At 63.2% G+C, this 54,869-nt stretch carries 56 protein-coding genes, 1 tRNA gene, 1 pseudogene and 1 riboswitch (1 of these 59 running past the window's edge); of the genes and pseudogenes, 28 read left to right on the top strand and 30 right to left on the bottom strand.

What is annotated here, in order from left to right; all coding sequences use genetic code 11:
- Window positions 1-90 precede the first annotated feature (90 nt).
- Together NKK50_RS05250 and NKK50_RS05255 are read right to left on the bottom strand one after the other, a co-directional pair.
- Window positions 91-167 (bottom strand) — tRNA-Arg (locus NKK50_RS05250).
- Between the two features lie 106 nt (window positions 168-273).
- Window positions 274-1,437 carry a M20 aminoacylase family protein gene (locus NKK50_RS05255; protein WP_023699100.1) on the bottom strand — a complete coding sequence of 388 codons (1,164 nt, stop codon included), beginning with the start codon at window positions 1,435-1,437 and terminating at the stop codon, window positions 274-276.
- 233 nt (window positions 1,438-1,670) lie between these two features.
- On the opposite strand from NKK50_RS05255, the gene NKK50_RS05260 reads away from it, so the two are divergent.
- Entirely contained in the window at window positions 1,671-2,849 is a 1,179-nt protein-coding gene (locus tag NKK50_RS05260) for a D-alanyl-D-alanine carboxypeptidase family protein (protein WP_023699101.1), read from the top strand.
- Window positions 2,850-2,852: 3 nt separating this feature from the next.
- Window positions 2,853-3,947, top strand: a complete 1,095-nt coding sequence (locus NKK50_RS05265) for a CobW family GTP-binding protein (RefSeq protein WP_023699102.1) — start codon at window positions 2,853-2,855, stop codon at window positions 3,945-3,947.
- Between the two features lie 3 nt (window positions 3,948-3,950).
- Here the strand turns inward: NKK50_RS05265 and NKK50_RS05270 are convergent, their stop codons facing one another.
- From NKK50_RS05270 to NKK50_RS05290, 5 genes are all read right to left on the bottom strand, one after another.
- The gene (locus tag NKK50_RS05270) at window positions 3,951-4,208 is read right to left on the bottom strand and encodes a sulfurtransferase TusA family protein (RefSeq protein WP_031355792.1); all 258 of its coding nucleotides are present in this window, start codon (window positions 4,206-4,208) and stop codon (window positions 3,951-3,953) included.
- A 60-nt stretch (window positions 4,209-4,268) separates the two neighbouring features.
- Window positions 4,269-5,564, bottom strand: a complete 1,296-nt coding sequence (locus tag NKK50_RS05275; protein WP_023699104.1) for a L,D-transpeptidase family protein — start codon at window positions 5,562-5,564, stop codon at window positions 4,269-4,271.
- A gap of 234 nt (window positions 5,565-5,798) precedes the next feature.
- Window positions 5,799-6,749, bottom strand: a complete 951-nt coding sequence (locus NKK50_RS05280) for an acetyl-CoA carboxylase carboxyltransferase subunit alpha (protein ID WP_023685389.1) — start codon at window positions 6,747-6,749, stop codon at window positions 5,799-5,801.
- Between the two features lie 88 nt (window positions 6,750-6,837).
- Complete coding sequence (locus tag NKK50_RS05285; protein ID WP_027050748.1) at window positions 6,838-7,749, bottom strand: site-specific tyrosine recombinase XerD; 912 nt, start codon at window positions 7,747-7,749, stop codon at window positions 6,838-6,840.
- A gap of 21 nt (window positions 7,750-7,770) precedes the next feature.
- Entirely contained in the window at window positions 7,771-7,923 is a 153-nt protein-coding gene (locus tag NKK50_RS05290; protein ID WP_023670666.1) for a hypothetical protein, read from the bottom strand.
- A gap of 172 nt (window positions 7,924-8,095) precedes the next feature.
- Here NKK50_RS05290 and NKK50_RS05295 point away from each other — a divergent pair, with 172 nt between their 5' ends.
- The 3 genes from NKK50_RS05295 to NKK50_RS05305 are packed head-to-tail and all read left to right on the top strand — an operon-like array spanning window position 8,096 to window position 10,730.
- Window positions 8,096-8,707: a shikimate kinase gene (locus NKK50_RS05295; RefSeq protein WP_023670667.1), complete on the top strand. Its 612-nt coding sequence runs from the start codon at window positions 8,096-8,098 to the stop codon at window positions 8,705-8,707.
- On the top strand, window positions 8,704-9,837 hold the full coding sequence (gene aroB / locus NKK50_RS05300; RefSeq protein WP_352543159.1) for a 3-dehydroquinate synthase: 1,134 nt from the start codon (window positions 8,704-8,706) through the stop codon (window positions 9,835-9,837). Before NKK50_RS05295 ends, aroB begins: the two co-directional genes overlap by 4 nt.
- Window positions 9,834-10,730 carry an HlyC/CorC family transporter gene (locus tag NKK50_RS05305; protein WP_023670669.1) on the top strand — a complete coding sequence of 299 codons (897 nt, stop codon included), beginning with the start codon at window positions 9,834-9,836 and terminating at the stop codon, window positions 10,728-10,730. Before aroB ends, NKK50_RS05305 begins: the two co-directional genes overlap by 4 nt.
- Window positions 10,731-10,771: 41 nt before the next feature.
- On the opposite strand, the gene NKK50_RS05310 is transcribed toward NKK50_RS05305, so the two are convergent.
- The 3 genes from NKK50_RS05310 to NKK50_RS05320 are packed head-to-tail and all read right to left on the bottom strand — an operon-like array spanning window position 10,772 to window position 15,608.
- The gene (locus tag NKK50_RS05310; protein ID WP_352543160.1) at window positions 10,772-12,322 is read right to left on the bottom strand and encodes a SpoVR family protein; all 1,551 of its coding nucleotides are present in this window, start codon (window positions 12,320-12,322) and stop codon (window positions 10,772-10,774) included.
- Between the two features lie 11 nt (window positions 12,323-12,333).
- On the bottom strand, window positions 12,334-13,641 hold the full coding sequence (locus NKK50_RS05315) for a YeaH/YhbH family protein (protein ID WP_023686733.1): 1,308 nt from the start codon (window positions 13,639-13,641) through the stop codon (window positions 12,334-12,336).
- A gap of 17 nt (window positions 13,642-13,658) precedes the next feature.
- Window positions 13,659-15,608, bottom strand: coding sequence for a PrkA family serine protein kinase (locus NKK50_RS05320; protein WP_023714986.1), 1,950 nt, complete (start codon window positions 15,606-15,608; stop codon window positions 13,659-13,661).
- Window positions 15,609-15,791: 183 nt separating this feature from the next.
- On the opposite strand from NKK50_RS05320, the gene NKK50_RS05325 reads away from it, so the two are divergent.
- Complete coding sequence (locus NKK50_RS05325; RefSeq protein WP_023670673.1) at window positions 15,792-15,920, top strand: hypothetical protein; 129 nt, start codon at window positions 15,792-15,794, stop codon at window positions 15,918-15,920.
- Window positions 15,921-16,144: 224 nt separating this feature from the next.
- Entirely contained in the window at window positions 16,145-17,698 is a 1,554-nt protein-coding gene (locus NKK50_RS05330; RefSeq protein WP_023701378.1) for an acetolactate synthase large subunit, read from the top strand.
- Between the two features lie 11 nt (window positions 17,699-17,709).
- Here NKK50_RS05330 and NKK50_RS05335 read toward each other — a convergent pair whose 3' ends face one another.
- Window positions 17,710-18,012 carry a BolA family protein gene (locus tag NKK50_RS05335; RefSeq protein ID WP_023670675.1) on the bottom strand — a complete coding sequence of 101 codons (303 nt, stop codon included), beginning with the start codon at window positions 18,010-18,012 and terminating at the stop codon, window positions 17,710-17,712.
- A 168-nt stretch (window positions 18,013-18,180) separates the two neighbouring features.
- Between NKK50_RS05335 and NKK50_RS05340 the strand changes: the two genes are divergently transcribed.
- From NKK50_RS05340 to NKK50_RS05355, 4 genes are all read left to right on the top strand, one after another.
- Complete coding sequence (locus NKK50_RS05340) at window positions 18,181-18,810, top strand: J domain-containing protein (RefSeq protein ID WP_032887126.1); 630 nt, start codon at window positions 18,181-18,183, stop codon at window positions 18,808-18,810.
- Window positions 18,811-18,933: 123 nt separating this feature from the next.
- Entirely contained in the window at window positions 18,934-19,920 is a 987-nt protein-coding gene (gene cobS / locus NKK50_RS05345) for a cobaltochelatase subunit CobS (protein WP_023670677.1), read from the top strand.
- Between the two features lie 11 nt (window positions 19,921-19,931).
- The gene (gene cobT, locus NKK50_RS05350; protein ID WP_023685363.1) at window positions 19,932-21,830 is read left to right on the top strand and encodes a cobaltochelatase subunit CobT; all 1,899 of its coding nucleotides are present in this window, start codon (window positions 19,932-19,934) and stop codon (window positions 21,828-21,830) included.
- Window positions 21,827-22,852, top strand: a complete 1,026-nt coding sequence (locus NKK50_RS05355; RefSeq protein WP_023685362.1) for an esterase-like activity of phytase family protein — start codon at window positions 21,827-21,829, stop codon at window positions 22,850-22,852. The genes cobT and NKK50_RS05355 overlap by 4 nt, the downstream gene beginning before the upstream one ends.
- A 5-nt stretch (window positions 22,853-22,857) precedes the next feature.
- Here the strand turns inward: NKK50_RS05355 and NKK50_RS05360 are convergent, their stop codons facing one another.
- From NKK50_RS05360 to rpmB, 3 genes are all read right to left on the bottom strand, one after another.
- Window positions 22,858-23,529, bottom strand: coding sequence for a polyamine aminopropyltransferase (locus NKK50_RS05360; protein WP_023694049.1), 672 nt, complete (start codon window positions 23,527-23,529; stop codon window positions 22,858-22,860).
- Window positions 23,530-23,532: 3 nt separating this feature from the next.
- Window positions 23,533-24,213 (bottom strand): queuosine precursor transporter, encoded by a 681-nt coding sequence (locus NKK50_RS05365; RefSeq protein ID WP_023745804.1) that lies wholly within the window; start codon window positions 24,211-24,213, stop codon window positions 23,533-23,535.
- A 162-nt stretch (window positions 24,214-24,375) separates the two neighbouring features.
- Entirely contained in the window at window positions 24,376-24,672 is a 297-nt protein-coding gene (gene rpmB, locus NKK50_RS05370; RefSeq protein ID WP_023670682.1) for a 50S ribosomal protein L28, read from the bottom strand.
- Window positions 24,673-24,932: 260 nt separating this feature from the next.
- Here rpmB and NKK50_RS05375 point away from each other — a divergent pair, with 260 nt between their 5' ends.
- Genes NKK50_RS05375 through NKK50_RS05385 form a run of 3 tightly spaced genes read left to right on the top strand, consistent with a single transcriptional unit; the run spans window position 24,933 to window position 27,337 of the window.
- A complete protein-coding gene (locus NKK50_RS05375; protein ID WP_023745805.1) occupies window positions 24,933-25,733 on the top strand; it encodes a DUF3108 domain-containing protein in 801 nt (266 codons plus the stop codon).
- 45 nt (window positions 25,734-25,778) lie between these two features.
- Window positions 25,779-26,666, top strand: coding sequence for an aromatic amino acid exporter YddG (gene yddG / locus NKK50_RS05380; RefSeq protein ID WP_023745806.1), 888 nt, complete (start codon window positions 25,779-25,781; stop codon window positions 26,664-26,666).
- Window positions 26,663-27,337, top strand: a complete 675-nt coding sequence (locus NKK50_RS05385) for a lysoplasmalogenase family protein (protein ID WP_352500403.1) — start codon at window positions 26,663-26,665, stop codon at window positions 27,335-27,337. The genes yddG and NKK50_RS05385 overlap by 4 nt, the downstream gene beginning before the upstream one ends.
- Here the strand turns inward: NKK50_RS05385 and NKK50_RS05390 are convergent.
- Window positions 27,334-27,765, bottom strand: a complete 432-nt coding sequence (locus tag NKK50_RS05390; protein WP_023699114.1) for a cupin domain-containing protein — start codon at window positions 27,763-27,765, stop codon at window positions 27,334-27,336. The two genes, NKK50_RS05385 and NKK50_RS05390, sit on opposite strands and share 4 nt — an antisense overlap.
- A 20-nt stretch (window positions 27,766-27,785) precedes the next feature.
- Window positions 27,786-28,553 carry a hydroxyacylglutathione hydrolase gene (gene gloB, locus NKK50_RS05395; RefSeq protein WP_023745809.1) on the bottom strand — a complete coding sequence of 256 codons (768 nt, stop codon included), beginning with the start codon at window positions 28,551-28,553 and terminating at the stop codon, window positions 27,786-27,788.
- 118 nt (window positions 28,554-28,671) lie between these two features.
- Here gloB and NKK50_RS05400 point away from each other — a divergent pair, with 118 nt between their 5' ends.
- From NKK50_RS05400 to NKK50_RS05410, 3 genes are all read left to right on the top strand, one after another.
- Entirely contained in the window at window positions 28,672-29,454 is a 783-nt protein-coding gene (locus NKK50_RS05400; protein ID WP_023670688.1) for a class I SAM-dependent methyltransferase, read from the top strand.
- A 137-nt stretch (window positions 29,455-29,591) separates the two neighbouring features.
- Window positions 29,592-31,412, top strand: coding sequence for an ABC transporter ATP-binding protein/permease (locus NKK50_RS05405; RefSeq protein ID WP_352543161.1), 1,821 nt, complete (start codon window positions 29,592-29,594; stop codon window positions 31,410-31,412).
- 63 nt (window positions 31,413-31,475) lie between these two features.
- Window positions 31,476-32,264 (top strand): DUF1194 domain-containing protein, encoded by a 789-nt coding sequence (locus NKK50_RS05410; protein WP_023833385.1) that lies wholly within the window; start codon window positions 31,476-31,478, stop codon window positions 32,262-32,264.
- 51 nt (window positions 32,265-32,315) lie between these two features.
- Here the strand turns inward: NKK50_RS05410 and NKK50_RS05415 are convergent, their stop codons facing one another.
- Complete coding sequence (locus NKK50_RS05415; RefSeq protein WP_023673297.1) at window positions 32,316-33,251, bottom strand: glycosyltransferase family 2 protein; 936 nt, start codon at window positions 33,249-33,251, stop codon at window positions 32,316-32,318.
- A 248-nt stretch (window positions 33,252-33,499) separates the two neighbouring features.
- Here NKK50_RS05415 and NKK50_RS05420 point away from each other — a divergent pair, with 248 nt between their 5' ends.
- Complete coding sequence (locus NKK50_RS05420) at window positions 33,500-33,820, top strand: DUF1330 domain-containing protein (protein ID WP_352543162.1); 321 nt, start codon at window positions 33,500-33,502, stop codon at window positions 33,818-33,820.
- A 7-nt stretch (window positions 33,821-33,827) separates the two neighbouring features.
- On the opposite strand, the gene metW is transcribed toward NKK50_RS05420, so the two are convergent.
- Window positions 33,828-34,442 carry a methionine biosynthesis protein MetW gene (gene metW, locus NKK50_RS05425; RefSeq protein WP_023685353.1) on the bottom strand — a complete coding sequence of 205 codons (615 nt, stop codon included), beginning with the start codon at window positions 34,440-34,442 and terminating at the stop codon, window positions 33,828-33,830.
- The gene (gene metX, locus NKK50_RS05430) at window positions 34,439-35,608 is read right to left on the bottom strand and encodes a homoserine O-acetyltransferase MetX (protein ID WP_023685352.1); all 1,170 of its coding nucleotides are present in this window, start codon (window positions 35,606-35,608) and stop codon (window positions 34,439-34,441) included. Before metX ends, metW begins: the two co-directional genes overlap by 4 nt.
- A gap of 60 nt (window positions 35,609-35,668) precedes the next feature.
- Window positions 35,669-35,746, bottom strand: a riboswitch (SAM riboswitch).
- 125 nt (window positions 35,747-35,871) lie between these two features.
- On the opposite strand from metX, the gene hisC reads away from it, so the two are divergent.
- Window positions 35,872-36,981 (top strand): histidinol-phosphate transaminase, encoded by a 1,110-nt coding sequence (gene hisC, locus NKK50_RS05435; RefSeq protein WP_023731077.1) that lies wholly within the window; start codon window positions 35,872-35,874, stop codon window positions 36,979-36,981.
- A gap of 4 nt (window positions 36,982-36,985) precedes the next feature.
- Window positions 36,986-37,921 (top strand): prephenate/arogenate dehydrogenase family protein, encoded by a 936-nt coding sequence (locus tag NKK50_RS05440; RefSeq protein ID WP_023731076.1) that lies wholly within the window; start codon window positions 36,986-36,988, stop codon window positions 37,919-37,921.
- A gap of 7 nt (window positions 37,922-37,928) precedes the next feature.
- On the opposite strand, the gene NKK50_RS05445 is transcribed toward NKK50_RS05440, so the two are convergent.
- Both NKK50_RS05445 and NKK50_RS05450 read right to left on the bottom strand, forming a co-directional pair.
- Window positions 37,929-38,852, bottom strand: coding sequence for a sugar kinase (locus NKK50_RS05445; protein ID WP_352543163.1), 924 nt, complete (start codon window positions 38,850-38,852; stop codon window positions 37,929-37,931).
- A 124-nt stretch (window positions 38,853-38,976) separates the two neighbouring features.
- On the bottom strand, window positions 38,977-39,975 hold the full coding sequence (locus NKK50_RS05450) for a DUF2125 domain-containing protein (RefSeq protein ID WP_352543164.1): 999 nt from the start codon (window positions 39,973-39,975) through the stop codon (window positions 38,977-38,979).
- A gap of 124 nt (window positions 39,976-40,099) precedes the next feature.
- Between NKK50_RS05450 and NKK50_RS05455 the strand changes: the two genes are divergently transcribed.
- The 3 genes and pseudogenes from NKK50_RS05455 (at window position 40,100) to NKK50_RS05465 (ending at window position 42,453) form a co-directional block, all read left to right on the top strand.
- Complete coding sequence (locus NKK50_RS05455) at window positions 40,100-40,633, top strand: gamma-glutamylcyclotransferase (protein WP_023673305.1); 534 nt, start codon at window positions 40,100-40,102, stop codon at window positions 40,631-40,633.
- Between the two features lie 164 nt (window positions 40,634-40,797).
- On the top strand, window positions 40,798-41,745 hold the full coding sequence (locus tag NKK50_RS05460; RefSeq protein ID WP_352543165.1) for an aldo/keto reductase: 948 nt from the start codon (window positions 40,798-40,800) through the stop codon (window positions 41,743-41,745).
- 83 nt (window positions 41,746-41,828) lie between these two features.
- A pseudogene (locus tag NKK50_RS05465) lies at window positions 41,829-42,453 on the top strand (LysE family translocator).
- Window positions 42,454-42,522: 69 nt separating this feature from the next.
- On the opposite strand, the gene NKK50_RS05470 reads toward NKK50_RS05465, so the two are convergent.
- Both NKK50_RS05470 and NKK50_RS05475 read right to left on the bottom strand, forming a co-directional pair.
- Complete coding sequence (locus NKK50_RS05470; protein WP_023742891.1) at window positions 42,523-43,332, bottom strand: lysophospholipid acyltransferase family protein; 810 nt, start codon at window positions 43,330-43,332, stop codon at window positions 42,523-42,525.
- 115 nt (window positions 43,333-43,447) lie between these two features.
- The gene (locus tag NKK50_RS05475) at window positions 43,448-44,353 is read right to left on the bottom strand and encodes a LysR family transcriptional regulator (RefSeq protein ID WP_023698716.1); all 906 of its coding nucleotides are present in this window, start codon (window positions 44,351-44,353) and stop codon (window positions 43,448-43,450) included.
- A gap of 114 nt (window positions 44,354-44,467) precedes the next feature.
- Between NKK50_RS05475 and NKK50_RS05480 the strand changes: the two genes are divergently transcribed.
- On the top strand, window positions 44,468-45,100 hold the full coding sequence (locus NKK50_RS05480) for a pyridoxamine 5'-phosphate oxidase family protein (RefSeq protein ID WP_023673310.1): 633 nt from the start codon (window positions 44,468-44,470) through the stop codon (window positions 45,098-45,100).
- Between the two features lie 92 nt (window positions 45,101-45,192).
- Here NKK50_RS05480 and NKK50_RS05485 read toward each other — a convergent pair whose 3' ends face one another.
- The 3 genes from NKK50_RS05485 to ftsE all read right to left on the bottom strand — a co-directional run bounded on the left by NKK50_RS05485 (window position 45,193) and on the right by ftsE (window position 47,687).
- Complete coding sequence (locus tag NKK50_RS05485) at window positions 45,193-45,912, bottom strand: YdcF family protein (RefSeq protein WP_023673311.1); 720 nt, start codon at window positions 45,910-45,912, stop codon at window positions 45,193-45,195.
- Window positions 45,913-46,045: 133 nt separating this feature from the next.
- Window positions 46,046-47,035: a cell division protein FtsX gene (locus NKK50_RS05490; RefSeq protein ID WP_023673312.1), complete on the bottom strand. Its 990-nt coding sequence runs from the start codon at window positions 47,033-47,035 to the stop codon at window positions 46,046-46,048.
- Window positions 47,028-47,687: a cell division ATP-binding protein FtsE gene (ftsE, locus tag NKK50_RS05495; RefSeq protein WP_023685344.1), complete on the bottom strand. Its 660-nt coding sequence runs from the start codon at window positions 47,685-47,687 to the stop codon at window positions 47,028-47,030. The genes NKK50_RS05490 and ftsE overlap by 8 nt, the downstream gene beginning before the upstream one ends.
- 180 nt (window positions 47,688-47,867) lie before the next feature.
- Here ftsE and NKK50_RS05500 point away from each other — a divergent pair, with 180 nt between their 5' ends.
- From NKK50_RS05500 to NKK50_RS05510, 3 genes are all read left to right on the top strand, one after another.
- Window positions 47,868-48,503: a hypothetical protein gene (locus tag NKK50_RS05500; protein WP_023685343.1), complete on the top strand. Its 636-nt coding sequence runs from the start codon at window positions 47,868-47,870 to the stop codon at window positions 48,501-48,503.
- A 23-nt stretch (window positions 48,504-48,526) separates the two neighbouring features.
- Entirely contained in the window at window positions 48,527-49,069 is a 543-nt protein-coding gene (hpt, locus tag NKK50_RS05505; protein WP_023673315.1) for a hypoxanthine phosphoribosyltransferase, read from the top strand.
- 64 nt (window positions 49,070-49,133) lie between these two features.
- Entirely contained in the window at window positions 49,134-49,505 is a 372-nt protein-coding gene (locus NKK50_RS05510) for a response regulator (protein ID WP_023698715.1), read from the top strand.
- A 6-nt stretch (window positions 49,506-49,511) separates the two neighbouring features.
- Here the strand turns inward: NKK50_RS05510 and NKK50_RS05515 are convergent, their stop codons facing one another.
- Window positions 49,512-50,462 carry a DMT family transporter gene (locus NKK50_RS05515; protein ID WP_023804532.1) on the bottom strand — a complete coding sequence of 317 codons (951 nt, stop codon included), beginning with the start codon at window positions 50,460-50,462 and terminating at the stop codon, window positions 49,512-49,514.
- A gap of 226 nt (window positions 50,463-50,688) precedes the next feature.
- Between NKK50_RS05515 and NKK50_RS05520 the strand changes: the two genes are divergently transcribed.
- Window positions 50,689-51,552 (top strand): LysR family transcriptional regulator, encoded by an 864-nt coding sequence (locus NKK50_RS05520; protein WP_023698713.1) that lies wholly within the window; start codon window positions 50,689-50,691, stop codon window positions 51,550-51,552.
- Here the strand turns inward: NKK50_RS05520 and NKK50_RS05525 are convergent.
- The 3 genes from NKK50_RS05525 to NKK50_RS05535 form a co-directional block, all read right to left on the bottom strand.
- On the bottom strand, window positions 51,549-51,920 hold the full coding sequence (locus NKK50_RS05525; RefSeq protein ID WP_352543167.1) for a glyoxalase superfamily protein: 372 nt from the start codon (window positions 51,918-51,920) through the stop codon (window positions 51,549-51,551). The two genes, NKK50_RS05520 and NKK50_RS05525, sit on opposite strands and share 4 nt — an antisense overlap.
- A 41-nt stretch (window positions 51,921-51,961) precedes the next feature.
- On the bottom strand, window positions 51,962-54,550 hold the full coding sequence (locus NKK50_RS05530) for a TIGR02302 family protein (protein ID WP_352543168.1): 2,589 nt from the start codon (window positions 54,548-54,550) through the stop codon (window positions 51,962-51,964).
- 136 nt (window positions 54,551-54,686) lie between these two features.
- Window positions 54,687-54,869: the final stretch of a threonine/serine dehydratase gene (locus NKK50_RS05535; protein ID WP_023735184.1), read on the bottom strand. Its footprint extends 759 nt past the window's final position; only the last 183 of its 942 coding nucleotides appear in the window; the start codon falls outside the window, past its right edge — the gene reads right to left on this strand; the stop codon is at window positions 54,687-54,689.

The raw sequence follows: 54,869 nt of genomic DNA on the forward strand, positions 1-54,869 counted from the left end.
TGGTCGCGTCCGTGAAAATCACCGAAAACCAGTCCATCAGTGCTGCAACATGCCGACAGGCTATCTCAGTCACCAAGCCTTTGATCTTGCTGGTGATCCCGACAGGAATCGAACCTGTGACCTACAGATTAGGAATCTGCCGCTCTATCCTACTGAGCTACGGGACCACGCGGCCCGACACATAGCCGCTTCGGATCGTTTCGCCAAGAGGCTCGCCGAAGGCAATGAAAAGGCCGGCCGAAGGCTAATCGGCCGGCCTTTCGGCGGCATATGTCAGGCTGCGAGCGCCGTTTCGGCCAGTTTCACCCAGTAGCTCATGCCGTGCGGGATGACTTCGTCGTTGAAGTCGTAGGCCGGATGGTGGAGGCCGGCGGTCTCGCCATTGCCGATGAAGATGAAGGCGCCAGGGCGGGCTTCCAGCATGTAGGAGAAGTCTTCGCCGCCCATCACCGGCTGGATGGCGCGGTGGACCTGGGTGTCGCCGGCGACATGTGCCGCGACATCGCCGGCAAAGACCGTTTCTTCCGGATGATTGAAGGTCACGGGATAGTTGGCGTCATAGTCGACAGTGATCGTCGCGCCGAAGGCGGTGGCTATTCCTTCGCAGATGGTGCGGATGCGCTCTTCCGACTTCTTGGCGATCTCTTTCTTCAGTGTGCGCACCGTGCCGGCAATCTCGGCGGTCTCGGGAATGACGTTGTAGGCGTCGCCGGCGTGGAACTTCGTCACCGAAACCACCACCGCCTCGACCGGATCGGTGCTGCGCGAAGCGACCGTCTGAAGGGCGCCGACCAACTGGCTGGTGATGACGATCGGGTCGATCGTGCCGTGCGGCATCGCCGCATGGCCGCCGCGGCCCTTCACGGTGATGGTGAACTCGGCGGTCGCCGCCATGATCGGGCCCGGCCGGATGGCGAACTGGCCCACCGGCAGGCCCGGCATGTTGTGCATGCCAAAGACTCGCGAAATATCGAAACGCTCCATCATGCCGTCCTTGACCATCTCGTTGCCGCCGCCGCCGCCCTCTTCCGCCGGCTGGAAGATAACCGCGACCGAGCCGGCGAAATTGCGCGTTTCGGTCAGATATTTGGCGGCGCCCAAAAGCATCGCCGTATGGCCGTCATGGCCGCAGGCATGCATTTTGCCGGGAATGGTCGAGGCATAGGGCTTGCCGGTGATCTCGTTGATAGGCAGCGCGTCCATGTCGGCGCGCAAGCCGATGGTCGCGCCTTGCCCCTTGCGGCCATGGATGATGCCGACCACGCCGGTCTTGCCGAGGCCCGTCACCACGTCGTCGCAGCCGAATTCCTTCAGCTTCTCGGTGACGAAGGCGGCGGTCTTGAAGACATCGAAATTCAGTTCTGGCGTCTGGTGCAGATGGCGTCGCCAGCCGGCAACTTCATCCTGCATCTCGGCGGCGCGGTTGAGAATCGGCATAATGGTTCCATCTCGCTGTTGGAGCAGACGATCTGGCCTGCTTGATTGCAATTGTGATTGCCATGCTTGTTGCCATCTTGGCACTTTGCCATCTTGGCGTCACATAGGGTAAATAGCACCCCAGACAATGTGATCCGGAAATTGAGGGCCGGATCAGGTCATGCTGGCCATCGCGTAACGAAATCTTACGGAGCCAGGGGCGACTACGGCAAGAGGCGATTTCGGATTCCATGATGCGGCACAGCCATATCCTCAAATTACTGCTAACGGGCGGCTTGGCGCTACCCATGCTGGCTGGGCCAGCTTTGGCCAATCCGGTGATCCTGTTCGACCTCAACAGCGGCAAGGTTCTGCAGCACCAGGACGCATTCAAGCGCTGGTATCCCGCTTCGCTGAGCAAGCTGATGACCGCCTATGTCACCTTCCGGGCGATTGCCGCCGGCGAGGTCCAGCTCGATTCACCGATCAAGGTGACCAAGCATTCGGCGGGCGAACCGCCGAGCAAGATGGGCTTCAAGCCGGGCTCGGTGATGCGGCTCGACAATGCGTTGAAGATGATGCTGGTCAAATCGGCCAACGATATCGCCATGGCCATCGGCGAAAACATAGGCGGCTCGCAGGCCGGATTCGCCGTTCGCATGAATGCGGAGGCGGCGCGGCTTGGCATGACCGGAACGCATTTCGTCAATCCGAACGGCCTGTTTTCGCCGGAGCAGTACACGACGGCGCGCGATCTTGCCCTGCTGGTGATGGCGATCCGCAAGGAATTCCCGCAATACGCCCCCTGGTTCTCGATCGAAGGCCTTGCCGTCGGCAAGAAGGCGATCTCCAACTACAATCTCTTGATCGGGCGCTATCCCGGCGCCGACGGCATGAAAACCGGGTTCGTCTGTCCCTCGGGCTTCAACATGATCGGCTCGGCGACACGCAATGGCCGCACGCTGGTCGCGGTCGTGCTCGGCGAAAAATCGGCGATCAGCCGTGCCGAGACCGCCGCCAGGCTGCTTGACCAGGGCTTTGCCATGCCCGACCCGAACTGGCTCACGGTCGCGGCCATGCCTTCCTATGGCGATACCATGTCACCCAACGACATGCATGATGAGATCTGCAGGAAGAAGGCGCCGCACGAGCAGTCCGAGGCGGCTCCGCCGGTGGCCGCGAAGGGCGCCGACGTGCCGAAATCGCCCTATCAGGAAAAGCTCGACCACGTGCCGACGCTGGTTGCAGTCGGCCTCGGCGGCGCCACCGGGCCGGCGCCGAAGGCGATGCTCGACCAGGGCGGCCAGGAATACGCCGATGTGCCGCTGCCGAGCTGGCGGCCAGACATTCCGGCGCCAAAGGGCGCCGAACCGGCCGTGGTGGGCCAGGCAACCGCGGTGCAGGGCGACCAGCTGGTCAAAGCCGCGAACTAGGCGATGGCTGGCTTTCCGATACCCGTCACGGTGGTCACCGGCTTCCTCGGCGCCGGCAAGACGACATTGCTCAACCGGCTGCTCAAAGATCCGGCACTGGTCGACACGGCCGTCATCATCAACGAATTCGGTGAGGTGGCGATCGACCACCTGCTGGTCGAGCAGGCCTCGGACGGCATCATCCAGTTGTCCGACGGGTGTCTATGCTGCACGGTGCGCGGCGAACTGGTCGACACGCTGGCTGACCTCGTCGACCGGCTGCAGACGGGCCGTATCGCCCGCCTTGCCCGCGTCGTCGTCGAAACCACCGGGCTCGCCGATCCGGCGCCGGTGCTGCAGTCGATCATGGCGCATCCCGCCCTTGTGCAGGCCTTCCGACTTGATGGCGTCATCACGCTGGTCGACGCGGTCAACGGCAATGCGACGCTCGACGGCCATGTCGAGGCGGTCAAGCAGGTGGCGGTCGCCGATCGCATCGTGCTGACCAAGGTCGATCTGGCCAGCGATCCCGGCGACGTCGATGCTTTGCGAACGCGACTCCATCAGCTCAATCCAGGCGCCGTGGTGCTGGACGCCGGCGACGGCCGAACCGGCGTCACGGCGCTGTTCGATTGCGGCCTCTACAATCCGGCGACCAAATCCGCCGATGTCCGGCGCTGGCTCGGCGAAGAAGCCGCCCATGAGCACCACCATCATCATCATGATCACGGCGAGCATGAGCACCACCACGATTCCCGCGTGCGCTCCTACTCGCTGGTCCATGACGGCCCGGTGCCGTTTTCGGCGATCGAGATGTTCCTCGACCTGCTGCGTTCTGCGCATGGCGACAAGCTTTTGCGGATGAAGGGCGTCATCGAGCTTGCGGAGGACCCGTCGCGGCCGCTTGTTGTCCACGGGGTACAGAAGATCCTGCATCCGCCGGCGCGGCTACTGGCCTGGTCGGACGGCCAACGCGGCACCAGGCTGGTGCTGATCACGCTCGATATGCCGGAAGATTATGTGCGCCGGCTGTTTTCCGCTTTCACCAACCGGCCGTCGATCGACACGCCGGATCGCGCGGCGCTGGAGAGCAATCCGCTGGCGATAGCCGGGGGCTGATTCTCAGGCTCGCTCTGCGCCGCGTTCGACCAGGAAGCGGTGGCCGCCGGTGACGGCTGACGTTTCAACCAGTTGGTGACCAGCGTCGGCGCAAAAGGCGGGGATGTCGATGACCGCCAGCGGGTCGGTGGTCTCCAGCCAAAGCCGGCTGCCCGGCTGCATTGCCGCCAGGCGTTTTTTCGCCTTGAGAACGGGCAGGGGGCAGTTCAGGCCCTTGAGGTCATAGATCGCGGTGTGATTTGTTTGTTTGTCTTCATGCATGTCTTTGTCCCAAAACCGCTGCGCACTTTTGGGCGACATGCATCGGCAAGGCGAAAAACCTCAGCCGCCGAACATGCCTAGCAGCTTGTTCTTGATCTTCGACATCCGGCTTTCGTCCGCCGGCGGTTCTGCAGGCGCCGCCTCGACGCTCGCAGTGGCGACCGGCTGCTGGGGGGCCTGCTTGGCTGCTTCCTTTTCGGCCAGCGCTTGGGCCTTTGGGGCTTGCTTTTCAGCCAGTGCCTGGGCCTTGGCGGCTTTCGCAGCCTCGATGGCAGCAACCCGCTGTTCCTCGGCCTTGCGCTTGGCTTCCTTCTCTGCGTCCAGCGCCGCCATCTTGCGGCCGGCGGGCGAATCGATGCGCCCCATGCGCGCCGTCTCGGTCAGCGTGCCGTCGGAATTCAGCGACGGCGGTTCGATCGGCACGCGCTCGCCCCGGGCGCGGCGCTTCGACCAGTCGGAAACGATGCTGGCTTCCTTGATGCCGGCAATGGTCGGCTTGGGCGCCGGAACACTGGCCTTGACCGCGCCGGTGAAGGCCGCGTCATAGCTGCTTTGATAGGCGTTGAGTGCGCTCTTCAGCGAATCCGGCTGCGTGGTCGCGGGGCAGGCGCCAGTCGGATCGAATGTCGTGCCCTCAGGCGCCACCTGGTTGAAGACATAGCGCTTGTCGCAGACATCGACCTTCGGCGGCACCTTGGTGATCTCGAAGTTGTCGTAACCGACCTTCAGCATCTTCCAGAACTCATAGTTCGGGTCGTTGCGGTAGCGCGCCATGTTGGCGGCGGTCATGCGGAATGGGAAGGCCTGGATCTGGAACTCGGTCTGGCCGCCCTGGAAGGCATCGCGACCAAAAGCGTAGATCTGCTCGATCTGCGGGTCGGTCATCGAATAACAGCCCGACGACGAGCAGGCGCCATGCACCATCAGATTGGCGCCGGTGCGGCCATTGGCACGGTCATAGGCGTTGGGATAGCCGATGTTGAAGGACAGATGATAGTTCGAGCGCGGATTCATCTGCGACGGGCGGACCGTATAGAAACCTTCCGGCGCCTGGCGGTCGCCCTCGGTGTATTTTGGGCCGAGCTTGCCCGACCATTTGCAGATGTCGTAGCTGGCGACCATCTCGTAGCGGCCGGTGGTCTTGGCCTTCCAGATTTCGAGCTTGCCTTCTTCCTTGAAGATGCGAGCCATCACCGACGAGGTGCGGATCATGCCCTTGGCCTTCATGTCGGCCAGGATCTTGTCCGGCAGCGGCTTGCTGGCTTCCGGCGCAAAATTCTTCATCGAGGAATCGTTGCAGCCGGCAACGCCAAGCGCGGCGATCAGAAGTCCAGTGCGGGCAAGCTTGGTAAACATGGATACGGCTATGTCTTTTTCTCGCGTCACGGCCGGATAGCGCCCGGGCCTGCATGCTGAACACTGACGGACCCTAAGCCCGTTAACCTTGAAAATTCCTTACCGCAAGCGTCGGACGGCGCCCCCCACGGCAATTCGCCCGGTGTCACGGATTTTTTATTGAGCCGAATGCGGCGGCATTTTTGTGGCGAAATTGCTCCTTGACGCCACATTGCGGTGCGCTGCCGGCCAAAATCAGAGGCTGCGGCCCATCGCCAGATATTTTTCGCGGCGCTGTTCGCGAAAATCGGTGTTGGCGCCGGCAAAATCCTTCATCGTCTTGGCGATGAGGTCGCCGGTGGCGGCGATCACCGTTTCGGGCGCGCGCTGGGCGCCGCCGAGCGGCTCGGCAATGATGGCGTCGATGATCTTCATTTCTAGAAGGTCCTGGGCGGTGATCTTCATGTTGGTCGCCGCATCTTTCGAGCGCGTGGTGTCGCGCCACAGGATCGAGGCAGCGCCTTCCGGCGAGATCACCGAATAGATGGCGTGTTCCAGCATGTAGACGCGGTTGGCGGTGGCGATCGCAATGGCGCCGCCCGAACCGCCTTCGCCGATTACAACCGAAATCGATGGCACTTTGAGGCCGAGGCAGGCCGAGGTTGAGCGGGCGATGGCTTCAGCCTGGCCGCGTTCCTCGGCGCCAACGCCGGGGTAGGCGCCGGCGGTGTCGACCAGCGTCAGAAGTGGGATCTGGAAACGGTCGGCAAGTTCCATCAGCCGCACGGCCTTGCGGTAGCCTTCAGGGCGCACCGAGCCGAAATTGTGCTTGAGCCGGCTCGCCGTGTCGGAGCCCTTTTCCTGGCCGATGACGGCCACCGGTTCGCCGCGGAAGCGGGCGAAGCCGCCGATGATCGCCTGGTCCTCGCCGAAATTGCGGTCGCCGGCGAGCGGCGTGAAATCGCTGAACAGACCCTTGATGTAGTCGAGGCAATGCGGCCTGTCGGTGTGGCGCGCGACCTGCACCTTCTGCCACGGCGTCAGCGCCTTGTAGATGTCGCGCAGCGCGTCGCGCACGCGCTTCTCGAGCCGGCTGATTTCGTCGCCGACGTCGACCGCCTCGCCATTCTCGGCAAGCTTCTTCAGCTCGAGGATCTTGAGTTCAAGGTCCTGCACCGGCTTTTCGAAATCGAGGTAATTGTACATTCTTGAGCGGACCGATGCGTCGGAAGGCAAACATCGCGCAGATGTAGGCTCCGCGCGGGCACGTTGCCCTCACATAGCGATATGAGGCCTAGTCGGCAAGCGGATGATGATCGTTGACCAGCCGCACCAACCGCTCTTCCAGCACATGCGTGTAAATCTGCGTGGTCGAGATATCGGCGTGGCCGAGCAGCTGCTGCACCGCCCTGAGATCGGCGCCGTTCTGCAGGAGATGGCTGGCGAAAGCATGGCGCAGCACATGCGGCGAAATTTTCGCCGCCGATATGCCGGCCCGCGCGGCAAGGCCTTTGAGATCGCGGGCAAAGACCTGCCGGGAGAGAAAGCCGCTGTCGCCGGCGGCCGGGAACAGAAACGGGCTGTCGGCGAAAGCCGGCACCGTGGCCCGGGCTGTGAGCCAAGCCCGCATCGCCGTGCGGGCCTTGGCCGACAGCGGCACCATGCGCTCCTTGTCGCCCTTGCCGCGCACCATGAAGAAGCGGTCGTCGCGCTGGGCGACGGTCACCGGCAGGCCGACTAGTTCGGAGACGCGCAAGCCGGTGGCATAGAGCACCTCCACCAAAGCGTGCAGGCGCAGTGCAGCCACCCGGTCACCATTGACGGCATCGCCTGTCTCAAGCGCGGCGCGGTCGAGCAGCCGACCGGTATCGGCCTCGCTCATCGTCTTGGGCAGCGGCCGGCCCTTTTTCGGACTGTCCAGCGTGCCGGTCGGGTCGTCGCCGCGCAAGCCCTCGGCGTAGAGAAACTTGAAGAACTGGCGGATCGCCGACAGTTTGCGCGCCTGCGACGTCGACGCAAAGCCGCGCGCCGCGATATCGTCGAGATAGGCGCGGATGTCGGCTGCGGCGGCAGCGGCAAGCCCGCCGGCAATCTGCTGCGAAGCGTCTTCGAGATCACGGCGGTAGGAAGACAGCGTGTTTGCAGCGGCACCGCGTTCGGCGCTCATCATCTCGAGAAAGGCTTCGATGCGAGCCGCGCTGTTCATGTTCCAGGGGTCAGTTTTGGGTCAGTTTTTCTTGGGGTTCAGCTTTTCCGGTGGAATGCGCACGGTGATTTCGGCTTTTTTCGGCTCGACGAACATCGCCAACGCCACCATCGTACCATAGGCAATGCCGGCAAGAATCATCATCGTCACGACAAAGCGGAACAGTGTCGGCATCAATCTTCGCCCGTCTTCTTGCTCTGCGATTCCAAGCCCTGTGTCCTTATGGGACGCTAATTCCGTCAATTCAAGGACGAAGGGCTCTGCGTGCGAAAGGCGCTGTGCTTGACGCAAACGGGCTTTTGATGTCGATACGCCGGCAAAGACGGCTTAGAAACAGCATGGTCTCATGAACGCGTTACCAGCAAATCCTCCCGGCGATAGCCATGCCGCGCTGCTCGACAGGCTGGGCAGCCGCTCGATCGTCTTTGTCGGCCTGATGGGCGCCGGAAAGACGGCGATCGGCCGCAAGGTGGCGACGATGCTGTCGCTGCCCTTCGTCGACAGCGACCAGGAGATCGAAACCGTGTCGCGCATGACGGTGCCGGAACTGTTCGAACGCTATGGCGAGACCGAATTCCGGGCATTGGAGCAGCGCGTCATCCTGCGCGTGCTGGAGAGTGGGCCGCAGGTGCTGTCGACCGGCGGCGGCGCGTTCATGAATGCGCAGACGCGGGAAGCGATCGCCGGGCATGGCGTGTCGGTGTGGCTGAAGGCCGAGATCGACCTATTGATGGAACGCGTGTCCAAGAAGCAGAACCGGCCGTTGCTCAAAAGCGCCGATCCGCGCGCCGTGCTCGAGCGACTGATGGGCGAGCGCTACCCGGTCTATGCCACGTCCAACATCACCGTGCCGACACGCGACGACCGCAAGGAGGTCATTGCGACGGAGGTTGTCGACGCGCTGTGCGGGCATTTCGGCATTCCGGCTCCGACTGCGCCAGGCGAGGTGCGGCTGTGAGCGAACCGGTCACTGTCGAGGTCGGCCTTGGCGAGCGTGCCTATGACATCCTGATCGGCCCTGGCCTTTTGGCGCGCGCCGGCGCCGAGATTTCGCGCCGCCTGCCCGGCACGAGGGCGGCGGTGGTCACCGACGACAATGTCGCGGCGGCACATCTCGACGCGCTGAAGGCCGGTCTGGAAACAGGCGGCATCCAGCCTGCCGTCATCACTTTGCCGGCCGGCGAAAAGACCAAGAGCTTTGCCCATCTCGAAGAGGTGGTCGACGGCGTGCTCGCCGCCAAGCTGGAGCGCGGCGATGTCGTCATTGCGCTCGGCGGTGGCGTCATCGGCGACCTGACCGGCTTTGCCGCCGGCATCGTGCGCCGCGGCATGAATTTCGTCCAGATTCCAACCTCGCTGCTGGCGCAGGTCGATTCCTCGGTCGGTGGGAAGACCGGCATCAACAGCCCGCGCGGCAAGAATCTGGTCGGCGTCTTCCATCAGCCGAAGCTGGTGCTGGCCGACACCGAAGTGCTCGACACGCTGCCGATCCGCGAATTTCGCGCCGGCTATGCCGAGCTTGCCAAATACGGATTGATCGACCGACCGGCGTTTTTCGCCTGGCTGGAAGCGAACTGGGAAAAGGTGTTCGCCGGTGGTGCGGAACGGGCGGAGGCGATCGCCGGGGCCTGCCGCGCCAAAGCCGATGTCGTCGCCCGCGACGAGTTCGAAACCGGCGACCGCGCACTGCTCAATCTTGGCCACACGTTCGGCCATGCGCTGGAAGGCGCCACACAGTATGATGGCGCCCGCCTCGTCCATGGCGAAGGCGTCGCCATCGGCATGGCGCTGGCGCACCGCTTTTCCGCAAGGCTCAATCTGGCCAGCCCGGAGGACGCGGCGCGGGTCGAGGCGCATCTTCGCGCCGTCGGTCTACCCTGGCGGATGGCCGACATCCCTGGTGAGTTGCCCGATGCCGAGGCGCTGCTTGGCTTCATCACCCAGGACAAGAAAGTGTCGCGCGGCGCGCTGACATTCATCCTGACGCGCGGCGTTGGCCAGGCTTTTATTGCCAAGGATGTACCGGCGTCGGAAGTGCTTTCGTTCCTCAGGGAGAACCACCCGGGCCAGGAAAGCCGGCAGCGATGATCAACGAGCCCGGCTGGACCGTCGTCGCCGTCCTTGCCATCCTCATCCTGCTGGTCCTGGCCGTGCGCACGCGCCTGCTTGCCATGTTCGGCTATGAGCTGTCGCGCATCGAGCCGCAGCGCTCGACACAGGACGAGTTGCGCGGCGCGGTCGACGATTTCCGCCGCGACGGCCAGATGGTGCGTGAGGACCGCGACCGCGTCGGCGGGCTGTTCGATCTCGCCGAGCTCGAAGTCTCCGACATCATGGTCCACCGCACCAATATGCGCTCGGTCAATGCCGACAATGGGCCGGAAGCGGTGGTGCGCGAGATCCTGCAAAGCCCGCACACCCGCATGCCGTTGTGGAAAGGCTCTCTCGACAACATTGTCGGCGTGCTGCACGCCAAGGACCTGCTGCGAGCGCTGAACGAGGTCGGCAACGACTTTTCCCGGATCGACGTGATGAAGATCGCTTCGAAGCCTTGGTTCGTGCCCGACACCACGACGCTGCAGGAACAGCTCAACGCCTTCCTGCGCGCCAAGGCGCATTTCGCTATCGTCGTCGACGAATATGGCGAGGTCGAAGGGCTGGTGACGCTGGAGGACATTATCGAGGAGATCGTTGGCGAGATCGCCGACGAGCACGATGTAGACATTCAGGGCGTGAAGCAGGAGGCGGACGGTTCCGTGGTCGTCGACGGCACCGTGCCGATCCGCGATCTCAACCGGGCGCTCGACTGGAACCTGCCTGACGAGGAAGCGACCACCATTGCCGGCCTGGTCATCCACGAGACGCAGTCGATCCCCGAGGAAAAGCAGGCTTTCACCTTCCACGGCAAGCGCTTCGTGGTGATGAAGCGCGACAAGAACCGGATCGCCAGAATCAGGATCAGGCCGGCGGGCGAATCTTAAAGGTACCGAGCAGGCCCGCCACATGACGCTCTTTGCCGAGCTTATGCCGCGATCTGGCTCGTAGACCGTTCGTGGATGGTCGCACCGGTTTGAGCGTCAACTGCGACCAGGCTGACCTCGTAGCCCCAGAGGCTGCGGACATGGCGGAGCGTCGCGTCACGGCTGGCCCCTTCGAGCACAACACCATCCTTTACCCTGTGTTGCAGCCGCAACTGCCGGTCGCCGAGCAGGTCGACATCAATCACCTGGATGTCCGGCCGATTCGCTCCAAGGTCGTAACTGTGGGCAAGCTGGGCGCGTATCTTGTGATAGCCACGTTCGTTGTGGATCGACGCGACTTCGAAATGCGGTTTGTCGGCTCCATCGCCAAGCACGAAGAACCGCCATTTTCGGATCAAGCTCGGGCTGAGGTACTGGCGGATAAAGGATTCGTCGCGGTGGTTGGCCCAGGCCTCAAGCAGGACCTCGCGCCAGTTGCCATGTCCTGCAATGTCCGGGAACCAGTCGCGGTCCTCCGCCGTCGGCTCGGTCGAAATGCGCTGTATGTCCTGCATCATGTCGAGGCCGAGGGCATAGGGATTGATGCCTGAAAACCGGGGATCGTCAAAGGCCGGCTGGAAGATCACGTTCGAATGGTTGCGCAGGATTTCGAGCATGGCACCTTCGCCGATCCGGCCACGATCGAATAGCATGTTCATGAGCGTATAATGCACGAAGGTGGCGCAGCCTTCATTCATCACTTGAGTCTGTCGCTGCGGGTAGAAATATTGCGCGATGACGCGGACGATCCTGATGATCTCGCGCTGCCAGGGTTCCAGGGTCAGGCTGTTCTTCTCGAGGAAATACAGGAGGTTTTCCTCGGGCAGGTTGAGCGATCTCTTGCGCTCCGCCATCCCTTGATCCTCATTGCCGGACTTGTTTTTGTTCTGCGACGGCGGCAGCGTGCGCCACAGATCGTTGTAGGAGCGCTCTTCGTATTCGAGGCGCTCGCGAAGCCCTTCGCGCTGTCGCTCCGACGAGAGCTTTGGCGGTCGGTGGTAGCGGAACACCCCTTGTTCCATCAGCGCATGGGCGGAATCGAGAATGGCCTCCACTGCTGCAAGGCCGTGCCGCTCCTCGCACCGGGCGATGTAGCCCTTGGCGAAGTCCAGATAACCCAGGATTGCCCCGGCGTCGGTCCATTGCTGAAACAGATGATTGTTCTTGAAGAAATGATTGTGGCCAAGCGCCGCGTGGGCCGTCACAAGGGCCTGCAACGCCATGGTGTTTTCCTCCATGAGGTAGACGATGCAGGGATTGGAGTTGATGACCAGTTCATAGGCCAGCCCCCGACCACCCTTACGGTAAAGAAGCTCCTGGTGAAGGAAATGTTTGCCGAACGACCAATGCCGATACATCAGTGGCATGCCGATAGATGAGTAGGCGTCGAGCATCTGCTGGGAGGAGATTATCTCCATCTGGACCGGGTAAGTATCGAGATGCAACTCGTCGACCGCGATCGCCTCGATCTCTTCAAAAGCCCGCGATAATTTCTCGAAATTCCAGTCAGAACCGGAAAACAACAAATTCGTTTCGTTGGCTCGCCTGACCATCTCTCTCTCTCTCAAGCGCTCTTGATGGCCGCCGGCTGCCTGGCGAAGAGCCGGTGGAAGACCGGGTAAATATCCGCGGGAGCAGCGATGCGGCTCATCTGGAAGTTGGGCCATTTCAGCTCGATCGTACTGTAGGCGCGCCAAAGCGACGTCCCGTTTTCGGTAGCACCGAATATGTGGCTCTCGCGTTCGTCGATGATCTCGACATAGGCGAAATACTGGCACAGGCGCATGAGCTTGCCGTTCATGAGCTCTATGCATCGCTCGGAATCGGTGGTGAAATTGTCCCCGTCAGAGGCCTGCGCGGCGTAAATGTTCCACTCGCTGGCAGGATAGCGCTGGCCGATAATGCGGTGCATTTCGTCGAGCGCGGTGGAGACGATCGTACCGCCGCTCTGCGTGTTGTAGAAGAACGTGTCCTCATCCACTTCGTGCGCCTCATGGGTATGGCGGATGAAGACGATCTCCGTGCGTTCGTAGCGCCGTTTCAAGAACAGGTGCAGCAGCACGAAGAAGCGTTTGGCCAAGTCCTTTTCGCGTTGGCCCATCGATCCGGACACGTCCATAAGGCAGAACATGACGGCATTGGCATTCGGCACCGGCCGGGCGTCGAAGCGGTTGAATCGGATATCGACCGGATCGACAAAGGCAATTCGCCTGCGCCGTCGCTCCAGCCGGTCAAGCTCGTCGCGTAATTCCGCGATGCGCTGGCGCACCGCCGCGCCGGCCGGGGCCGACTCAAGCGTGACGATTTCCCGGAGGATCGCCTCCAGTTCCTGCTGCGTGGGGCGCCTCAGCGCAATGCGCCGGCCTAGGCTGTTGCGCATGGTGCGGCCGGCATTGATGTTGGTCGGGGAACCGGTTGCCGCGAAGCCGGCCCGGCGCGGCTTGAAGGCAAGGATTTCCTTGAGATTGAGCTTAACCAGGTCGGGCAGTTCGAGATCCTCAAAAAAGAGTTCGAGCACCTCCTCGCGTGACAGCACGAAACGAAAATCGTCTTCCGACGCCGTGTTTCCTGGCGACGACGCCGCGCCGCCCCCATGCGGCTTCGGGAGCAGGTCTCCAGGGGAAAAATGCCTGTTGCCCGGAAGGATGTGTCGGCGCCGTCCGCTGGCCCTGTCATCGTTGAAGCTCGGCTCGGCCGTTTTCCTTTCAGGCATGGGCACGGCGTGCTCGGTATCCACGTCGGCGATCCTGCCAGTGCGGATTTGATCGCGAATGCTCCGCTTCAACTCCTCGCGAGCACGCCTGAGGAAGCGTTGTCGATTGCCAAGGCTCTTGTCCTTGGGGTTCAGGCGACGGTCGATGAAGATCGGCATGGAACCATCCGGCTCTGTCAACCCGCCTTGTTCACCCGCATGTACCAGTCCACCAGCCGGCGTACCTGCCGTTCTGTGTAGCCACGCTCGATCATGCGCTGCACGAATTCGTTGTGGCGCTTTTCCGTAACGCTGTCTTGCTTGGAGCCGAAGCTGATCACCGGCAAGAGGTCCTCGACCTGTCCGAACATCCGCTTCTCGATGACCTCGCGCAATTTTTCATAGCTGGTCCATGACGGGTTGCGGCCGTGGTTTCTTGCGCGAGCGCGCAGAGTGAACTTCACCACCTCGTTACGGAAGTCCTTGGGATTGGCGATGCCTGCCGGTTTCTCGACCTGCGAAAGTTCGTTGTCCAGGATCTCCCGGTTGAGGATCTGGCCGGTGTCGGGGTCCTTGTAGTCCTGGTCCTCAATCCAGGCATCCGCATAGGCGATGTAGCGGTCGAAGAGGTTCTGGCCGTATTCGCTATAGGACTCCAGATAGGCCTTCTGGATTTCGTGGCCGATAAACTCGGCGTAGCGCGCTGCAAGCTCCGACTTGATGAATTCAAGATATGCCGCTTCCGTTTCCTTCGGGAACTGCTCCCGCTTGATCGCCTCCTCCAGAATGTACATCAGATGCACAGGATCGGCGGCGACCTCCTCATTGTCGAAGTTGAATGTCTGCGAAAGGATCTTAAAGGCAAAGCGCGTGCTGACGCCCGTCATGCCTTCATCGACGCCGGCGGCGTCGCGATATTCTTGGACCGACTTTGCCCTGGGATCGACTTCCTTCAGATTTTCGCCGTCATAGGCGCGCATCTTGGTGTAGAGCGGCGAGTTGTCGTGCTCGGCCAAGCGCGTCGAAACTGCAAAGCGGCTGAGGATGTCCAAAACTTCAGGGGCACAGGGGCTGGCGGCCAACTCGCTCTCACGCAACAATTTCTCATAGATCTGCCTCTCTTCGGTGATCCGCAGGCAATAGGGTACCTTGACCACCAGGATGCGATCGAGAAACGCCTCGTTGTTCTTGTTGCTCTTGAACTGTTGCCATTCCGACTCGTTGGAATGGGCGACGATGATCCCCTGGTAGGGAAAGGCGCCGAAATTTTCAGTGCCGTTGTAGCTGCCTTCCTGTGTCGCGGTCAGCAGCGGATGCAGAACCTTGATGGGTGCCTTGAACATCTCGACGAATTCAAGCAGACCTTGCGTGGTCCGGTTCAGGCCACCGCTATAGGAATAGGCATCGGGGTCGGACTGGCTAAAATTTTCCAATTGCCTGATGTCGACCTTGCCGACCAGGGCCGAGACATCCTGATTGTTCTCATCGCCAGGTTCGGTCTTGGCAATGCCGATCTGGCGCAGCCGCGAAGGCATCAGCTTGACGACGCTGAATTTGGAGATGTCGCCAGACAATTCGTCGAGGCGCTTGGCCGCCCATGGCGAAATCAATCCGTTCAGCCGGCGCCGGGCTATGCCGTATTTATCCTCTAGCAGATCACCCATGTGATCGGGATGGAACAGCCCAAGCGGCGACTCGAAAACCGGGCTGATCTGGTTGCCGACCTTCAGCGTGTAGATCGGGCGCTGCTCCATCAGTTTCTTCAGGCGCTCGGCCAGAGAGGATTTGCCGCCGCCGACCGGGCCGAGGAGATAGAGGATCTGCTTGCGTTCTTCGAGCCCCTGCGAGGCATAGCGGAAATACCCGGCTATGCGCTCGATCGTATCCTCCATTCCATAGAAGTCGGAAAAATGAGGGTAGACCTTGAGGGTCCGATTCGAGAAAATGCGGCCGAGCCGCTCGTCTTTGCTGGTGTCAACCAGTTTTGGTTCGCCGATTGCGTCGACCATCCTTTCGGGAGCCGAAGCGTACATCGATTTGTCTTCCCGACAGGCAAGAAGATACTGTTGGATGCTGACCTCTTCGTCCGCCGCATTGGCATAAATTTCCGAAAAAAGATCGAAGACGTCGGATTGGGTTGCACGCATGATGTTCTGCCCTCGGAGCCGATCTGGATTCCAATCGCCTCATCACCTTCAACTGTCGGAAAGCATTGTTGGTTCCCTTCACATGAAGGAGAGTGGCTGCAATCCGGGTAGAAGGCTTGGGAGGAAACATTCGGAGTGGCTGGAATGGCGGGTTGCCCGGTGCTGCGGCGCTGATGGGCGGCGTTGTCGCCGGCCAGCTATCTCGATGGACACAAGCATCCGCCGACCTTCATCGCCTATTCGCGCGCCGAAGGCCGCGACGACCAATCGAAGGCTTTGCCAAACGCCTGCGCGCCATCGGCACTGAAGTGACGCTGTTCGACGGCAACGCCTACACGCATATGTCGATCAATCACGACTTCGGCGAGGACGGCGACGCGTTGACCGCCGCGATGCTGGCCTTCCTGAATGGACCGTCGGTTGATCCCCGATCCCCGCGAGGCGTCCTGGATCAGACCAAAAGCCCCGGCGGGACATTGCCGACCCGGCGGCTACAGGTGCAATTGTTCCTGAGTTGTCGATTGGGAAAGAAAATCATGAATGGCGCCGATCTGCTGTGCGACGTGCTCCTGGCCAATGACGTCACGGTCTGCTTCGCCAATCCTGGCACATCCGAAATGCATTTCGTTGCCGCACTGGACCGCAAACCTCAGATGCGCTGCGTGCTCGGCCTGTTCGAGGGCGTGGTGACCGGCGCCGCCGACGGCTATGCGCGCATGACCGACCGCCCGGCAGCAACGTTGCTGCATACCGGACCGGGTCTCGCCAACGGTTTGGCCAACATGCACAACGCAAGGCGTGCGCGCAGCCCGATGATCAACATTGTCGGCGACCATGCTTCCTACCATCTGCCGCTCGATGCCCCGCTGACCAGCGACATAGAAGGCCTGGCGTCGCCGATGTCGAACTGGGTTGGCCGCGTCAAGGGGCCGGCCGATATTGTGCCGGCCGCAGAGGCGGCTTTCCGCGCCTCACTCACGCCGCCTGGCGTCACGACCTTGATCCTGCCTGCGGATGCCGCCTGGGGCGAAGTTGCTGCGATTTCGCCTGGCAAGGTGAAGCTGGAGCCGCCGCCCGCCGTCGACATGGCTGTTGTGCGCACGATCGCCGAAGCAATCCGCGCCGCGCCGGGCCGTGTCGGCATGGTGGTGCGTGGGCAGGCGGCGCGCGCCGATGGACTTGAAATCGCAGGGAGAATGTCATCGGGAAGCGATGTCAGGCTGTTCAGTGAGGTTCTGATCGCCCGCATGCAGCGCGGCCGCGGGCGGTTCGCCCCGACCCGCATTCCCTATCCGGTCGATGCGGCGACGGCCATGCTCCGGGATATCGACTTGCTGGTGCTGGTCGGCGCCAAGGAGCCGGTTGCCTTCTTCGCCTATCCCGGCAAGCCCGGGCGGCTGGTTCGGGACGATTGCAAGGTGCTTTCGCTGGCGGCGCATGGCCAGGATCTGAAAGCGGCGCTGGAGGCGCTGGCTGCCGAGGTCGGCATCAAGCCGACGCAGCAATTCGCCGCCGCAACCGCCTTTCCAGACGAACCGACGCTGAGCGGCAGACTGACGGACGATGCCATCGCGCTGTCGGTGGCGCGCAAACTTCCGGCCAATGCCATCGTCTGCGACGAAGCGGTCACCTCGGCGAGACGGTTCTTCGCGCTATCCGCCTTTGCGGCGCCGCACGACTACATGATGGGTACGGGCGGATCGATCGGCGGCGGCATTCCGATGGCGACAGGAGCAGCGATCGCCTGCCCGGACCGCAAGGTGATCAATCTCGAGGCCGACGGCAGCGGCATGTACACGGTGCAGGGACTGTGGACCCAGGCCAGGGAAAAGCTTGACGTCGTGACCATCATCTTTTCCAACCGGACCTACGCCATCCTGCATGGCGAAATGAAGAATGTCGGGGTCAATGAGATCGGCGAGAACGCTAGGCGCATGCTCGATCTCGACCATCCGGCGCTGGACTGGGTTGCGCTGGCCAAAGGCATGGGCGTCGAGGCGGCCCGCGCCGACACGTGCGAGCGGTTCGACGCGCTGCTCGACAGTGCCCTGTCGCGTCCGGGACCGTTTCTCATCGAAGCGGTGATCTGAGGCGGAGAGACTTACCAACGGGTCTTTTCGCCGGGTGCAGCCGGTTCGATTGCCAGCGCATGGACGCCGGCTTGCAGCTCCGCTGCGAGCAATTCGTTGACGGCGCGGTGGCGGTCGATGCGGCTCATGCCGGCAAAGACGGATGAGACGATGCGGACGCGAAAATGCGTCTCGCCGGTGCCGTCATAGGCACCGTGATCGTCGGAGCCGTGGTGGTGATGACCGGCATGAAGGTGGCTTTCATTGACGATCGCCAGCCGCTCCGGCGAAAACGCCTTGTTCAGCTTGTCTTCCATCGTCGCCTGTATGGACATCGCCATCTCCCTTCACCATATCTGCAAGGCGTGATCGGGAAATCGGGATCGATCCCGCCGGGCCGCCTCAAAAATCGCCATTCGCCCTGCTTTATGCCGCGATTCAGCGGTTAGGGCGATGATCGCGAAAATGTCAATTCTTGTTTCGCACGTGCGAACAGCCCATAAATGGGTGAGATGAAACCGTACCCCAAATATTTCGAGAAAATTCGGGTCCGTCCCGACAAGGATGCGGAGCTGAAGTCGCACTCGCCGATCTGCCAGTGGGACGGCTGCAAGGAGGCCGGTACCCACCGGGCGCCGGTCGGACGCATGAAGGAAGGCGAGTATTTTCAGTTCTGCTTCGATCATGTGCGCGAATACAACAAGGGTTTCAACTACTTCTCCGGCGTGCCGGACACCGAGATAGCCCGCTTCCAGAAGGAAGCGATGACCGGCCACCGGCCGACATGGAAGATGGGCGTCGCCGGCGCCTCGACGCGCTCCTCGCCCGATTTCGCCCAGCAGCGTTCCGGTCGCGCCGGCTATTACAACCGCATGCGCGATCCCTTCGATCTGTTCAAAGGGCCGAAGGACCCGCGCGAGGCGCGCGAACGCAAGGCCAAGCCGCTTGAGGCCAAGGCGCTGGAAACGCTTGGCCTTGATACAAAGGCGACTGGCAAGGACATCAAGGCGCGCTATAAGGAACTTGTGAAGCGCCACCATCCGGATGCGAATGGCGGCGATAGAGGTTCGGAAGACCGGTTCCGCGATGTGCTGCAGGCCTATCGCGTGCTCAAGCAGGCGGGTTTGTGCTGAGCAACCTAACGGTTCGTGTCGTTTTCCAACTTTCATAAGGGTGGAAAAGGCTCTAAGACCGCCCCCGGACAAAATCGATTGCCGGCGAAATCAGGCATTTCGCCCGTGGAGACTTGGATAGAGATGAACAAGGTCGATCGCGACATCGCCAATTTGCCCGACACGACGGTGTCGGTGAAAGACAAATTCGGCTTCGAGTCCAAGATGGTGGTGCCGGCCTATTCGGTGACCTCGGAACATGTGCCGGACATCGATCCGGATTATCTGTTCGACAAGGCGACGACGCTGGCGATCCTTGCCGGCTTTGCCTACAACCGCCGCGTCATGGTGTCTGGCTATCACGGCACCGGCAAATCGACCCATATCGAACAGGTCGCCGCCCGCCTTAACTGGCCCTGCGTGCGCGTCAACCTCGACAGCCATGTCAGCCGTATCGACCTCGTCGGCAAGGACGCCATCGTCGTCAAGGATGGCCTGCAGATCACCGAATTCCGCGACGGCATCCTGCCCTGGGCCTACCAGCACAATGTCGCGCTCTGCTTCGACGAGTACGATGCAGGCCGTCCGGACGTGATGTTCGTCATCCAGCGCGTGCTGGAATCGTCGGGCCGCCTGACGCTGCTCGACCAGAGCCGGGTTATCCGCCCGCATCCGGCGTTCCGGCTGTTTTCGACCGCCAACACGGTCGGCCTCGGCGACACTACCGGCCTCTATCACGGCACGCAGCAGATCAACCAGGCGCAGATGGATCGCTGGTCGATCGTCACCACGCTGAACTACCTGCCGCACGACAATGAGGTGAACATCGTGCTGGCCAAGGCCAAGCACTATCGCGACGGCAAGGGCAAGGACATCGTCAACAAGATGGTGCGGGTCGCCGACATGACGCGCTCGGCCTTCATCAATGGCGATCTGTCGACCGTGATGAGCCCGCGTACTGTCATCACCTGGGCCGAAAATGCCGAGATCTTCGGCAATATCGGCATGGCGTTCCGGCTGACCTTCCTCAACAAGTGCGACGAGCTGGAGCGTTCGGTGGTGGCCGAGTTCTACCAGCGCGCCTTCGGCGAGGACCTGCCCGAGAGCGCCGCCAACGTGGTGCTGGGCTGAGCAGAGCCTCGATGGCGGGTCCGGGCGACAACACGCGCAACAAGTCGAAGACGGGGTCTGAAGCCGACAGCTTCAAGCGTGCCGTCACCGTCTGCATGCGCGCCATCGCCGGCGACAAGGAGCTCGAAGTCGGTTTCGCCAAGGACCGCCCGGCGCTCGCCGGCAGCCGCGCCCGTCTGCCCGAACTGCCGAAGAAAGCGTCCAAGACAGACATCGCGATTACTCGTGGCCTGGGCGATTCCATGGCGCTGAAGCGCGCCTGCCACGATCAGCGTATCCACACCAAACTGGCGCCGGAAGGCAAGCTGGCGCGCTCGATCTATGACGCCGTGGAACAGGCCCGCGTCGAGGCGATCGGCAGCCGCGCCATGCAGGGCGTCGCCGACAATATCGGCTCCATGCTGGAGGACAAATACGCCAAGGCCAACCTTGTCGACGTCAAGGACAAGGCCGACGCGCCGATCGAGGAAGCGCTGGCGCTGATGGTGCGCGAAAAGCTGACCGGGCGGCCGATCCCGAAGAGCGGCGAGCGGCTGGTCGAACTCTGGCGGCCCTGGGTCGAGGAGAAGGCCAAGGCCGATCTCGACGGACTGTCGGCCAAGCTCGGCGACCAGCAGGCCTTCGCCCGCGTCGTGCGTGAGATGCTGGCGTCCATGGAGATGGCCGAGGAACTCGGCGACGATCAGGAGACCGAAGACTCCGAGGACAATGACGAGAACCAGCCGCAAGGCGAGGAGCAGAGCGAGGAGGGCGGCGAAGAGGATTCCGGCTCCGAGCAGTCGCAATCCGAGGATGCCGAGGCCTCGGCCGACGACGAACAGTCGTCCGAGACTGAGGCCTCCGACGCCACTGCCGACGATCTTTCCGACGATGACGATGCGGACGCCGAAACGCCGGGCGAGGCGCGCCGTAACGACAACCCGTTCGCCAACCTGCCGAAAGAGATCGACTACAAGGTTTTCACCACCGCCTTCGACGAGACGGTCGGTGCGGAAGAGCTGTGCGAGGAAGAAGAACTCGACCGGCTGCGCGCCTTCCTCGACAAGCAACTGGCCAATCTCTCCGGCGTCGTCGGACGGCTCGCCAACCGGCTGCAGCGCCGCCTGATGGCGCAGCAGAACCGTTCCTGGGATTTCGACCTCGAAGAGGGTTATCTCGATCCGGCACGCCTGGTTCGTGTCGTCATCGACCCGATGCAGCCCTTGTCGTTCAAGCAGGAGCGCGACACCAAATTCCGCGACACGGTGGTGACGCTGGTGCTCGACAATTCGGGCTCGATGCGCGGTCGGCCGATCACGGTTGCCGCCACCTGTGCCGACATTCTGGCGCGCACGCTGGAGCGCTGCGGCGTCTCGGTCGAGATCCTCGGCTTCACCACGCGGGCGTGGAAGGGCGGACAGGCTCGCGAGAAGTGGCTGAAGGACGGCAAGCCGCCGAACCCCGGCCGGCTCAACGATCTGCGCCACATCATCTACAAATCCGCCGATCATCCGTGGCGTCGCGCCCGGCGCAATCTCGGCCTGATGATGCGCGAGGGCCTGCTGAAGGAAAACATCGACGGCGAGGCGTTGTTATGGGCGCACAACCGGCTGATCGCCCGGCCCGAACAGCGCAAGATCCTGATGATGATCTCGGACGGCGCGCCGGTTGACGATTCGACGCTGTCGGTCAATCCTGGCAACTATCTCGAGCGGCACCTGCGCGCCGTCATCGAGCTGATCGAGACGCGCTCGCCGGTCGAGCTTCTGGCCATCGGCATCGGCCACGACGTCACCCGCTATTACAGGCGCGCCGTCACCATCGTCGATGCCGAGGAACTGGCCGGCGCCATGACCGAGCAGCTGGCCTCGCTGTTCGCCGAGGAAAACGTGCGCGATACACGCCGCGGCGGCTACCGGCGCGCCGGATGATTTTTTTGCGCGGCGGGTTTCGGCAGATGCTCTTCGCGGTCACTGCCTTGTCCGGCATGGCGTTTGCGCCGGCCATCGCCGCCGGCCCAAGCGCGGTCGAGCCGGTCGAAGTCTCGGCGCGGCCGATCACCACCTTCCATATCGGCAGCGCCGACAAGCAGTTTGGGCCGCTGGAATTCGTCGGCGGTCTTGAGATGAACTCGACGACGCGCGATTTCGGCGCGCTGTCGGCATTTCGGTTCGTCAAACCCGGCAGCGATTTCATCGGCGTCGCCGATACGGGCTTCTGGTTCTTCGGCTCTATCACCCATGATGCCGACAAGCGGCCGTCCGGCATCCAGAATTTCCGCATGCAGCAGATGGTCGATGAGAAGGGCCGGCCGATCGACAGGAAATGGGAAGTCGATGCCGAGGGCCTTGCAGTCAAGGACGGCATCGCCACCGTCGGCTTCGAGCGCGATCACCGCGTCGCCCAGTTCAAGATCGACCCCAGCAACATGACGGCGCCGTTCAAGCAACTGAACTTCCTGGTTCCAGCCCGGGAACTGCGACAGAACCGCGGTTTCGAGACCGTCACCCACGCCAATCCCAACGGCCAGCACGAGGGCGGCCTCGTCGTGGTCTCGGAAAAGAGCTTGGACAAGGCTGGCAACATCTATGCCGCCATCATCGAAGGGCCGCACAAGGGCGTCTTCACGGTCAAGCGCAACGGCGATTTCGACATCACCGACGGCGCTTTCCTGCCGGATGGCGATCTCTTGCTGCTGGAGCGCAGTTTCTCGATGGCCGGCGGTGTCAGGATGCGGCTGCGACGCATCTATGGCGAAAGCGTCGAGAAGGGCGCGGTTGCCGACGGGCCGGTGCTGATGGAAGCCGATATGGGCTACCAGATCGACAATATGGAAGGGCTCGACGTCTGGACCCGCGATGACGGAGCGCTGATGGTGTCGCTGATCTCGGACGACAACCATTCGATCCTGCAGCGCAACCTCTATCTGGAATTCATCCTGCACCAGGATTGAGAGCCCTAAGGCTTGGTGGCGATCCAGATGACGTGGCGCGCGCCGCGCTTGCCATTGGCGCGCGTCTTCACCTCGTCCACGACAAAGCCCGCCTGCTTGAGCCTAAGTGTGAAGCCGGCATCGGGGCCTTGCGACCAAACAGCCAGCACGCCCCCGGGCCTGAGCGCTGCACGCGCCGCGCCGAGGCCGGCAGCGCCATAGAGGGCGTCGTTGCCCTTGTAGACGATGCCTTCGGGGCCATTGTCGACATCGAGCAGGATGGCGTCCCAGGCTGCCTTGTCGGATCTTATGATGTGCCCGACGTCGGCTTCGCGAACCGTCACACGGGGATCGTCGAGACAGCCGGCGAAGACCGCCTCCATGGGGCCGCGCGCCCAGGCGATGACGGCGGGGACAAGCTCGGCAACCGTGATGCCTGCGTCGGCGCCCATTTGGGCAAGCGCAGCGCGCAGCGTAAAACCCATGCCGAGGCCGCCGATCAGGATTTTCGGTTGGGCGCGGCCGCCGATCTTTTCACAGGAGAGCTTGGCCAGCGCTTCCTCGGAGCCGCTGAGGCGGCTGTTCATCAGCTCATTGGTGCCGAGCATGATCGAGAATTCGCTGCCGCGCTGCTTGAGGCGCAGTTCCTGTCCGCCGTCAGGCGTTTTGGCCGAGCCGAGCTGGACCCAAGGGATCACGGCCTAGACAGCCACGGTCGGCTGGCTCCAGTGGGCGGCGAGCAGCCGGTAGGGGATCAGGGCCACAACAGCGATGATCAGCTTCACCGAAAGGTCGCCCAGCGCCCAGGAGACCCAGCGCATGGTCTCGACCGGCAGCACGCCCATCAGCGGCGCCGTCTCCAGCGCAAAACTGTCGTTCGGGCCGGCAAAAGCGAAGGCGGCCGAAAAGGCGATGCTGAAGAACACCAGGGTGTCGAACACCGAGCCGACCAGCGTGCCGACGATCGGCGCGCGCCACCAGCTCTGCCGGCGCAACCGGTTGAAGACGGTGACGTCGAGCAATTGCGCGCAAAGAAAGGCCGCGCCGGAAGCTGCGGCGATGCGCACCAGCCGGTCGGCTGATGTCTCGAACTCGATCAGGCCGTGGCGAAACAGGAAGGGCGGGACGAGGATCGAGCAGACCACAGCGATCATGAAGCCGACAAGGACGATGCGGCGCGCCACGGTCGGCCCGTAGCGGCGGTTGGCAAGGTCGGTGACCAGGAAGGAGAAGGGATAGGTGAAGGCGCCCCAGGTCAGGATGTCGCCCAGCGACAGACCGCCGGCCTGGCCCTGCATCGGGAACTGCACGAGGATGTTCGATGCCACGACGACAAGCGCCATGGCGGCCACAAAGGGCAGATATCGCGAGAAGGAAGTCATTTTTTTATCCTGGGTAATGGAACCAGCCAGGCGCTAGCCGAAGTTCGGGTCGCGCTGCCTTGCAAGTTTTGAGCATCGGATTGCTCCGATGCTGCTGCCTTAGAAGTTTTGAGCATCGGATTGCTCCGATGCTCAGGGCGGTCGTCCCCCGCCTTGATATCGTTAAGCGGCGGGCTGGTCGGCCAGCTTCTTGGCGATCTGCTTCTTCAACAGGCGCGCGCGCTGCGACAATTCCTTGGCGTCGGCCTTGGCCAGGAAGGCGTCGAGGCCGCCGCGATGCTCGACCGAACGCAGCGCGTTGGCCGAAATGCGCAGGCGCACATTCTGGTTCAGCGCTTCCGAAATCAGCGTCACATTGACGAGGTTCGGCAGGAAGCGGCGCTTGGTCTTGTTGTTGGCGTGGCTCACATTGTTGCCGGTCTGGACTGCCTTGGCAGTGAGTTCGCAGGTGCGGGACATGGTTCTAACCTTCAGTTCTGTCTAAGCCTGCCAAACCTTGTTCGCCCGCGCCGGGTGGCGCGCGGTTTCAGTCAGGCGGCCTTATGGAAAAGTTGGCGTTCCATAGTTGCATTTCGCCAATGCGTCAAGCTCCGGCTTACCCACGACTGTGACGAGCGTTTCACATAAAGGCCGGAATTCAGCCTATAAGCGGTCGGACAGGGACATCTCAAGCCGGAGTCGCCCGCCTCCAGTTAAAAAAATCAAGGACCGAGCCCGCCATGCTTCGCCCGTCACATGCCGTTGTCGCCATATTTGTCGCCGCCTTGCCAACATCAACCCTTGCCGCCGCGCCCGCAGCCACCGCACAGTCCTTCAAGGGCGAATACACGGTGTCGTTCCTCGGTCTTTCCGTGGCCAAGGCGACATTTTCCAGCCACTACGAAGGCGATAGCTATTCCATAGACGGCACCGTCTCCAGCGCGGGTCTCGCCACCTTGTTCGACGACACGAGCGGCACGATCTCGTCAAAGGGCAAGATCCTGGGCAAGCAGATGCAGCCGCAGGTATTTCGCGCCGATTATAAGTCCGGCAAGAAGGCTTCCATGGTCGATATCCGCTTTGCCAATGGCGCGGTGACCGCCACCCAGGTCATTCCCGAGCCGAAAAAGCGCAATCCCAAAAACTGGATACCGCTGGGCAGCAACGATCTGGCATCGGTGCTCGATCCGATGGCGGCTACCGTCATCCATGCTGACAGCCTCGACCAGGTCTGTGGGCGCAAGGTGAAATTCTATGACGGCGAGATGCGCGCCGACCTGACGCTGACCTACGCCTCGAAAGGATCGATCTCGGTCAAGGGCTACAAGGGCGACACCGTTACCTGCAAGATGAGCTTCGAGCCGGTGGCAGGCTACCGCAAGGGCCGCAAGGCGCTGAATTACCTGAAGAAGAAGAGCCAGATGATGGTGACGTTTGCACCGCTCGGCCAAACCGGCATATATGCGCCGATCCACGCCACGGTCGGGACGCAGATCGGCACCTTGACTGTCAGCGCGGGGCGGTTCGAAGCAACTGAATAGATGCGCCTACCCGAATAGAAATGGGGCGCGTCGCCGGAGACGGGCATGGGGCGCGCAACACTGATCGGTTTCTCGGCGGTCGCCATGTGGGCGCTGCTGGCGTTGCTCACCGATGCGTCGGGCGCCGTGCCGCCATTCTTGCTCTCGGCCATCACCTTCACCATCGGCACCGCGGTCGGGCTGGTTGCCCGGCTGTTCATGCCGGCGACCGATAAAAGCCTGAAGATCCCACGCCAGGTCTGGGTGATCGGCATTGCCGGACTGTTCGGCTACCATTTCTTCTATTTCACCGCGCTGCGCAACGCGCCGGCGGTGGAGGCAAGCCTGATCGCCTATCTGTGGCCGCTGCTGATCGTGCTGGGATCAGCGCTGATGCCGGGCGAGAAGCTGGCCTGGAACCATGTCGTCGGCGCGCTGCTCGGGCTCGCCGGGACCGTGCTGATCGTCACCAAGGGTGGCGGCCTCGCCTTCGATGCTCGCTACACCTTCGGCTATGCGATGGCGGCCGTCTGTGCGCTGCTGTGGTCGTCCTATTCGCTGCTGTCCCGGCGCTTTCCGGCGGTGCCGACCTCGATCGTCACCTGGTTCTGCGCCGCCACGGCAGCCCTGTCCCTCATCTGCCATCTTCTGCTGGAAAAGACGGTGCTGCCCGATGGCCCCGGCCAGTGGCTGGCGGTGGTTGGTTTGGGGTTGATGCCGGTGGGTGCCGCCTTCTACGCCTGGGATATCGGCGTCAAACGAGGCAACATCCAGGTGCTCGGCGCGGCAAGCTATGCGGCGCCACTGCTGTCGACATTGGTGCTGATCGCGGCGGGCGTTGCCGAGCCGTCGCTGCGTATCCTGGCGGCCTGCGTGCTGATCACCGGCGGCGCGGCGCTGGCGGCGAAATCGTTGTTCCTGCGCAAGGCGGCAATGGGTGGGGCAAGCGCATGACCATGCCGTTTGCCGGCGGCATCGACGCCAACGCCAATGCAACATTGATTTTTTCGCTGGTGGCGGCAGTGATCTACGCCTTCACCCTGGATATGCGGCCGACGCTGGCCCGCTCGGCGGCAAAGACGCTGGCCGTGGCCATGCTTGCGGCACTCGCCTTCATGCAAGGTGGGCCGCTGTTACTCGTCGTCGCACTGCTGCTCAGCGGCGTCGGCGATGCCTTCCTGTCGCGTGACGGCGAAAAGGCCTTCCTCGGCGGGCTGGCCAGCTTCCTTGCGGCGCATGTCCTCTATGTGCCGCTCTTCCTGCGCGGCGGCGGCGGGCTGGATGTGCTCAGCACCGAGACATGGCGCGGCGCCATCGCGCTTGCCATGGCGGCCTTCGCAGTCGTCATGCTGGCGGCGCTCTGGCGCCGTGTCAGTCCCGGCCTGCGGGTGCCGATCGCCGTCTATATCGCGGCCATTCTGGCGATGGGCATCTCGGCGTTGACGCTCGACAATCCGTGGGTCATCGGCGGCGCTGTTATGTTCATGGCATCGGACGGGCTGCTTGCCGCGGAGAAATTCCTGGTTCCGGCAATAGCACCCTATCGCGCCGGCATCCGTTATGCGGTCTGGGTGCTGTACTACGCCGCCCAGCTCTGCATAACTCTTGGTTTTCTTCTGGCCTAAGGCTGCCAGCCCGGCTCGGCCATTTCAAACGCGGCGAAGTCGAAGCCCGGCGCCACGGTGCAGCCGACCAACGTCCATTCGCCGAGGCTGCGCGCCGATTGCCACCAGCCGGCCGGCACGACGATCTGCGGCCGCTCGCCCGCCGCAAGCTCAATGCCGAGCACCTGCTCGATCACCTGGTTAAGCATTGGACTACCTTCCTCGCACATCGACAGCGCCAGCGGCGCTCCGGCATGGAAGTGCCAGACCTCGGCCGCGTCCTTGACCCGGTGCCAGGCCGAAATCTGGTCCTGTTCAAGGAGGAAATAGATCGCCGTCGAATGGCCACGCGCGCCACCGGCGCCGTCGCGAAAGGTCTCGGCATACCAGCCGCCTTCCGGATGCGGCTTGAGGCCAAGCATGGCGATGATTTCAGCGGCGCTGGTCATGGCTGATCCCGGAACGATGCTCAGAAATTGTCCTTGCGCTTGCGGATTTCCGCGAACACTTCGGCGTCGGAGGCCTCCTCCATACGGAGATGCTTGCGGATCGCCGGGTCGTGCCAGCGCAGGAACGGATTGGTCGACAATTCCTCGCCGATCGTGGTCGGCAGCGTCGCCTTGTTGTCGGCGCGCAGGGTCTCGATCTTGGCGGCGCGTTCTTTCAGCGCCGAATTGGTCGGGTCGACGGTCAACGCAAAGCGGGCGTTCGAAAGCGTGTACTCATGGCCGCAATAGATGACCGTGTCCGCCGGGAGTGCGGCGAGCTTCTTCAGCGACTCATACATCACCGGCGGCTTGCATTCGAACAGCCGGCCGCAGCCGAGCGCGAACAAAGTGTCGGCGGTGAACGCCACTTTCGAGGCCGGAAAATGATAGGAGACATGGCCCGCAGTGTGGCCGGGCGTGGCGATGACATCGATCCGCTCGCCGCCGAGATGGACGACCGAGCCTTGCCCGACGGTCTCGTCGATGCCGGGGATCTTTTCCTTTTCAGCCTCCGGTCCGACGATGCGCAGCTTGAAGCGCTCCTTCAGCGCCAGATTGGCCTCGACATGGTCGACATGGTGGTGGGTGGTCAGGATCATCGTCGGCTTCCAGCCGGTACGCTCGATCGCGGCAATGATCGGCGCTTCTTCGGGCGCGTCGATAATGGCGGTCTCGCCGCTTTTCGGGTCATGCACCAGCACGCCGAAATTGTCGCTGCGGCACATGAACTGTTCGATTTCGACGGGCATTGGCATCTCTCCATCTGTTGGCGCAGACATAGGGCGCTTGGCCGCCGATGTCACTCTAGCTTTGCAGAACGTGCCGGCTTTGTTGAACTTGGGCGGCATCGCAGCTACCGTCCCGCGCATGCATTCCGATATCGTCGATCTCCGCTCCTTCTATTCGACCACGCTCGGCCGCCTGGCTGAACGCTCGATCACCATGGCGCTGTCCTCAATATGGGCAACAGTGCCCAATGAGCGGCTGGTCGGGCTCGGCTATACCTTGCCGTGGCTGGAGCGGTTCGGCACCGATGCCGAGCGGGTGTTTGCCTTCATGCCTGCTACGCAAGGCGCCGTCGTCTGGCCGGCGAACGGGCCGACGGCTACGGCGCTGGTCTTCGACGAGGAACTGCCGCTGGTCGATTCCTGCATCGACCGCATGCTGCTCGTGCATTCGCTCGAACATGTCGAAAACCCGCGCGAGACGCTGAACGAGATCTGGCGGGTGCTGTCGCCGGCAGGGCGCGTCGTCATCGTCGTGCCCAACCGGCGCGGTGTCTGGGCGCGGTTCGAGCACACGCCGTTCGGCAATGGCCGGCCGTTCTCGCGCGGCCAGCTGACAGAATTGCTGCGCGAGGCGAATTTCACACCGGCTTCCTGGTCCGACGCGCTGTTCTTCCCGCCATCGCCGCGGCGCTTCATGATGCGGTTCCACAATGTGCTGGAGCGCGCCGGCCGGCGGTTCTGGCCGATCTTTTCCGGCGTCATCGTGGTCGAGGCGCAGAAGCGGCTCTATCAGGGCGTGCCGGTCGCGCAGCGCGCCTCGCGCCGTGTCTTCGTGCCGGTACTGTCACCGCACGGTGCGACGCGGCTTGGCCGCCGGGCGGAAGGGGTGACATCGACGACGCGTCAGGTGACACCTTCGTGATCATCATGAAAACTGGTGTTGCGTGGGTTTTTCCCACCTATCTGTCGCAGATGCATTCGCGGTCCGTTTGAGCGGCGGATGCCTTCAAGTCTCTCCATCTGGTTTCAGCAACGCTTCTGAACGCAAGGACCTCGTGCATGGCTGATCAACCGGACAAGTCCGCCACCGTTCAGCCGGTAACCGTCGAAGCCAGCAGCCTGCGCGATCAGGTAGCGACGATCAAACGGGCGCTGATAGGCTCACCGGTGCGCAAGTGGCTGGTCTGGACGTCGGTCGGCATTATGGCGGTCATCGTCGCGACGTCGATCGGCCAGGTTCTGCTCAACCGCTGGAACCAGCCTTTCTACGATGCGCTGGCGCGTCGCGACATGGCGGCCTTCCTGCATCAGCTGATGATCTTTGCCGTGATTGCCGGCACGCTGCTGCTGCTCAACATCGCTCAGACCTGGCTCAACCAGATGATCCGGCTGAAGCTGCGCGAGGCGCTGACGCTCGACCTGATCGACCAATGGATGCGGCCGGCGCGGGCCTTCCGGCTCGCCAATGCCGGCGCCATCGGCGTCAATCCCGACCAGCGCATGCAGCAGGATGCCGCGCATCTGTCCGATCTGTCGACGGACCTCGGCGTCGGCCTGCTGCAATCCTTCATCCTGCTGGTGTCGTTCGTCGGCGTGCTTTGGCAACTCTCGTCGGGCTTCGTCTTCCACATCAACGGCTGGTCGCTGGCGATACCGGGCTACATGGTCTGGGCCGCGTTCCTCTATGCCGGCATCGCCTCCTGGCTGAGCTGGCTGGTCGGGCGGCCGCTGATCCGCCTCAACAGCGACCGCTACACCCGCGAGGCCGAGCTGCGCTCCTCGATGGTGCGCGTCAACGAGAATGTCGACGCCATCGCGCTCTATCACGGCGAAGCCGATGCCAAGAGACGGCTCGAAATCGACCTTGGCACGGTGCTGGGCGCGATGCGAAACATCTACAAAGCGCAGATCAACCTGTCCTGGGTGACCGATACCTATGGCTGGATCACCGTGGTGGCGCCGATCCTTGTGGCATCGCCGGTCTATTTTTCAGGCGATATCAGCTTTGGCGGGTTGATGATGGCGGTCGGCGCCTTCAACCAGGTGCACTCGTCGCTGCGCTGGTTCATCAACAATATCGGCGGCATCGCCGACTGGCGCGCCACGCTGATGCGCGTTGCCGACTTCCGCATTGCGCTCGATGAAACCGATGCGTTGCACGACAAGGAAAAGCGCATCGAATTCGGCGATAACGCCAATGGCAGCCTGACCTTCGAGAAGCTCCAAGTGGCCTCGCCGGAGGGCTGCACCAAACTTTCAGACAGCCATGTCGAGATCCATCCCGGTGAGCGCGTCATGATCACCGGCGACCCAGGCGCCGGCAAGACATTGTTCTTCCGCGCCATTGCCGGCCTTTGGCCCTGGGGCAGCGGGCGGATCGGCTTGCCGGCCGGAGAAACGCCGATTTTCGTGCCGCGTGTTCCGTATTTTCCTGCCGGCACGTTACGCGAAGTGCTGCATCCGAATGGCTCGGCGCCGGCTGGCGATGCTGATTTTGGGGCGGTGCTGGCCGAGGTCGGCCTCGAGCGGCTGTCATCCTCGCTCGACCGTTCCGCACGCTGGGAGCGTGAACTCAACGATGACGAACAGCGCTCGCTGGCCTTCGCCAGGCTCGCCTTGCGGCAGCCGAAATGGGTGATCATCGACGAAGCGATGGACGCGTTCGATGGTCCTTCGCTGCGAAGGGTGCTGTCCATGCTGGAGAAACGCCTGCCGGAAACCGCGATCCTCAACATCGGGCGCGGACTGCACAATGATCATTTCTTTCCACGCGCATTGAACATCGTGAAGGATACGGGTGCTGCGCCACTGAAACCCGCCCGAGTCAGGACCGGCGCCATCGACCCGCCGCCGAAAGCGGCCGTGCGGCGAAAGAAGTAGAAGGGGCTTTATTTCGCCGCGATCGCGGCGAAGATCACGGATCGAAATATCGGTGGTGCGGCCATGCTCGACGCGTTCAGTCTGTTAGCTTGCCTTGCCTGCACCACGCCCGTGGCTGCCCCGGCCGTTGCCGTGGATGTCGAACTGGTGCTGGCCGTCGACATCTCACAGTCGATGGACGAGAGGGAGTTCGCGCTGCAGCTCGCTGGCTATGTCGAGGCCCTCAGGCATCCCGATTTCATCAAGGCCGTGCGCTCGGGAACCACCGGGCGCATCGCGCTTGCCTATTTCGAATGGGCGGGCGTCGTGCGCGAGGATGGCGTCATCGCCTGGCAGGTGATCGACAGCGCAGAGAGCGCCAACGCCTTCGCCGACAGAATAGAAGCGCGGCCGTTCCGCAGCTTTCGCGGCACCTCGATTTCCGGTGCGCTTGCCTTCGGCGCCGGGCTGTTCGAGGGCACGGGGTTCGATGCGCCACGCAGCGTCATCGACATTTCCGGCGACGGTCCCAACAACACCGGGCTGCCCGTCGCCACGACACGCGATGCGGCGGTGGCCAAGGGCATCGTCATCAACGGCCTGCCGATCCTGATCAGCCCGTCGCCGACCTTCAGCCATCTCGACCAGTATTATGACGACTGCGTCACCGGTGGGCCCGGCTCCTTCGTGTTGCCGATCTATGCGGCCTCGGAATTCGCCACCGCCATACGCCGCAAGCTGATCCTGGAGGTGAGCGGCATCGCCGATGCGACCGTGGTCCCGATCGATGCCGCCGCACCCATGGACTGCCTGCAGGGCGAACGCGACCGGCGGCTATATTCCGACCCATATCTGCCGGAACTCGACAAATGAGGTTTGAGGCAGTTCGGAGGGGAAAGCCGCTGCGCGGCTTGTCGGCAAACTTCAGGCCGGTCGTGCACCGTATTTGTCGCGAAATTCGGCATAGAGATCGCGGCGCCAGCGCCGGCCGCCGACATAGCCACGCAACAGCTGCGGCAGCGAATAGCCAAGCGCCTTCGACGACCGGTTGGCCATATAGCCGGAGAACGCCTGCGAAACCCTGCCCTTGAGTGCATCGGCGATGAGCTGCCGGGCGATCATGTAAGGCGGAATGTAGGGGTAGCGGTCGGCGATATAGGGGTGCTTGTCGATCAAGCTCGCATAGGCTTCGACATAGCCGTCCCGGCGACCGGAGATCGAATTCTCCGAGTTGTACTTTTTCCAGTCGATCACTTCGGACAGCTGCGCGCCGCTGCGACGGGCAAAGCGCAGCAACAATTCGCGATCCTGCATGCGCGTGACGTCACTATCGTAGCCGCCGATGGCCAGCAGCGACTCGCGCCGGGCGGTGATTGCCGACCCGGCAATGAAGATGGTCTGCGCGACAAGGGCCCGCTCCAGCGAGTCGCGGCTCAGCAGCGCCTCGCGGTTGACGCAGTTGGTGCGGCGATTGCCCTTCAGCGACACGAAGGAACTGATCAGCACTTCGAGCGAGGGATTGTTGTCGAACTGCTCCAGCGTCCGCGCCAGGCGATCCGGCAAATAGACGTCGTCGGAATCGAGGAATGTCACCACCGGCGCCTGCGCCCGCTCTATGCCGGCATTGCGGGCGGCATTGGCGCCGCGCCATTTCGAGCCAACATAGATCAGCCGTGGATCGCGGATTTCGGCAAGTGCGGCTGCCGTACCGTCGGTCGAGCCGTCATCGACGACAATGTGTTCGAACCGGGGAAAATTCTGCGCCAGCACGCTCTCCACGGCGCGCACCACCTTGCTGCGGCGATTGTGCGTCGGTGTGATCACCGAGATCAGCGGAGCGAGGTCGGTTGCCTTGGACATGTTGCTTCGATTGTGCCCCGAAATGCCTGGAGGCCGGAGGTTTTGATGGTCGCCGTCCAAGCCTTACCCCGGGATGGCATTCGATTCGACGCTACAAAAAACCAGCGGCAATGTCATCACAAACTGTTGAGCCAGGACGCCGGTAAGCCGGCCGATTACCCCAGACGTAATCGACCGATGGCCATCATGTCTGCAGATTGCGCCAACGAAGCCGGTCGTCGGGCTTCGATCTCACAGGGAGTTCAGCCATGGCCGCCTACGCCGTCGCCCATATGCGTCAAGTCACAATGGGCCCGCAGATTGTCGAGTATCTGCAGAGGATCGACGCCACATTGGAGCCGTTCGGCGGCCGCTTCCTTGTCCACGGCGGCGACATGGACGTGGTCGAAAACGAATGGCCCGGGCACCTGATCGTCATCGAGTTTCCGGACAGGGCGCATGCGTGGGGCTGGTACGATTCATCAGCCTATCGCGAGATTCTGGCCTTGCGCACCGACAACTCCCACGCCGATGTGATCATCGCCGATGGCGTTCAGCACCCGCACAAGGCGACGGACGTGCTGAAATAGGGGCAAACTACCGCTTCAGCAAGAACACCGCTTGCTGGCCGAAGAAATTCCAGAACCACCATGGCATCGACAGGCCGATCTTCTGGCCGTTGCCGTCGAGCGCGGTGGCTTTCTCGACCGAGGCGCCGAGTTCCTCGACCAGATTGACGAAGTCGCGGATGGTGCAGAAATGGATGTTGGGCGTGTCGTACCAGGAATAGGGCAGGTCCGCGGTCACCGGCATCCGGCCCTTGACGAACAGCGACAGCCGCACCCGCCAGTGGCCGAAATTGGGGAAGGAGACGATGGCGCGGTTGCCGATTCGCAGCAGCTCGTCGAGCACCAGCTTCGGGTTGCGGGTCGCCTGCAGCGTCTGTGACAGGACGACGAAGTCAAAACCCTTGTCCGGATAGAATTCGAGGTCGGTGTCGGCATCGCCCTGGATGACCGAGAGGCCGCGCGCCACGCATTCATTGACGCCTCGCTGTGACAGCTCCAGCCCGCGGCCGTCGACCTGCTTGGTCTCCTGCAGGAGTTCGAGCAGCAGGCCGTCGCCGGAGCCGACATCGAGCACCCGCGACTGCGGCGGTATCAGGTTGGCCACGACTTCGAGGTCGACGCGCTGGCTGCCATTGACGCTCATGAGGCGAGCCCCCTTGCGCGGGCCGCCGAGCCGATGAAGCCCTTGATGGCGGCAAACAGTTCGGGTTCATCGAGCAGGAAGGCATCATGGCCGCGGTCGGTGTCGATCTCGACGAAGGAGACGGAGGCGCCGGCGGCGTTGAGCGCATGCACGATCGAGCGGCTCTCCTCGGTCGGGAACAACCAGTCCGAGGTGAAGGACACCAGGCAGAAGCGGGTCTTGGTCCCGGCAAAGGCATCGGCCAACCGGCCGCCATGGTCGGCGGCGAGGTCGAAATAATCCATCGAACGGGTCATGTAGAGGTAGGAGTTGGCGTCGAAGCGGTCGACGAATGTCATGCCCTGGTGGCGCAGATAGCTTTCGATCTGGAAGTCGGCGTCGAAACCGAAGGTCAGCGCTTCGCGGTCCTGCAGATTGCGGCCGAATTTCCGATGCAGGGCGGCTTCCGACAGATAGGTGATGTGGGCGGCCATGCGCGCCACGGCGAGCCCCTTTTCCGGGCGCTTGCCGTGCTCGAAATATTTGCCGCCATGCCAGTCCGGATCGGCCATGACGGCCTGCCGGCCGACCTCGTGGAAGGCGATGTTCTGCGAGGAATGGCGTGCGCCTGTGGCGATCGGCAGGGCCGAGAAGACGCGCTCGGAATAGCACGATGCCCATTCCAGCACCTGCATGCCGCCCATCGAGCCGCCGAGCACGCAAAACAGCTTTTCGATGCCGAAATGGTCGACCAGCATCAATTGCGCCCGCACCATGTCGCGGATGGTGATGATTGGCAGGTCGAGGCCGTAGGGCTTGCCGGTGGCGGGATTGGTCGAGGCCGGACCGGTGGAGCCGAGGCACCCGCCGATGACGTTGGAGCAGATGACGAAGAAGCGGTTGGTGTCGATGATCTTGCCGGGACCGATCAGCACTTCCCACCAGCCGGGCTTGCCGGTCACCGGATTGGTGCTGGCGACATGCTGGTCGCCGGTCAGCGCGTGGCAGACCAGGATGGCGTTGGTGCGGGCATCGTTGAGGGCGCCATATGTCTGGTAGGCGATCTGGAACGGCGACAAAAGCGTGCCGGCGTCGAGCTTCAGCGGCTTGTCAGGGCCAAAACGCAACACCGGGCTCGACGGGTTGTCGGCCTCGTTGTTGGTTTTTGTAGCGCGGAGCGCGGCCATGTGACTCTCCTTGCCCGCCGTCAGGCAATAAAAAACCGGCAATGCGATCGCAAAGCCGGTTACGTCACGCAAACGGCCCTTTAGCGAGTTGTTTAACGTGGCTGCAAGCCGACCGGCCAAATCACCACGGAACTGTTGCGTTCTTCTAGAACTCGTGCGGCCCGGCGTCAACGGCCAGCTATGCCCGCCTCTCGACATTCGCGGCTACGGCTTGTATTTCCGCTGCGGCCTCCGGACGGAGGCGTTCTCAACGGGTTTGCGACATGGACAAGACAGCGGACAAGGCACGGCCGACGCCCCGCGCGGGCATTATGGACATCGACGCCTATGTGCCGGGCAAGAGCACGGCACCTGCCGGCGTCGCCAAGGTCCATAAATTGTCGTCGAACGAGAACCCGCTCGGCCCGTCGCCGAAGGCGATCGAGGCCGCGCGCGAAGTGGCCAGCAAGCTTGATGTCTATCCCGACGGCACCGCCCGCCGGCTGCGCGAGGCGATCGCCGAGGTGCACGGCCTCAACCCGGCAAACATCATCTGCTCCAACGGTTCCGACGAGATACTTGGCCTGCTGGCGCAGACCTATCTTGCGCCAGGCGATGAGGCGATTTTTACCGAACATGCCTTCATGGTCTACAAGATCTACATTCAGTCGGCGGGGGCCAAGCCGGTTGCTGTGAAGGAAACCGAGGAGCGCGCCGACGTCGACGCGATCCTGGCCGCGGTGACGCCGCGGACCAAAATCATCTTCCTCGCCAATCCCAACAACCCGACCGGCACCTATCTGCCGTTCCAGGAGGTCCGCCGCCTGCATTCCGCGCTCCCGGGCAACGTGCTTCTGGTGCTGGACGCGGCCTATGCCGAGTACGTCAGGCGCAATGACTATGAGGCAGGTATCGAGCTGGCGGGCAGCGCGCAGAATGTGGTCATGACCCGCACCTTCTCCAAGCTCGGCCTTGGCGGCGCGCGCATCGGCTGGATGTATGGCCCACTGCACATCGTCGATGCCATCAACCGTGTTCGCGGCCCTTTCAACGTTAACGCAACAGCGATCGAGGCCGGCATTGCCGCCATCCGCGACCGCGCCCATGTCGAGCGCAGTTCGTTGCACAACGAGACCTGGCTTACCTGGTTGAATGAAGAACTGACGAAGCTTGGGCTGCGCGTGACGCCCAGCGTCGGCAATTTCGTCCTCATCCACTTTCCCGACGACAAGAAGCATTCGGCTGAGGCGGCGGACGACTACCTCACCCAGCGCGGCTATATATTGCGGCGCGTTACCGGCTATGGCTTTCCCAATGCGCTGCGCATGAGCGTCGGCACCGAAGAAGCCAATCGCGGCGTCATCGATGCCCTCACGACATTCCTGAAAAGCTGAAACAATGACTTCACCGATGTTTGAAAAGATCGCGCTGGTCGGCATCGGCCTGATTGGCTCGTCGCTGGCCCGCATCATCCGCCGCGAGGGCCTGGCCCGCCATGTCGCCATCGCGACGCGCAGCCCGACCACGCTGGCACGGGCGAAGGAGCTCGGTCTTGGCGAGAGCTACACCACCGACGCCAGGGAAGCGGTCCGCAATGCCGACCTGATCATCGTCTCGGTGCCAGTGGGATCGTCGGGCGAGGTGGCGCAAGAGATCGCGCCGGCGCTGAAAAAGGGCGCCATCCTCACCGATGTCGGTTCGACCAAGGCCTCGGTCATTGCGCAAATGCAGCCCTATGTGCCGGACGGCGTGCACTTTATTCCGGGGCACCCGCTGGCAGGTACGGAGAAATCGGGCCCGGATGCGGGTTTCGCCGAGCTGTTCGAAAACCGCTGGTGCATCTTCACGCCCCTGCCGGGAACCGATCCGGCCGCGCTGGAAAAGCTGTCGGAATTCTGGCGGCGCTGCGGCTCCAACATCGACACGATGGACCCGCAGCATCATGACATGACGCTGGCCATCGTTTCGCATCTTCCGCACATCATTGCCTACAACATCGTCGGCACGGCCGACGATCTGGAATCGGTGACCAAGTCGGAAGTGATCAAATATTCGGCTTCCGGTTTCCGCGACTTCACCCGTCTGGCCGCCTCCGACCCGACCATGTGGCGCGACGTGTGCCTGCACAACAAGGATGCCATCCTGGAAATGCTGGCGCGCTTTTCGGAGGACCTCGCCTCGCTGCAGCGGGCGATCCGCTGGGGCGACGGCGACAAGCTGTTCGACCTGTTCACCCGCACCCGGGCCGTTCGCCGTTCGATCATCGAGGCCGGCCAGGATATCGACGTGCCGGATTTCGGCCGGCAGGCGGTCGAGCACCCGGTGAAAAGTTAAATCTGTTTCAGACGGGCCAGGTCGCCGCGACCATGGCCATTGCCTCGTCCCTGTTTGGCGCCCCCAGCCGGCCGCCGAAGCGCTGGCATTTGAGCGCGGCCGCCGCACTGGCAAAGCGCAACGCCTGCTCGATCGGCATGGTTTCCGCCAACGCGACAGCAAAGGCGCCGTGGAAAACGTCGCCGGCGGCCAGCGTGTCGACCGCCTTGATCTTCGGCGCCGCGATGTGGCGCACGCATCCGGCGGACCGGTCATGCCACCAGCTTCCCGCGGCGCCGCCGGTCACCGCGACAAAGGCGTCTGTGCGGCTGGCGAGGTCGGCGCAGGCGGTTTCGGGATCCAGCGCGTGGCCGCAGACAATGCGTGCAGCCGTCTCCGAAGCGACGATGTGCGACGCCAGCGGCAACAGATGCTCCAGCACCTCCAGCGGCGCCGTGTCGGCGTCGAGGATTGCCGGGCAACCGGCGTCGCGCGCGGCGGTCAAGGCAAGAGCGGCGGCGCCCGGCCAGCGCACATCGACCAGCACGGCATCGAAGCCGGAAAGATCGGCGACAGGCACCGCCTCGGGGTCGGCCTGCGCCTTTGGGTCGTAGAAGGGCACGATGATGCGCTCGCCATGAGCGTCGACCAGGATCGCGGCCAGCGCCGAGCGGGCGCCTTCGACGCGGCGGACAAAGCCGCAATCGACGCCCTCGGCCTCGATGCCGGCCAGCAATTGGTCGCCGACGGCATCGTCACCTGCACTTGCCCACAGGAACACCTCGGCGCCGAGACGGCGGGCGGCGCAGGCAGCACTTGTCGCCATGCCCGAGGCGATCTGGATGCCGTTCGAGGCGATGAACTTGCCCTGATGCGTGGGCAGGGTTTCGACGCGCAGGATGGTATCCAGCGTCAGCGCGCCAACGCTCAGCAGTTTCACCGGTCGGTTCATGCGTCGGCTTGCTCGAGCATGATCTCTCCCCAAAAGCCGTTGCCGCTCTTTGCGATCATGCTCTATCTCTTTGTTTTAACGCAATTCCGGACGGAAAACTGCTCACACTTTTCCTGGAATTGCTCTAATCGAGCGGCTTGATCTTGCCCAGCGGAATGAAGCCGAGCGAGACCTTGCCCTTCACCACCTTGAGCGGCATCGACGGTTCGTTGCCGAGCAGCGCCAGACCGGCAAAGCCTTGCTCGATCTGGCTCTTCTGCTCGGGGATTGCGGTGGCGAGGATTGCCGCCACGGCTTTGGGATCCTGCAGCTTGATCGTCAGGTCGGCATTGACCTGGCCGTTGGCGTCGACCGACACCGGGCCGGAGACGGTGATGCGCGCGGTTCCCGACGACAGATCGAGCTTGTGGATGCCGACCGCCTGGCCGCGCAGGCTCCTGGCCTGCGTCTTCATCAGCGCGACGCCGTTCTTCAGCGTCGCGTCGCCGCTGCCGTCGAGCGGCGGCAGCACGCGCCCGCCGATCGCGTCGGCGTTGATCTCAAGATCGGTGAAGCTGCCGAAGTAGCCGATGTCCTGGCCGTCGGGTCGCAACTCGCCCGCCGCGGTTCCGGCGCTGAACAGTGAAACCGGGTCGGTGTCGTCGGCCGGATCGGTCTGGCCGGACAAGCTCTCGGCCTGCAGCGAAATGCTGCGTGGCAAGGGCCAGGAGAGCTTGGCATTGGCCTGCAGATTGTCCCAATCGATCCATAGCGGCGCCATCCCGGGCACCGAGGTCCGCAGTGGCCCACGCAACTCGGCGGCAGGCGACAAAGGCCGGATGAGTTCTGCAACGAAGTTGAAGCTGCCTGCCGAGGCGGCAACGTTCCTGGCGTCGTCCTCGTAAGCCAGATTGTCACAGGAGATGGCAAAACGCAGGGGGTAGCCGCTGACGGTGAGGTTGGCGCAGCCGGCCTCGATGCCTTTGTCCTTGAGCGAGGCCACCGCCTTGTCGGCTTCGCTGCTGACGCGACCGGCGACATAGAACCAGACCGCGCTGTAGGCGCCGAACAGCATAACGACCAAGGCAGCGAGCCACATCAGCCGGTGGCGAAACTTCGACGGACGCTCGTCACTGGACGTCATGCTGCGGCTTTCATTAACGCGGGCGTGTTGCGGGTGGACTGTGGCTTACGCAACAAGCAAAAAGAACAGAAGAGCACCGATTCCGATGCGGCGGCGTCACTCTCGTGCAATCAGGCTTGGCGATATGGGCGATTTTTGGGTTTTTGGCTACGGCTCGCTGATCTGGCGGCCGGGATTTGCGCATGTGGAGACCCGCCGCGCGCGGCTTTACGGCTACCGCCGGTCGCTGTGCGTCTATTCCTTCGTGCATCGCGGCACGCGCCAGCGGCCGGGCCTGGTGCTAGGCCTCGACCGTGGCGGCTCCTGCATCGGGCTGGCCTTTCGCGTGCCCGGCGAGCTGCGCGATGAGGTGCTGACCTATCTGCGCGAGCGCGAATTGGTGACCAGCGTCTACCTCGAGCGTGTGCTCGATATCAGCCTCGACGGGAATGGGGCGGCTGCGGGAGAGAGAGTGAAAGCGGTCGCCTATATCGTCGACCGCCAGCATGAGCAGTATGCCGGCGGGCTCGACCCCGCGCATGCGGCAGGTGTTATCCGTGGCGCCGTCGGCCAGTCCGGAAACAACGAGGACTATGTGCTCAACACGCTGCAGCATCTCGCGGCGCTGGGTATCAGCGACCACTGGCTGGAAGAGGTGGCGAAGCGGATCGCCTCGTGAGCCAGTAGACCACGGCGAGCCTGCAGGCGAAGCGCTCGCGCCTTTGTGAAGCGCTGGCCCGCTGGAAAAATTGGCTGAGGCCTTTGACCTCGGCGCGGCGAGACCTAGCTTAGCTGCGGCCCGAAGCATTCGGGTCGCCCGCCGCCAGCCCACGGAGCCCCGTCTTGCAAAAACGCCGTCTCGGTCAAACCGACCTTTCCATCGCGCCGCTGGTCCTGGGCGGCAATGTCTTCGGCTGGACCGCGGACGAGAAGACCTCCTTCGACCTGCTCGACCGGTTCGGCGGCGCCGGCCTCAACGCTATCGATACGGCCGATGCCTATTCGCGCTGGGTGCCCGGCCACGCGGGCGGCGAGTCCGAGACCATCATCGGCAAATGGATGAAAAGCCGCGGCAACCGTGACAAGATCATCGTCATCACCAAAGTCGGCTCGGATATGGGACAAGGCAAGAAGGATCTGTCCGCTGCCCATATCGAAAGGGCAGTCGAGGCGTCGCTCAAGCGACTGCAGACCGACGTGATCGACCTTTATCTCTCGCATTGGCCGGACCCGACAACCCCTTATGAGGAGACGCTCGGCGCCTACCAGAAGCTGCTCGCTGCCGGCAAGGTCCGCCATATCGGCGCCTCGAATCTTGACGCCGGCCAGCTGCGCGCCGCGCTCGATGTTGCCAGCCTGCGCGGGCTGCCGCGCTACAGCGTGCTGCAGCCGGAATACAATCTCTACGACCGCTCATCCTTCGACGGGCCGCTGCATGATCTGTGCGTGGCCGAGGATATCGGCGTCATCACCTATTTCAGTCTCGCCAAGGGGTTTTTGAGCGGCAAATACCGTAGCGAGGCCGATCTCGGCAAAAGTGAACGCGGCGGCGGCGTGAAGGCTTATCTCAATGCGCGCGGCATGCGCATTCTGGCCGCACTCGACACTGTGGCGGCGCGCCATTCGGCCAAGCAGGCGGAAGTAGCACTCGCCTGGGTGATGGCGCAGCCCGGCATCACCGCGCCGATCGCCAGCGCCACGACGCTGGACCAGGTCGACAGCCTGGTGCGCGCCGCATCGCTGAAGCTCAGCGCGGAGGATATCGTGGCGCTGGACAAGGCCAGCGCCTAGCCGCGCAGGTTCGGCACGATCGTTCAAGACGACGGCTGTCCGCCTTGCCACACTGTTCTCCATTATTGTGGAGAAGAGGCAGCATGGCCGCAGACATTCTTTCGCAGGCGCAGCCCTGGCAGCAATTGCTGGCGCTGGTGCTGGCGGCAACCGTCGTCATGGGCAGTCCTGGCCCGGCGACGATCAGCGTCACGGCGATAGGGGCCGCCTTCGGCCTGCGCAATTCGCTTCACTACACATCGGGGATCATTTTAGGCACCGTCGCGGTGCTGCTGGTGGTGGCCACCGGCATCAAGGCTATCCTTACCTCGATGCCGGGCGTAGCGCCGGTGCTGGCGGTCGCTTCCGCCGCCTATATTCTCTACCTCGCCTGCAGAATAGCGACAGCGCCGCCGCTGGCCGCGCGTGACAGCAGCGCGGTTCTGCCGACCTTCCTCGGCGGCTTACTGCTCGCCGTTGCCAACCCGAAAGCCTATGTGGCGATTGCTGCGGTCCTTGCTGGCTCCGCGACCGCAGCCGGCGCCGATGCTCTCGGCATCCCGGCCAGGCTGGCGGTTCTCACCCTGATGATCGTAGCCATCCATGTGCTGTCTGCTGGCCGGCGCGGCCTTCGCCCGCACCCTGCGCCAGCCGCTGGCGTCGCGGATCATCAATCTGGCCTTCGCGGCGACGCTGGTGCTGACCACGGCGCTGGCGGCGTGGCCTTGAGCCGGCCCGCAGAAGAGATCAAGCTTTGGTCTTTTTTGTTTTGGCGCAATTCAGGACGGAAAAAACCGCTCACACTTTTCCTGGAATTGCTTTGGCGGCCGCGGCGAGTTCGGCCAGCCGCTTGACCGCCGTCGGCGGCATTTGCGGCGGGTTAGGAGCCTGCGATGCCTCGATCAGCAGCTGGTCGCAGGCGACTTCCGTATCGCCGATCAGCCGGTCCATGAATTCGTCCTTGCCGAGCCCGGGCGGAATCGGCGGCAGGAAGCGGGCCTTGATGGTGCCGGGAAAGCGCAGGAATTTGCGGCGAGGCCAATAGAGGCCGGCGACATGGGCGACCGGTACCACCGGGACGCCAAGCTGCGTATAGAGCTCGACAATGCCGTATTTGTAAGCCGGCTCGTCGCCTGGCGCTCGGCGCGTGCCTTCGGGGTAGATAATCAGCTGGCGCGGATTGCGCCCCATCTCCTGCTTTGTCGATGCAACGACCTGCTTCAACGCCTTGGAGCGGCTGCCGCGGTGAACCGGGATCATCCGCATCTTCAGGATGTACCAGCCGAAGAAGGGGATCCAGGTCAGCTCGCGCTTCAGGATATAAAGCGGGTCGTGGAGGAACGGAAAGAAAGCGATCGCGTCCCAAAACGACTGGTGTTTCGGCGCCAGGATGAAAGAGCCCTCCGGCAGGTTCTCGACGCCGGTGATGTCGCTCCTGGTGCCGGCGATCTTGTCGTAGAGCCACAGGCTGGTGCGCGACCAGAATTTCGGCACGAACCAGGCGCGATGGCGTGGCGAGAGGAAGTAGTAAGGGGTCCAGAGGACCATCTGGACGATCAGATTGACATAGAAGACGAAGTTGAACGCCAGCGAGCGGATATAGAGCATGCGGGGAAGGGCCCGTTGAGGAGGTGTGCGTTGGTTACACCAAGCGCGGGCAAAAAGGAAACGCCGCAATGGCCTGACATAGGCCGGCTCGCCACTGACTCAAGCCAGTCTCAACTCACCACGTCGCCTGCAATAGCCGCTGCTTCAGCCGCGGAGCGGCGAAATCGAGGAACGCCCTGAGTTTCACCGCCAGCAGGCCTTGGCCGGCATGGACGAGGCTCACCGGCCATGGCTGCGGCTCTAAGGGCCGCAAGACCGGGACGAGCACGCCGGAACGTACTGCGTCCGCGATCTGGTAGGAGAGCACCCGCGTCATCCCGGCGCCTGCAATCGCGGCATCGATTGCAGCTTCCGCCGTGTTGACGCGCAGCCGTGAGCGGATCGGCACGATCAGTTCGCCCTTGTCGCCGGCAAAGCTCCAGCTGGCGAGAGCGGAAGGCCCCTCGAAACTGATGCATTCATGCGCGGCCAGATCGTCCGGCGTCCGCGGCATGCCATGCGCGGCGATATAGGCGGGGCTGGCGCACACGACGCGACGGATCGCGCCGACGCGGATGGCAATGAGGCTCGAAGGCGCAAGCTCGCCGATGCGGATGGCAAGGTCGAGATGTTCCTCCGCCAGTTGGGTTATCCGGTCAGCCAGCGTCAGGCGAATGTTGACTTGAGGATAAGCCGCCAGGAATTCGGTGACGACAGGCAGCACGTGCAAGCGACCAAAGACGACCGGCGCGGTGATGAACAGGTCGCCGGTCGGCGTGCTGTATTCGCCGGCAGCGGTGCGTTCGGCTTCGCCGACCTCGCCGAGGATGCGGCGGCAGGCGGCGAGATAGGCCTGGCCGGCATCGGTCAGCGTGAGCTGCCGGGTCGAACGGTTCAGCAGGCGCGCCTGAAGGTGCTTTTCGAGGTCGGAAACCTTGCGGCTGACCGTTGCCAGTGGAATGCCGAAATGGCGGCCGGCAGCAGAAAGGCTGCCCGCTTCCACCGCGGCGACGAACAGCGACATGGCTTCGAGACGATCCATACTTTCTTCCGGAAATTGGAAGGATAGCTTGCAACTATGCCATCTACATCCAAAACATGGAAGGATCTACCTCTTCGCGTACAATGGCCGTGTTTCGGCCTCGCGGAGGCTTCCATGAATGCTCATACTTTCACCAGCGATGTCGCCTTCACGCCGACGGTCAAGGCGATCCAGACCCGCAAAGGTTCGCGCAAGGGCTATGCCAGCGCCGAGGAGCGCGGCGGATGGCGCGCCCATATGACGCCCGACCTCGCCGACTTCATCGCGGCGCAGACCAGCGTCTTCCTGTCGACGGCAAATGGCGAGGGTCAGCCCTACATCCAGCATCGCGGCGGGCCAGCCGGCTTCCTCAAGGTGCTGGACGAGAAGACCATCGGCTTTGCCGATTTCTCCGGGAACAGGCAGTTCATCACGCAGGGGAATCTCGCCGACAACAACCAGGCATTCCTGTTCCTGATCGACTATGCGCATCGCCAGCGCGTCAAGATCTGGGGCACGGCGCGCGTCGTCGAGGACGATGCCGAGCTTCTGGCAAGGCTGATGCCGCAGGACTACAAGGCGCGCCCCGAGCAGGTCATCTTGTTCACCGTCTCGGCCTGGGATGCCAATTGCCCGCAACACATTCCGCAGCGATTCGAGGCCGCCGATGTCGCGGCCGCACTCGCCGAACGCGACAAGCGGATTGAAAGCCTCGAACAGGAGATTGCGCGGCTGCGTGGCGCGGAAGACGGCACGGCCAAGGGGTAATCGAGCGCCGTCAGAGTCGTCTGTCCAATTCCCAAGGGAAAGCGTACGTGCTTTTCCCGGGAAAACCGCTACACACTTTTCCTGGAATTGCTTTAGTCCTTGGCGGTCGAAACCTCGGCCAGTGCGACGCTGTCGGCAGTCTGGCGGACCGGAACGACGCCGCGCGCAAGCGCCAGCAGGTATTTGCTGTATTCGGTCAGAAGCACGCGTAGCGCTTCCGGCTTGGTCAGCCAGTCGCCATTGTCCAGATTGGTGTTGACCACCGGATAGGGTTCAAGCCTGGCGCCATGCAGCAGGCGGCCCATCTCGAGCAGGCTGCGCGGCATGTGGTAATTGTTGGTGACGAGGATGACGCTGCCATAGGCGTGGCTCTCCACCCATTTAGCGCTTTCCTCGGCATTGCCGATCGTGTCGAGCGCGGCGCGGTCGATGTCGACACAGCAGGAAAACAGCGCCTTGTCGCCGCCGGTAGCAGCCTGCAATTGGCGGCGGCTGGCAGAGGGATGCACGCCTGAGATCAGCAGCCGCTCGCCCTTGCCGGAGGCAAGCAGATCGAGTGCTGCGTCGAGGCGGGCCTGACCGCCGGTCAAGACGATGATCGCATCGGCCTTGGCCGGGTTGGTCGGGGTCGTCATGTGGCTGACCTTGCTGGCGAACCAGCCGAAGCCACCGGCAAACAGGGCCACCAGCAGCAGTAGACAGAGGGAGGCGAGACGCAGGGCGGTGCGCAAACGGCCCAGCCCGGTACGCACACGCAAACGCACCACTGGCATCTGTCCAGCCGTTCCGGTCGACTCCCGCGCGTTCATCATCCTATGGTTAATCCTGAAATGCCTTTTTGGTAAGGAAAAAAGCGCACATTGCGTTACGTCGGTTTTCGATCCGTGATCGTCCCTTCCATTCCTGTCCTTGCCCCCGAACTGTTTTCGCTTCTGCCCTCACGGGTCACCCCGCATCCGGCTGGCGGACATCGATGTCGCTGAGATAGGCGACGACGGTGGCGTGCGAGGTCGCCGCCGTCAGTCCGCCGATCACCAGCACCATCAGGCCGACGCCGAGATAGCCTGCCGATCCGATGGCGAAATTGCCGAACAAAGCGGTGGCCTGGTCGGCCTGCGGCGTTGCCATGTTGCGCGACGACCACCAGGAAAAGACGATGAAAACCAGGATCGCGGCTGCGCCGCCGGCGGCTGCGCCCTTCATCCCGGTGACCAGGAAATGCCAGCGGAATTCGCGCGCGATGAAGCGCGCCTCGGCGCCGACGAAATGCAGCACTTCGATGATATGGCCGTTACCCGCCATGGCGCCGCGCGTCGCAAACACTACGGTCAGCACCGTCGCCGACAGCATCAGGACCAGCACGGCGATGCCGATGGTGACCGTGGTGCGGGCCATGGCGACCAGCCGGTCGACCCATGTACGGTGATCGTCGAGCGAAGCACTCGGCAGCTTGGGCGTGAGCGCCGCACGGATGGCGCTGAAGTCGGGCGGGCTGGTCTCGTCGATGGTGACGATGATCAGGCGCGGCACCGGCAATTCGTCGATATTCAGGCCCGAGCCCAGCCATGGCTCCAAAAGGCGCGCGGTGGCGTCGCGATCGATGATCCGGGTTTCCTTTACGCCGGGGAATTCGCCGACGATCTGCGAGGCCTGGGCAAGGGCTGCCTCCATGTCGAGGCCGTCGACCGGCTTGATCTGAATCGTCGCCTCGCGCGAGATCTGGTTTTCCCAGACCGAGGCAGTGTCGCGCACCAGCGTGACGGCGCCGAAAGTCAGGCAGGACAGGAAGGTCATGATGGCGATGACCAGCACCAAGGCGCGGCCGGCAATATTCTGCGCCGGCACGATCGGCGCCATGCGGCGCTGGACGCGCTGCGTCGTCGTTGCGGGCTCGGCGGCGTCTTCATGCAGCTGTTCGGCCGATAGCTCAGTCATAAATATCCAGCCTTCCGCCGGCCAGGATCATGCGGCGCGCGTCGACCTGCTCCATCAGGCCGAGATCGTGAGTGGCGATCACCACCGCGGTGCCGAGCCGGTTGAGCTCAATGAACAGCCTGAGCAACCGGCGCGCCAGCGGCGGGTCGACATTGCCGGTCGGCTCGTCGGCAAGCAGGATTTCGGGCTGTTCGATCAAGGCCCGAGCGATTGCCGCGCGCTGCTTTTCGCCGCCCGAAAGGACCGGCGGCAGCACATGCATGCGCTCGCCCAGGCCGACCCATTTCAAAAGTTCGGTGACGTCGGTGCGGTAGCTCGCTTCCTCGCGGCCGCGCACGCGCAGCGGCAGAGCGACATTCTCATAGGTGGTCATGTGGTCGAGCAGGCGGAAATCCTGGAACACCACGCCGATGCGGCGCCTGAGATGCGGCAGTTCAGCGCGCGAGATGCGCGAGCGGTCCTTGCCGAAGATGGTGATCAGCCCGCGTGTCGGCTTCAGCGACATGAACAGAAGGCGCAGCAGCGTCGTCTTGCCGGCGCCCGAGGGCCCGCTCAGGAACTGGAAGGAGCTCTCCGGAATGTGCAGGGAGATGTCGCGGAGGATTTCCGGACCCATGCCATAGCGAAGGCCGACATTTTCGAAGCGGATCACGTGCGACGACCTGAGGTGTGTGGCGGCGGCGTGCCAACCCTTTCTGTCCAACGACCATCGGCCGCCATGGTTAACCGTCGGTTAATTTTCGCTGTTTTTGAATGCGTCACAAGGGTTCCGGTGGGGAAGCGTTAACCATTTCCATTTACGCAAAAGAAACGAAAAGGCAACAGCGGGGCCATGATGGCTGAGCAACGAACCGCGCGCCCGGTTTCCGGCGAAATCATGACCGGGACAAGTGTCGCACCGGAATCGCGTCCTGTGGCGACCGACATCGTCGATGCGGATTATGAGGTGCTGCCGCAGCTGATCCCACTGATAGAAGCCATGCCGACGCCGGCGCGCGACATCGCGACGCCGTCGATGGAAGGCATGGAGATGCTGCGCAAATCAGATGCGTCAGCCGGGCGGCCGGCATCGCGTGGCGGGCCGATCTTCTGGATTGCCGGCATCGGTGCGGCGCTTGCCGCCTTCTGGGTCTCGGGTGGCCATGCGCTGGTGCGCCAGACGCCGTTCTGGTCAGTCGAACAGCCGGAGGGCGCCGTACTCAGCATTGCCGGCGTCACGTCGCGTGTCGACGCCTCAGGACCCGCCCCGGTGCTGTTCGTGGATGGCGAGGCCGTCAATGACGGTTTGAAGGCGGGACAATTGCCGCCGCTGGAGATACGTGTCACCGGCAATGACAGCCGCATCACCCGTTATACTCTGGGGACATCCAACCGTTCTCTGGCGCCCGGCGAAAGATTCGGCTTTTCCAGCCGCCTCGATGTGCCTAGAAACGGCGTCAAGGCCGTGGCGGTCACCTTCGCCGGCTAGTCGGTTCTCTGGAAAGGTTGTTGATGCCAGTTGTGCGCGGCAAGGACATCGAGGTCCTGTTTTCGGCGTCCGCGATCGCGCGGCGCAATCTCGAACTCGCCAAGGAGATCGCCGAGCACGACTATCACGACCTGCTGGTGATTTCGGTGCTGAAGGGCTCGTTCATCTTCGCCGCCGATTTGATCCGCGCCATGCACGATGTCGGGCTGTCGCCCGAGGTCGAGTTCATCTTCATTTCCAGCTATGGCGCCGGCACCACCAGCGGCGAGGTGAGGGTGCTGCGCGACATCGACAATGAGGTCGCCGGCCGCGACGTGCTGCTGATCGACGATATCCTGGAGTCGGGCAAGACGCTCTCCTTCACCCGCAACCTGATGCTGTCGCGCGGCGCCAAAAGCTGCGCCATCGCGGTGCTGTTGGACAAGCGCATGCGCCGCCAGACCGAGCTGAACGCCGACTATGTCGGCTTCGACTGTCCCGATTACTTCGTCGTCGGCTACGGCATGGACGTCGCTCACGCTTTTCGCGAACTGCCGTTTGTCGGTGTCGTCAAAGGCGATGCCTGAGAAAAGGCCCCCGACGCTTCAAATTTTCAGAAAAAGTCAACTTTTGCCCGCCAAATTCCGGCCCATGGCAAAGCTTCTGATCGTCGAGGACGATGAGTCCGTCCGCACCCTCGCCGCCCGCGCGCTCGAACGCGCCGGGCACTCGATCGATATCGCCGCCGACGGCGCGCAGGGGCTGGCGATGGTCAGTGCTGCAGGCGGCGGTTACGACCTCGTCGTCTCCGATATCCGCATGCCGGAAATGGACGGCATCGAGATGGCGATCGCCGCAGCCAAGCTTTTCCCTGACATGAAGATCCTGCTGATGACCGGCTATGCCGACCAGCGCGAGCGCGCCGAGGAATTGAACGGCGTCATTATCGACGTCGTGCAAAAGCCTTTCACGCTGGCTGAAATCCGCTCGCGGGTCGACCAGGCGCTCGCCTGCTTCGCCTGACACGCTTCAGGCGACATCCTGAGACGCGGCGAGGACAGGCGCAGCGCTCCGGCGCCGTTCGGTGTTGAGCGCCAGCAGACCGGCGCCGATGATCAGCGCCGCACCGATGGCAGTGGTCGAGCGCGGCACCTCGTCGAAGAACAGGAAGCCCCACAACGGCGACCAGATGATGCCGGTGTATTCGAAGGTGGCGACGCGGTTGGCGGGCGCCAGCCTGTAGGCCTGCGACAGCAGAATCATGCCGGCCGAAGCGACGAAGCCGCAGGCCGCCATCTTGAGGAAATCCGGGGTCGTCGGCCAGACCCACGGCCGCACCAGGAATTCGAGGCTGGGGTGGACAGCATGGGTTATGCCGGCAAGCCAGAATGTGCCGGCAACCGCAGCGGCGCCGACCAGATAGGCGCCGTTCTGGTAGAAGGCCATGACGGTGGAGGATTCGGTGTCGCCGATCTTGCGCGCCATCAGCTGTGAAAAGCCGTAGAGCAAAGCCGAGCCCAACGAAAGCAGCGCCGCCCAGTCGAACAGGCCGGCGCCCGGGCGCAGCATCACGACCACGCCCAGCATGCCGGTCAGCACGGTGGCGAGAGCCTGCCAGGAGACGCGCTCGCCGAGATAGGGCCCGGCCATCGCCATGATGAACAGCGGCGCCATGAAATAGAGCGCCACCGCGTCGGCGAGCGGCAAGGCAGCGATGGCCAGATAGTAAACCGTATAGGAGGAGAACTGGATGAAGGCGCGTATCGTCAGCAGGCCGAACCGCTTCGAGGCGATGGCCCGCAGGCCGACGTCGGCGCGAACGAGAAAGATCAGGATCGGCAAAGCGACGATCGAGCGGATCCACATCACCTCGGTCACGGGATAGCCGGCCGACACCGCCTTGACCAGCGGGTCCTGGAGCGAGAACACCAGCACGCCAAGGCAGAGGCTGATGATGCCGAGAACGATCCGGTTGCGCATGTTGTTCTGCCGGCCCTTGCCTTAACTGCCCGCAGCCGCCCGGCCATGGGGTAAAAAGAACCCGCCACCGTTTCGGGCAGCGGGTATGAGTGAGGACTCTTTGATTGGTCCGCAGCCGATTTCGCGGCGGCATATCCAATGGGCGAGCGGACTATGCTGCGGCGTTTGACATGTTGCAAACGAATTGGAATGATACCAGCGATCAAATTTGCTTATGACGGATTCGATGCGGCCACCCCTCGACAGCGATCTCCTGCGCACCTTCGTCGCCATTGCCGAAGCGGGCAATTTCACCCGGGCGGCGGAGCAGGCCGGGCGCACCCAGTCGGCGGTGTCGATGCAGATGAAGAAGCTCGAGGAGCTGGTCGGCGACAGCCTGTTCGAACGCGGCTCGCGCGGCGTGGCGCTGACGCGCCGTGGCGGCGAGCTGATCGTCAATGCCCGCCGCATCGTCTCTCTGCTCGACGAGACGGCGGCATCGATGGCGGCGGCACCGCTTGGCGGGCCTGTGCGCATCGGCATTCCCGAGGAATATGGTCACGCCATCCTGTCGCGCGCGCTCGGCGCCTTCTCGAAGCGTCACACCAAGGTCGAGGTCACCGTGCGCTATGCACATTCGGGCGCCCAGCTGGCAGCGTTGGCGGCCGGTGAACTCGACCTCGCCGTGGTGTTCGAATGGCAGGATCCTTCCGGCGGCGAGGTGCTGATGCACGATCCGACCGTGTGGGTGACATCGAGCCTGCATCACATGCATGAGGAGCGGCCGGTGCCGATCGCGCTCTACAACCGGGCCGGCTGGTGCAAGGACTTTGCCATCAAATCGCTGGAGCAGCGTGGGCTGGCCTACCGTGTCGCCTATACCAGCGACACCACCGGCGGCCTGAAGCTCGCCGTCACCTCTGGCCTGGCGATCGCGCCGATCTCGCACAGCAATATTCCGGATGGCTGTCGTGAACTCACCGCCGCTGACGGGTTCGGCCATATCGATTCCTCGAATGTGGTGATGCACCGTAGCCCAAATGCCTCAGGCGAAGCTATCGACGGCATGCAGGAGGCGATCCGCGAGGCGTTCGTCAACCGGCCGGCTTAGTCTGTTGCATCCTCGTAGAAATGCAGGCGATTGCCGAAGGGGTCGCCGACCGACACTTCACGGGTCTGCCACGACGTGGTTTCGAGGCCCGGCCGGGCGTAGCGGTATCTCTTGCCGATCAGTTCGCGGTGCAATGCCGCGATGTCCTCGACCTTGATGCGCACGGCTATACCCGGCGCGCCGTCGCCATGATGTTCGCTCAGATGCAGGACACAGCCGTCGCGGATTACACCCATATAGAGCGGCGCATTGTCGTCGAAGCGGTGCTCGAACTCGACCTTGAAGCCGAGAAAGTCGACATAGAATTCGCGTGCCTTGGCGATGTCGAAGATGCGCAGGATGGGCGTGACGGCACCGAGTTTCGGCATGGCGCTGATACCATTCAGTTCGACGGATGTTGCCTTGGAGGCTACTTCAGCTCCAGCAGCCGCTCGAGGTAGCTGCGCTCGATGTCGGGGCTGAGCGCGTTGCCGAGCCGCTTGCGAATCGCTTCGAGAATCTGGCGGGCGCGCTGCACGTCGATCTCGTCGGGTACCTTCACCGAATCGCCGAAATCGGGTCCGCGGCTGGCGCGCGGCCGGCCCAGCGGATCGCGGCCGGCGTCCTGTTGGCGGCCGCCTTCCTGGCTGCCGCCCTGGTCCCCCTGCATCGCCTGCAGCTGCTTCATCATCTCCTTGGCGCCCTTGCGCAGCGCTTCCAGCGCGCGACCCTGGTGGCCGACTGCCTGGTCGCCTTCGCCTTCGCCAAGCGACTTTTCGGCATTGCCCATGGATTTGCCAGCGTCGCCAAACCCCTCATTGGGTTGCATGCCCATGCCTTCCAGGCCCTTCTTCAGCTTGTCGAGTTCGCTCTGCAACTGGCCCTGGCCTTCCTGCAACTGCTTCATCGCATCGGCGAATTCCTGCGGTGTCATCGACTTCGGCCGGGCGAGAGGATCGCGATCCTTGCCGACGCCCGGCTGGTCCGGGTCGTCGCCATTGCCTTCGCCGGGCTGCTGATTATCTCCGCGCTGCATCTGGTCCATGCGGTAGGTGTCGTTCATCATCTCCTGCTGGCGGCGCATGATCTCGCCCAGCTTGTCCATCTGCTGGCGCATCTCGCTGTCCTGCTCGCCGCCCTGCTGCTGACGGCCGGCCTGCAGGTTGTTCATCATGTTTTCCAGCTGCGACAGCAGCTCCTGCGCCTTGTCGCGGTCGCCCGACTTCGCCAGGTTCTCGATCTGGTCCATCATGCGGTCGATATCACTGTGACGCAGCTCGCGACCATTCTGCTGCACCTGCGGCGCGTTCGGGTTCTGCTTGGCGCGCTCGGCGAATTCCTGCAGGAATTCGTTCATCGCCTCGCGCAGTTCCTTCATCGCCTTTTCGATCTCTTCGTCGCTGGCGCCGCGCTTGATGGCGTCCTGCAGCGCCTGCTGGGCCTGGCGGAGCCGCTTTTCGGCGGACGAGAGATTGCCTTCCTCGATGCCGAGCGCGATTTCCCAGAGATAGGCAACCTCGTTGCGCAACTGATCGTCGCTGTCCGACATCTTCAGCCGGCTGCGGGCGCTCATGATGGCGAGGTAATGCGACATGTTGTCGAACGTGTCCTCGGGCCGCAACGTGATGGCGTCCATCAGGTCGAGCACGCGCGGCTTGGCATTGGCGTCGAGCGCCAGCAGGCGGCGCTGCTCGACCACCGCCCGCGCCAGCGGGTTGGCGAAGGGCCGCTCCGGCATCACAATAGTCTTGGTTTCGCTGGTCGCGGTGTGTCCGGCATCGTCGGTGGCCACAAGCGACAGCTTGATGCTGGCGCCAGCCCAGACGTGCTCGGTGAGGTCCTTGGTGGTCTTGGCGGCGTTCGCCTTGCCGCCGCGGCGCGGCAGCGCCAGCGGCAGGTCAGGCGGACCGTAGAGCGGATGCGCATCGGGCGCCGCCGGATCGGCCAGCGCGAAAACCGCCTTGGCGGTGGCCGCGCCATAGTCGTCGTCGATCTGGTAGTTGAGCTCGAAGGCGCCGTTGACGGCGCGCTTGGGCTCGCCGACGAAGCGGATCGTCGGCGGCTTGTCGGGGATCACCGCGAAGGCCCAGCGACCGAGATCGGCTTCGCCCGACTTCAGCGTCAGCGTGCCGTCGGCGGTCAGCTTGCCGCTGAACTGGCGCAGCTTGGGGGTCGCGGGGTTGACCGCCGCTGCCTTGACGGCCGCCACCTGTGGTCCCGACGGGTCGATGGCGCGAGCATTGCCGCCCTTGTCGGCAAAGCTTAGCGTTTCCTCGCCGGAGCCGCCGGTCACGCGCAGCGAGACGTCGCTGCCTTGCGGCACGGTGAAGGTGGCAACCGCCTGCTTGGCGTTGCCATCGATGACTGGCGCGGTCAAGAAGATGGGCGGCTTGCCGGTATAGGCCGGCGGGGTCACCCAGGCATCGACGCGCGGCGGTACGATGTCGCGCGCCGCATGGGCACTGAAACCATCGGACAGCCTACCGCCGGACGGTCCGAAGGAGAAGGCAAAAGCGGTGACCAACAGCAGCGCCGCCACGGCACGCAATGCCCACGGATCGCGCTCCGGCACGCGGGTACGCGGCAGGTCGGCGCCAAGGCTGCCGAGCTTGTCGGCCATGCGCTTTTGGTGCTCGCGCCACAACGCCTGGGAAAAGATGCTTTCCTTGCCGCTGGGACGGTCGGTCTGCACCAGCACCGGGCTGTGCTGCAACTGGTTGGCCGCCTCGATACGGCGGTCGATTTCGGCGGCGGATGGAAGCTTGAAGAAACGCAGCGGATAGAGCGCCGCCAGCGTGGCAATACCGAACGCAGTGACCAGGATAATGCGCGCAATGTCAGGCAGCCGGGGGAAAAGGCCGAGCCAGGAGAGGCTGAGAAACAGGCTGGCGATGATGAGCAGCGGCAGAAGCAGCGGCCAGCCGCGCTCGACCGTCATCGAGACCCGTGTCGCCAGCCGGCTCAGGGCAAGCCGCCCGGCCAGGCTGCGATCGCCACTGGAAATGGGGCGTTCCGTCATCGGCCCTTCCTGCCCGGGCGGGATAGCCCGGACTCAACAAGCAGAAGTTTACCAGCAAACACGGCAAAGGCGAGGCGGTTCCGGAAAACTTGAAAAGCTTTGACGGGTTTGCGTCCCACTTCAGTCGAAGCAAGGTTTAGAATTTCGCCGGATCGGTATTCGAGCCGCAGACAAGGACGGCGATCCGCTCGCCCGGCGCCGGCGTGTAGCGGCCGGACAGCAGCGCTGCGAAGGCCGCTGCGCCGCCCGGCTCGGCGATGATCCGCACCCGCTCCCACAGCGCCTTTTGCGCGGCGATGATGGCGCCGTCGGTGACCAG

The sequence above is a fragment of the Mesorhizobium sp. M0001 genome (assembly GCF_040324255.1).
GTDB lineage: Bacteria > Pseudomonadota > Alphaproteobacteria > Rhizobiales > Rhizobiaceae > Mesorhizobium.

Coding starts and splice junctions, on each gene's coding strand:
- NKK50_RS05415 (WP_023673297.1), bottom strand. CDS start 33,251: ATGTCCAAGGCAACCGACCTCGCTCCGCTGATCTCGGTGATCACACCG.
- NKK50_RS05330 (WP_023701378.1), top strand. CDS start 16,145: ATGAATGGCGCCGATCTGCTGTGCGACGTGCTCCTGGCCAATGACGTC.
- NKK50_RS05355 (WP_023685362.1), top strand. CDS start 21,827: ATGATTTTTTTGCGCGGCGGGTTTCGGCAGATGCTCTTCGCGGTCACT.
- NKK50_RS05315 (WP_023686733.1), bottom strand. CDS start 13,641: ATGCCGATCTTCATCGACCGTCGCCTGAACCCCAAGGACAAGAGCCTT.
- NKK50_RS05420 (WP_352543162.1), top strand. CDS start 33,500: ATGGCCGCCTACGCCGTCGCCCATATGCGTCAAGTCACAATGGGCCCG.
- NKK50_RS05340 (WP_032887126.1), top strand. CDS start 18,181: ATGGGTGAGATGAAACCGTACCCCAAATATTTCGAGAAAATTCGGGTC.
- NKK50_RS05480 (WP_023673310.1), top strand. CDS start 44,468: ATGAATGCTCATACTTTCACCAGCGATGTCGCCTTCACGCCGACGGTC.
- NKK50_RS05400 (WP_023670688.1), top strand. CDS start 28,672: ATGCATTCCGATATCGTCGATCTCCGCTCCTTCTATTCGACCACGCTC.
- NKK50_RS05520 (WP_023698713.1), top strand. CDS start 50,689: ATGCGGCCACCCCTCGACAGCGATCTCCTGCGCACCTTCGTCGCCATT.
- NKK50_RS05310 (WP_352543160.1), bottom strand. CDS start 12,322: ATGGTCAGGCGAGCCAACGAAACGAATTTGTTGTTTTCCGGTTCTGAC.
- gloB (WP_023745809.1), bottom strand. CDS start 28,553: ATGCCCGTCGAAATCGAACAGTTCATGTGCCGCAGCGACAATTTCGGC.
- NKK50_RS05265 (WP_023699102.1), top strand. CDS start 2,853: ATGGCTGGCTTTCCGATACCCGTCACGGTGGTCACCGGCTTCCTCGGC.
- NKK50_RS05290 (WP_023670666.1), bottom strand. CDS start 7,923: ATGCCGACACTGTTCCGCTTTGTCGTGACGATGATGATTCTTGCCGGC.
- NKK50_RS05500 (WP_023685343.1), top strand. CDS start 47,868: ATGATGGCTGAGCAACGAACCGCGCGCCCGGTTTCCGGCGAAATCATG.
- NKK50_RS05295 (WP_023670667.1), top strand. CDS start 8,096: ATGAACGCGTTACCAGCAAATCCTCCCGGCGATAGCCATGCCGCGCTG.
- NKK50_RS05490 (WP_023673312.1), bottom strand. CDS start 47,035: ATGACTGAGCTATCGGCCGAACAGCTGCATGAAGACGCCGCCGAGCCC.
- cobS (WP_023670677.1), top strand. CDS start 18,934: ATGAACAAGGTCGATCGCGACATCGCCAATTTGCCCGACACGACGGTG.
- NKK50_RS05455 (WP_023673305.1), top strand. CDS start 40,100: ATGGGCGATTTTTGGGTTTTTGGCTACGGCTCGCTGATCTGGCGGCCG.
- yddG (WP_023745806.1), top strand. CDS start 25,779: ATGGGGCGCGCAACACTGATCGGTTTCTCGGCGGTCGCCATGTGGGCG.
- NKK50_RS05525 (WP_352543167.1), bottom strand. CDS start 51,920: ATGCCGAAACTCGGTGCCGTCACGCCCATCCTGCGCATCTTCGACATC.
- metW (WP_023685353.1), bottom strand. CDS start 34,442: ATGAGCGTCAATGGCAGCCAGCGCGTCGACCTCGAAGTCGTGGCCAAC.
- hpt (WP_023673315.1), top strand. CDS start 48,527: ATGCCAGTTGTGCGCGGCAAGGACATCGAGGTCCTGTTTTCGGCGTCC.
- cobT (WP_023685363.1), top strand. CDS start 19,932: ATGGCGGGTCCGGGCGACAACACGCGCAACAAGTCGAAGACGGGGTCT.
- NKK50_RS05365 (WP_023745804.1), bottom strand. CDS start 24,213: ATGACTTCCTTCTCGCGATATCTGCCCTTTGTGGCCGCCATGGCGCTT.
- NKK50_RS05470 (WP_023742891.1), bottom strand. CDS start 43,332: ATGCTCTATATCCGCTCGCTGGCGTTCAACTTCGTCTTCTATGTCAAT.
- NKK50_RS05305 (WP_023670669.1), top strand. CDS start 9,834: ATGATCAACGAGCCCGGCTGGACCGTCGTCGCCGTCCTTGCCATCCTC.
- rpmB (WP_023670682.1), bottom strand. CDS start 24,672: ATGTCCCGCACCTGCGAACTCACTGCCAAGGCAGTCCAGACCGGCAAC.
- NKK50_RS05275 (WP_023699104.1), bottom strand. CDS start 5,564: ATGTTTACCAAGCTTGCCCGCACTGGACTTCTGATCGCCGCGCTTGGC.
- NKK50_RS05270 (WP_031355792.1), bottom strand. CDS start 4,208: ATGCATGAAGACAAACAAACAAATCACACCGCGATCTATGACCTCAAG.
- NKK50_RS05515 (WP_023804532.1), bottom strand. CDS start 50,462: ATGCGCAACCGGATCGTTCTCGGCATCATCAGCCTCTGCCTTGGCGTG.
- NKK50_RS05280 (WP_023685389.1), bottom strand. CDS start 6,749: ATGTACAATTACCTCGATTTCGAAAAGCCGGTGCAGGACCTTGAACTC.
- NKK50_RS05410 (WP_023833385.1), top strand. CDS start 31,476: ATGCTCGACGCGTTCAGTCTGTTAGCTTGCCTTGCCTGCACCACGCCC.
- hisC (WP_023731077.1), top strand. CDS start 35,872: ATGGACAAGACAGCGGACAAGGCACGGCCGACGCCCCGCGCGGGCATT.
- NKK50_RS05375 (WP_023745805.1), top strand. CDS start 24,933: ATGCTTCGCCCGTCACATGCCGTTGTCGCCATATTTGTCGCCGCCTTG.
- NKK50_RS05335 (WP_023670675.1), bottom strand. CDS start 18,012: ATGTCCATACAGGCGACGATGGAAGACAAGCTGAACAAGGCGTTTTCG.
- NKK50_RS05450 (WP_352543164.1), bottom strand. CDS start 39,975: ATGACGTCCAGTGACGAGCGTCCGTCGAAGTTTCGCCACCGGCTGATG.
- NKK50_RS05260 (WP_023699101.1), top strand. CDS start 1,671: ATGCGGCACAGCCATATCCTCAAATTACTGCTAACGGGCGGCTTGGCG.
- NKK50_RS05445 (WP_352543163.1), bottom strand. CDS start 38,852: ATGAACCGACCGGTGAAACTGCTGAGCGTTGGCGCGCTGACGCTGGAT.
- NKK50_RS05390 (WP_023699114.1), bottom strand. CDS start 27,765: ATGACCAGCGCCGCTGAAATCATCGCCATGCTTGGCCTCAAGCCGCAT.
- NKK50_RS05475 (WP_023698716.1), bottom strand. CDS start 44,353: ATGGATCGTCTCGAAGCCATGTCGCTGTTCGTCGCCGCGGTGGAAGCG.
- NKK50_RS05485 (WP_023673311.1), bottom strand. CDS start 45,912: ATGATGAACGCGCGGGAGTCGACCGGAACGGCTGGACAGATGCCAGTG.
- NKK50_RS05530 (WP_352543168.1), bottom strand. CDS start 54,550: ATGACGGAACGCCCCATTTCCAGTGGCGATCGCAGCCTGGCCGGGCGG.
- metX (WP_023685352.1), bottom strand. CDS start 35,608: ATGGCCGCGCTCCGCGCTACAAAAACCAACAACGAGGCCGACAACCCG.
- NKK50_RS05440 (WP_023731076.1), top strand. CDS start 36,986: ATGACTTCACCGATGTTTGAAAAGATCGCGCTGGTCGGCATCGGCCTG.
- NKK50_RS05255 (WP_023699100.1), bottom strand. CDS start 1,437: ATGCCGATTCTCAACCGCGCCGCCGAGATGCAGGATGAAGTTGCCGGC.
- NKK50_RS05405 (WP_352543161.1), top strand. CDS start 29,592: ATGGCTGATCAACCGGACAAGTCCGCCACCGTTCAGCCGGTAACCGTC.
- NKK50_RS05285 (WP_027050748.1), bottom strand. CDS start 7,749: ATGAACAGCGCGGCTCGCATCGAAGCCTTTCTCGAGATGATGAGCGCC.
- NKK50_RS05510 (WP_023698715.1), top strand. CDS start 49,134: ATGGCAAAGCTTCTGATCGTCGAGGACGATGAGTCCGTCCGCACCCTC.
- NKK50_RS05320 (WP_023714986.1), bottom strand. CDS start 15,608: ATGCGTGCAACCCAATCCGACGTCTTCGATCTTTTTTCGGAAATTTAT.
- NKK50_RS05385 (WP_352500403.1), top strand. CDS start 26,663: ATGACCATGCCGTTTGCCGGCGGCATCGACGCCAACGCCAATGCAACA.